We start from the raw sequence: 57671 nt of genomic DNA, 5'->3' as shown, positions 1-57671 counted from the left end.
CTCCGTGAGGGAGCCGTGCGCCAGGAAGGCGCCTCGCCACACCGCTTCGGCGTCCGCAGCTGATCCGTTGACGACGGCGGACGGCAGCCCCCGCACGGGGCGTCCCCTGCCGTCGAGCAGGCCGGTCTGCCGGGCCAGCGCCTCGCCGTCGCGCACCACGCGGACCACGTAGCGGCTGGCGCGGCGCAGGCCGCCGGCTGACACCACGATGATTTCGCTCTGATGCCCGTAGACCTCGGCGATGGCGGCGCGGAGCCGGCGGGCTGTGGATGCCAGGTCCACTTCCGCCTCGATGACGATCCGGCCGGAGATGATGTGGAGGCCGCCGGCGAACCGGAGCATGGCGGAGACCTCGGCCTTGCGGACGGAGGATTTCTTGATGTCCAGCCGGGACAGTTCTTCCTTGACTGATGCTGTCAGTGCCATGGCACCTTCCTAACTGTTCCCGAATATGTCCTGGTACGCCGTGGCCAGACGCAGGGGGTCATGGACGGGCCGGCGACCCGACGCCCCTACTTTACCCAAGACAACCTCTGCGCCGATCATCTCCGCCGCCCGTTCGAACTCCACCCGGTCCGGCACCGAGGCGGGGTCGGCCAGCACCACGTCCACGCTGAAGCCGGGAGCGTACCGGCGGAGCGCGTGCAGGTGGTCCGCCGCGGACATCCCCATGGTTTCCCTGGTGTCCGTGGCCAGGTTCATCGTCAGGCAGCGTTTGGCCGCCGTGCTGCAGAGCGCCTCGCGCATCTCGGGCAGCAGCAGGTGCGGGAGGACCGAGGTGTACCAGGACCCCGGGCCCAGGATGACCCAGTCCGCAAGTTCAATGGCGCTCAGGGCCTCGACGCAGGCGGGCGCATTCTCGGGAAGCAGCCTGACGTGCTCCAGCGATCCGGCCACCGCGCACTTGGCCTGGCCACGGACCGTCTCCAGGGCAGTGGTGCCGTCCGGGGCGGTGACGCGCGCCTCTCCCTCGATGGTCAGGGGAACAGTGGACATCGGCAGGACCTGGCCCCGGGCTCCGAGCAGCGCACCGGCCCACTTGAGCCCGCCCACCGCATCGCCCAGCAGTTCCCACAAGGTCACGATCAGCAGGTTTCCCATGGCGTGCTCGTCCAGCGATCCGCCCGGGCCCTTGCCCGGCTGGAACCGGTGCTGCATGACGTCGCGCCAGGTGCGGCCCCAGTCGGTGTCGTCGCACAGGGCGGACAGCGCCATCCGGAGATCCCCCGGCGGGAGGACACCGTACTCCTCGCGCAGGCGCCCGGAAGAACCGCCGTCGTCCGCTACCGTGACGATGGCCGTCAGCTCTGAGGTGAGCAGGCGCAGCGCCGAAAGGGAGGCCGACAGGCCATGGCCGCCGCCAAGCGCCACAACGTTGGGCCCCTTGTCCTGCTGGCTGGCGACGCCGGCGGCCGGAGCCGGCACCAGGGGCAGGGCTCCGGTAAACAGCCCCATTATTCCCGGCCCAGGTCCCGGTGCGTGGTGGTCACGGTGACCCGGGGAAACTGTGCCAGCTTCTTCGAAATCTCCATGGCTACCGCCACGGAGCGGTGTTTGCCGCCGGTGCAGCCGACCGCGATGGTGGCGTAATGCTTATTCTCCCTGCGGTAGCCGTCCAGCACCGGCTCCAGCGCCATCACATAGCGGTCAACGAAGCTCTTGACGCCCTCAGCATCAAGGACGTAATCGCTGACATCCTTGTCCAGGCCGGTGTGGGGACGCAGCTGCGGCACCCAGTGCGGGTTGGGAATGAAGCGGACGTCCGCCACGTAGTTGGCGTCCACGGGCAATCCGTACTTGAAACCGAAGCTCATGACGTTGATGCGCAGCGCAACGGGGCCGGACTCGCTGAACAGTTCGGTGATGGCGGTCGCCAGGCCATGGACGTTGTAGCTGGAGGTGTCAATGACGACGTCGGAGCTGTCGCGGAGTTCCTGGAGCAGCTCGCGTTCGGCGGCAATTCCGTCCAGGATCCTGCCGCCGCCCTGCAGCGGGTGCGGCCGGCGGCCCTGCTCGAAGCGGCGGACCAGCACATTGTCGCTGGCATCCAGGAAGAGCACGCGGAACGTGATGCCGCTGGCCTCCAGCGCGCCCAGGGCAGCCCGGATGTCGGCGAACAGGCCCTTGCTGCGCACGTCCACCACCACCGCAAGCCGCGGGATTGACTGGGGCGCGTGGGAAACGAGTTCGGCGAGGGTGCCGAGCATCTGCGGGGGCAGGTTTTCCACGACGTACCAGCCGTGGTCCTCCAGGGCATCCGCTGCGGTGCTCCGGCCTGCCCCGGACATCCCGGTGACCACCAGCAGCTCCGCCTCCAGCGGCTTGACGGGTTCCATCCCGTCCCGCCCTGCGCCGGATTCCGCCGTTGTGCCTGCCATCAAGTCCCCGATTCCGTTCGTTGTACTGGCGGTGGGCCGCACCGGCGGTCCCCGTCCTTTACCCTAGCTAAGTTTCGATGATTTCGCCGGTGGTCATGTTGATGGCGGGCGCGGCCGGAGCCTCCATGTCTGAGGCCGCGAAGTGGCTGACGATCGCTCCCGCCAGCGCCGGGCCGATCCCCTTGGCCATGGCGAGCTCCTCGGCCGAAGCAGCCTTGACGCCCTTGACGGATCCAAAGTGCGCCAGGAGGGCCTTGCGTTTGGCTGCGCCGAGCCCGGGCACGCTGTCCAGCGCGGACACGGTCATGGCCTTGCCCCGCTTCTGCCGGTGGAACGAGATGGCGAACCGGTGGGCTTCGTCGCGGATGCGCTGGAGGAGGTAGAGCCCCTGGGAGGACCGGGGCAGGATGACCGGGAAGTCGCTGTCCGGCAGCCATACTTCTTCCAGCCGTTTGGCCAGTCCCACCACGTAGACGTCGTCGATGCCCAGGTCAGCCAGGGCCCGGGCGGCAGCGTTCACCTGCGGCTTGCCGCCATCCACCACCACCAGGTTGGGCGGGTAGGCGAACTTTGCCTTGGGGGCGGGAGTGGTGGTGTCCAGCGCGGCACCGGTCGCCCCGGGTGACGCCTCCCCGGCTTCAGCAGCCGACCCGTCCACCTGGGCGGTCTTGTCCTGCAGGTAGTGCCGGAACCGGCGCGTCAGGACGTCCCGCATGGCGGCGGTGTCATCAGCGGCGGCAGCCCCTGAGATGGAGAATTTGCGGTAGTCCGCCTTTTTGGGGAGCCCGTCCTCCACCACCACCATGGACGCCACCACGTTGGTTCCCTGCACATGCGAGACGTCGAAGCACTCGATCCGGAGGAGGGCCACCGGCAGGTCCAGGGCCTCCTGGAGCTCCTGCAGCGCCTGCGACCTGACCGTGAGGTCGCCCGCACGGCGCGTCTTGTGCAGCTTCAGGGCATGTTCGGCGTTTTCCCGGACAGTCCCCATCAACGTTGCCTTGTCGCCACGGCGGGGCACCCGGATGTCCACTTTCGCACCGCGCAGCCCGCCGAGCCAGCGGGCCAGTTCTTCGGCGTTGCTTGGTTCTACGGGGACCAGGACCTCGCGGGGGAGCCGGCCCTCCGTGCCGCCGTCTTCGCCGTAGACCTGCTGGAGCAGGTGCTCCACCAGGTCCGGTGTGCTGGAGTCCTCAACCTTTTCCACCACCCAGCCGCGCTGGCCGCGGACCCGGCCGCCACGGACATGGAACACCTGCACGGCAGCCTCAAGCTCGTCCTCGTGCAGGGCAAAGATGTCCGCGTCCGTATCCTCGGCGAGCACCACGGCGTTGCGTTCGAACACCTTCCGCATGGCGGTGATGTCGTCACGGATCCGCGCGGCGCTTTCATAGTCAAGCCTCGCCACCGCCTCGCCCATCTGTTTTTCCAGCTTGGCAATGAACCTCTTTGCCTCGCCGCCCATGAAGGCGCAAAAGTCGTCGGCCAGGGCCCGGTGGTCCTCCGGCGAAATGCGTCCCACGCACGGCGCCGAGCACTTGTCGATGTAACCCAGCAGACAGGGGCGGCCACTGGCCTCGGCCCGCTTGAAGACACCGGCGCTGCAGCTCCGGACCGGGAAGACCCGTAGGAGCGTGTCCATGGTTTCCCGGATCGCCCCGGCAGTGTAGGGACCGAAGTACCGCGTCCCCTTGCGGCGGTCGCCGCGCATCACCTGGACGCGGGGGTACTTCTCGCCCATGGTCACGGCGAGATAGGGGTACGTTTTGTCGTCCCGGAACACCACATTGAAGCGTGGCTTGAATTCCTTGATCCAGGTGTATTCCAGCTGCAGCGATTCGAGCTCGCTGCCCACCACGGTCCACTCCACGCTGCTGGCGGCATGCACCATGGCGTGGGTCTTGGGCATCAGGCCTGCGGGGTTGGCGAAGTAGGAGTTCAGCCGCGACCGGAGGCTCTTGGCCTTACCCACGTAAATGACGCGGCCGTGCGGGTCCCGGAACCGATACACCCCCGGGTTGGTGGGAATTTCACCGGTCCGGGGACGGTAACTTGCTGGATTTGCCACTTATCCATTCTACTGAGCCGGCCAGCGGCGCCCGGCCGGCGTTCGCAGTTGGCCTACTCCGCGGTCTTGCTCTGGTTGTAGCTGGTGGACCGTTCCTGGCCGCTGAGGGCAGCGATGGCATCCATGATCCGGTCCGTTACTTCGCGGCGTGCCGGCAGCGAATGGTCCGGGCCGGTCTTGTCGAAGTAGAGCGGCTCTCCCACCTTCATGGTGAAGTGCTGCGGGCGGACGCCTTTCTCGCCCGCGCGCTGGAGTTTTTCGGTACCGATCAGTCCGACCGGAACCACTGGGGCGCCGGTGGTCAGCGCCAGCCAGCCAACGCCGGTCCGGCCGCGGTAGAGGATGCCGTCCCGGGAGCGGGTCCCTTCCGGATAGATTCCGATGCCCTTTCCCGCCTCCAGGATGTCCAGGAGTGTCTTCAGGGCCTGCACGCTGGCGGCCTGCTCCCCACGCTCCACCGGGATGGAACCGACGGACTCAAAGAACGCTTTCATGGCCCTGCCTTTGAGTCCCCCGGTGGTGAAGTACTCGGCCTTGGCAAAGAAGGCAACAGGCCGGGGCATCAGGGCCTGGACTATCACGCTGTCGAAGAAGGAAAGGTGGTTCGGCGCAACGATGAAGGGGCCTTGCGTTGGGACGTTTTCAAGTCCCACAACGGTGGGCCGGCAGGTGCCGGCAATCAGGTTTCGAGTGCTCCAGCGGACGGCATCAAACATTTCCATCGTTGGTCACCTCGCTCATGGCCGCGGTGTGGATGGCGTGAAGCCGGCCAACGGCTTCCAGGAGGGCTGCGGGGGTATCGACGACGGCGACAGCGCCGGCCGCCTCCAGCTCACCTTCGGGCGCAAATCCCCAGGCGACGCCAATGCAGTCGAGTCCATTCGCGACCGCGCCGTCCACGTCCTGGGCACGGTCCCCCACCATGACGGCGTGCTGGGTGTCCAGGCCCCGGAGCGCGGCAGCGATGATAGCCGTCTTACCGACGGGAACGCCTTCGACGGCGGTTTCGTCGTCGGGCGCCCCATGGATGCCACGGAAGAACCCGTCAATCCCGTGCAGGGCCAGCAGCTTGCGGGCCAGGCCCTGGGGTTTCTGGGTGGCGACCGCCAGCGGCCGTCCGGCTGCGGCAAAAGACTCCAGCACATCCCTGATGCCGGGGTAAAGGCGGCTTTGCGCCATTCCGGTGGCGGCGTAGTGGCTGCGGTAGCGGCGCACGACGTCCCCCAGCCTGTCCGCCGGGACTTTGGCGACATTCAACAGCGAGTCACTGAGCTTGGGGCCGATCATGGCCTCCAGCAGTTCCGGCGCAGGTACGGGAAGTCCGGCTTCTGCCAGGGCTGCGGAGATGCCCCCTGTTATCCCACCGGCCGGGTCGACAAGAGTGCCGTCCAGGTCAAAGATCACGGGCACTGTTGTTTGAGTCACCGGGTTAGTTTCTCATGAGAGCACACAAGCCCGAAACTCGCATTCCCGTTAAGGAATATTCGAGTACCGGGCCTGCAGGCTACCCCAGGATTTCGGCGAGGAACCGGGCCGTGTGGCTGGTGGTGGACTTGGCGACCTGCTCCGGAGTCCCGGAAGCCACGATCTGGCCGCCGCCGGACCCGCCGTCCGGGCCAAGGTCCACAATCCAGTCCGCGCTCTTGATGACGTCGAGGTTGTGCTCGATGGTGATGACCGTGTTGCCTTTGTCCACCAGGCCCTGGAGCACCAGGAGGAGCTTGCGGATGTCCTCGAAGTGCAGGCCGGTAGTGGGCTCGTCCAGCACGTAGATGCTGCGGCCGTTGGAACGTTTTTGGAGCTCCGAGGCCAGCTTGACGCGCTGCGCTTCACCGCCGGAGAGCGTGGTGGCGGGCTGGCCCAGGCGCACGTAGCCGAGTCCGACGTCTACCAGCGTCCGGAGATGCCGGGCGATCGGAGTGAACGCAGCGAAAAACTCCGCTGCTTCCTCGATGGGCATGTTGAGGACATCGGCAATGGTCTTGCCCTTGTAGTGCACCTCAAGCGTCTCGCGGTTGTAGCGCGCACCGTGGCACACCTCGCACGGGACGTAGACATCCGGCAGGAAGTTCATCTCGATCTTCAGTGTTCCGTCGCCGGAACAGGCCTCGCAACGGCCGCCCTTGACATTGAACGAAAAGCGGCCGGGAAGGTAGCCCCGCACTTTGGCCTCGGTGGTCTCCGCGAATAGCTTGCGGATGTTGTCGAAGACCCCGGTGTAGGTTGCCGGGTTGGAGCGCGGCGTACGGCCGATGGGGCTCTGGTCCACGTGGACCACCTTGTCGAGGTGTTCCAGCCCCTGGACCGTCTTGTGCCGGCCGGCAACCTGCTTGGCGCCGTTGAGCTTGTTCGCCAGGACCTTATACAGGATTTCGTTGACCAGCGTGGACTTGCCGGAGCCGCTGACGCCGGTCACGGCCGTGAACAGCCCCAGCGGGAACGCGGCATCCACGTTCAGCAAATTGTTTTCCCGGGCGCCGACCACCTTGATCTCGCGCTTCTTGTCGTACTTGCGGCGCTTGGCCGGGACGTCGATTTTCTTGCGTCCGGCAAGGTAATCGCCCGTCAGCGAAGCCTTGTTTTCCAGCAGGGCCGGGTAGGAACCCGAGTGGACCACTTGGCCGCCGTGCTCCCCTGCGCCCGGTCCGATGTCCACAATCCAGTCGGCAACCTGGATGGTGTCCTCGTCATGCTCCACGACGATGAGGGTGTTGCCCATGTCCCGCAGCCGGGTGAGGGTGTCGATGAGGCGGCGGTTGTCCCGCTGGTGGAGCCCGATGGAGGGTTCGTCCAGCACATAGAGCACGCCCACCAGGCCGGATCCGATCTGGGTGGCAAGCCGGATCCGCTGGGCTTCGCCGCCGGACAGGGTGGCCGAGGGCCGCTCCAGGTTAAGGTATTCGAGTCCTACGTCCAGGAGGAAGGTGAGACGGGCCTGGATCTCCTTGAGGACCTGGTGCGCGATCTGGGCCTCGCGGCCCGTCAGTACAAGATTGTTCAGGAAGGCTGCGCAGTCCCGCATGGGAAGCGCGGCCACCTCGGCGATGGACTTGCCGTTGATCAGGACCGAGAGTGACGCCGGGTTCAGCCTGGCGCCGTTGCATGCGGGGCACGGAACCTGCCGCATGAATTCCTCGTAGCGGTCACGGGCCCAGTCCGAGTCCGTTTCGCCGTGCTTGCGGTGCACGTACTGGATGGCGCCTTCAAACCCGGTGCTGTATTTGCGTTCGCGGCCGAAGCGGTTCCGGTACTGCACCACCACTTTATGGTCCTTGCCGTGCAGGACGGTCTGGCGGACGTCCCTGCCCAGCTGTTCCCACGGGGTGTCCATGGAGAAGCCCAATTCGGAGGCCAGCCCTTCGAGGAGCCGGTTCCAGTATTCCGTGGTGGCAGTGCCGAGCGACCAGGGCGCGATGGCACCTTCGGACAGCGACAGCTCGGGGTTGGGAACGATGAGTTCCTCGTCGACTTCCAGTCGCGTTCCGATGCCGCTGCAGGCTGCGCAGGCACCGAAGGGGTTGTTGAACGAAAATGACCGGGGTTCGATCTCGTCGATCGCGAGGGGATGCTCGTTAGGACATGCCAGGTTTTCGGAGAAGGCCCTGATCTTGCCCGCGGCGTCCGCTTCCAGGTCGACGAAGTCCGCCAGTACGCGCCCTTCGGCCAGTCCCAGAGCCGTCTCAATCGAGTCCGTCAGGCGCTGCCTGATGCCTTCCTTCACCACGAGCCGGTCAACCACTACTTCGATGGTGTGCTTGAACTGCTTGCCCAGCTTGGGCGGGTCGCTGAGCTGGATGAGGTCGCCGTCCACCCGGGCGCGCGAGTAGCCCTTGGCCGTCAGTTCCTTGAACAGGTCCACGAACTCGCCCTTGCGGCCCCGGACGACGGGCGCGAGGACCTGGAAGCGGGTTCCTTCGTCCAGCTCCAGGAGCTGGTCCACAATCTGCTGGGGAGTCTGCTTGGTGACCGGCTCACCGCACTCGGGGCAGTGCGGACGCCCCACGCGGGCCCAAAGCAGGCGCATGTAGTCGTAAATTTCGGTTATGGTTCCCACCGTGGACCGGGGGTTTTTGCTGGTGGACTTCTGGTCGATGGAGACTGCCGGGGACAGGCCCTCGATGAAGTCAACGTCGGGTTTGTCCACCTGTCCCAGGAACTGGCGTGCATAAGCGGAGAGTGATTCCACGTAGCGGCGCTGGCCCTCGGCGAAGATGGTGTCGAAAGCCAGGGAGGACTTGCCGGAACCGGACAGCCCGGTGAAGACGATCATGGCGTCGCGGGGCAGGTCAAGGTCCACGTTCCGGAGGTTGTGTTCGCGTGCTCCCTTGACCACCAGCCGGGACAGGTCCGGGCGGTGCGGTACAACATCCGATCCGGCGGAAAGAACGGAAGGGGCGGCGGTTTCTTCAGCTAGGGCTTTAGGCACCCCACTATGCTAATCGAAAATTTCTTCGAACCTCCACGCAGGACAACCTCACGTCCCTACTGGCCGGCGTCGTACGCCGCGGCCAGCAGCTGGACTGCCTCCGCGAAGGTGGCGCCCTGCGCCCTGGCAGCTGCTGCATAGTCGGCGGCGGCCGCGGACAGCCCACCCAGCCGCTCGTCCCGCGGGCAGACGACGGTGCCGTTCCGGCCGCGCGTGGCCACGACCCCCGCTGCTTCCAGTTCCTTGTAGGCCCGGGCCACGGTATGCGGGGCGACCTCCAGTTCCTCCGCCAGCGCCCGCACCGCCGGCAGCCGGGTCCCGGGCGGCAGAGTGCCCCTGTCCACCAGCTGGATGAGCTGCAGGCGCAGCTGCTCAAACAGCGCCACGGTACTGGTGGGATTGGGCCGCCATGATCCCGGAAAATCCTGGGCGGCGGTCCTGGCGGCGTTCACGATCCGGCCTCCAGCGCTACCGCGCGGTCCTTCCGAGATGTGAACTGCGCGTTGTAGAGCCTGGTGTAATAGCCGTTGGCCGCGAGGAGTCCCTGGTGGGTTCCCTGCTCAACGATGCGTCCGTGGTCCATGACCAGAATTAGATCAGCGTTGCGGACCGTGGACAAACGGTGCGCGATGACCAGGCTGGTCCTGCCGTGGAGCAGCCGTTCCATCGCCTGCCTGATCAGGAGCTCGGTGCGGGAGTCGACCGAGCTTGTTGCCTCGTCCAGGACCAGGATGTCGCGCCTGGCCAGCTGGGCCCGGGCAATGCTGATCAACTGCCGCTGGCCCTCGCTCAGGGGGTCGCCGCCGTTCTCGAGCACGGTGGCATAGCCGTCCGGCAGGGAGCGCACGAAGCGGTCCACATGGCTGGCTTCGGCGGCCGCCATGATGGCCTCTTCCGGCGCCTCCGGATTCCCGTACGCGATATTGTCGCGGATGGTCCCGCCGAACAGCCACGTGTCCTGGAGGACCACGGCGAACCTGGCCCGAAGCCTGTCCCTCGCAATCGCGCCCAACTCCACCCCGCCGAGGGTGATGCGGCCGGAGTCCGGCTCACAGAAGCGCAGCAGGAGGTTCACCACCGTGGACTTGCCCGCACCGGTATGGCCCACAATTGCTACGCTCTGTCCGGGCTCTGCCGTGAAGGAGAGGTTGGCTACAGCGGGACCTGCGCCCGCATAGGCAAATGTTACGTCCTCGAACACGATGCGCCCGTCTGCCGGAACGGCTTCGTCGCCTTGGCGCTCGCCCGGATCTTCGCCGGCGTCGAGGAGGGCAAACACCCGCGCCGCGGATGCCACGCAGGACTGGATCAGGCTCAGCATGCCGCCAATCTGGCCCACAGGCTGGGTAAAGAGCCGGCTGAACTGGATGAAAGCCTGGATGCCGCCGATGGTCATGGCGCCTGCCATAACCTGGAAAGCACCCACCACGGCCACGGCTATGTAGTTCAGGTTGGACACCAGCGCCATGAGGGGCTGGACCATTCCGGCGGAGAACTGCGCCCGCGCGGCCGCCCATTCCAGCCGGTCGTTGCTGCGGGCGAAAACCCCTGCTGCCCGCCCCTGCTGCCCAAACGCCTTGATGACCTCGTGGCCGGTGATGAATTCCTCAACGTGCGAGTTGAGCTCTCCGGTTTCCTTCCACTGCCTCGCGTAGTTGGCCTGGGACCTACGCGTCACCAGGACAGTGATGAGGGTGGACACAGGCACCGTAGCCAGGGCGATAACCGCGAGGAGCGGTGAAATCCACAGCATCATCGCCAGCGAACCGCTGAGCATGAGCACGGACATAATGAGTTGGGTCAGCAGCTGGTTCAGCGCCTGGGCGATGTTGTCCACGTCGTTGGTGGCCCTGCTGAGCACATCCCCCCGGGACGTTCCCTGGAAGTACGTGGACGGGAGGCGGTGCAGCTTCTCTTCCAGGGCGCCGCGGAGTCCGTGCATGAGGCCCTGGACGGACCTGGCCGTCAGGACACCCTGGACCCAGTTGAACAGCGACGCCAGGATATACATCGACGCCACGAGGACCAGCAGCAGCCCCAGCCGCCCCTCATCGAGGCCGACCCGCAGTACACCGGCCACCACGACGTCGGTGGCGTCGCCCAGGTATTTCGGTGCTGCGACGTTCAGGCCGGAGAACACACAGGTGGCAATCACTGCCCCAACCATGTAGCGGCGGTATGGCGCCAGCAGCCCCAGGAGCCTTCCGGCGGTGGCCCAAAAGGCAGCGTCCGTGTCCGGGGTGGCAGTTTCCCTGGGTGGCCGTCGCTTCACTGCTGGCCGCCCAGCGCGAGTTGCGAGTCCGCGATCTCGCGGTATGTGGACGACATCTGCAGCAACTCCGCGTGGGTACCCTGGGCGACGATGCGCCCGTCGTCGAGCACCAGGATCCTGTCGGCGTTCCGCACTGCCGAAATACGTTCGGCCACCACCACCACGGCCGCGGCAGCAAGTGCCGCGCCGAGCGCATCCCGGAGCCTCGTGTCCGTGTCATAGTCCAACGCGGAAAAGCTGTCATCGAACAGGAACAGGGGCGCAGGGCGCAGCAGCGCACGGGCAACGCAGAGGCGCTGCCGCTGACCGCCGGAGAGATTGGTTCCGCCCTGGCCCACCGGCGTCTCCAGCCCGAGCGGCAGGTGTGCCATGAAACGCATCGTCTGGGCTGTTTCGAGGGCATGCCACAGCTCGCTGTCGGTGGCTCTGGGTGCCGCCATCCTCAGGTTGTCCGCAATGGTGCCGGTAAAGAGGTGGGCGTGCTGGGGAACGAGCGACATGGACGCCCTCAGGGCATCCAGCGGTAGTTCCCTGATGTCCGTTCCGCCCAGTTTGATCCGCCCGTGGGTGGAGTCCAGGAAACGCGGGACCAGGTTCAACAGTGTGGACTTGCCGCTGCCGGTGGAACCAACGATTGCCGTGGTGGTCCCCGGTACCGCAGCGAAACTGATGTCTGCCAGCACGGGTACCTCCGCGCCGGGATACGAAAAGCCCACGTCATGAAATTCCAGGAGACCCTCGGCTGCTGTCGGCGACATCTCGCCGTGCGGCCGGTCCCTGGCCTGCAGCGGGACGTCGCGGACTGAAGATTTTGCAGCCAGCACCGCTTCTATACGCTCGGCGCTGACTGATGCCCGCGGCGCGGACATGAGCACGTACATAGACATCATGATGGCCAGCAGGATCTGCAGGATGTAGGAAATGAAGGCCGTCAGGGCCCCGATGTTCATGTCGCCCGCCTGGATCAGGTGGCCTCCGAACCACACCACGGCAACGGAGGACAGGTTGACCACCAGCATGATGAGCGGCAGCATCCCGGCAACAAGCAGCGCGGACTGCAGGTTGTTCGCCGTGAGGCTGCTGTTGGTCCGGCCGAAACGGCGGATTTCATGGTCCTGGCGGACAAAGGCCCGAATGGCCTGTGCCCCGATGATTTGTTCCCGGAGGATCCCACCCGCCCGGTCCAGCAGCTCCTGCCCCTCGCGGTAAAGCGGGACGAGGCGGCGCACGATCCCGTACATCACCAGCATGAGGACGGGAACAATGACGATGACCACTCCGGACAGGGCCACATCCTGTTGCAGGGCCAGAACGGTTCCGCCCACCCCCATGGCTGGACCGGCCACCAGCATGGTGAAGGCGAGCACAGCGAACGCCTGGAGCTGTTGCGCATCATTGGTAGCCCGCGTGGTGAGGCTGTGGGTGCCGAAGGCAGCGATGTCCTGGCTGGAAAGTGTCTGGATCCGTGCGAAAGTCTCCGCCCGCAGGCGGTGCCCGATCCGCATGGCCACCACGGCAGCGAAGTATCCTGCCCCTATGGCTGCTGCTGCCTGCAGCGCGGCAACGGCGGCCATGACCAGGCCAAGCCGGGAGATGACAGCGGCATTTCCTGCAACGATGCCGTCATCGATGATCGCCGCATTGACCGTAGGCAGCATCAGGTTCGCCGCCGCCTGCACGAGCTGCAGCAGCACGATGGAGGCCACTGGGAGCTTCTGGCCCTCGAGCATCCGCCCCATCAACCCGATCAGCAAGGTGCCTCCACTTGGGTGCGGGGGTCCCGGGGGTGGCCAGGTCGGGCGGTGACACCCTGGCACGGCCGGACCGCTATTGTTGGCCGGATCACGTCTTGCCAGCCGTCACACCACATTACTGCGGCTGTCAAGATCATCCAACGAATGGATCGAACCCATTTTCCGGCCGACGGCAAAGACGCGCCGGAACGGAAACACCGTGCCGTGCCGGGTCGCAGGATACGCGGACCTCAGGGCGGCTGAGTACTCGTCCTCGAACCGGGCCGATTCCTCGGCGGACAGTGCTGCGAGGACAGGGCGAAGCGCAGTTCCCCGCACCCACTGCAGCACTGGATCCGGTCCTGGCAGAACCTGCTGGTAGGTGGTCTCCCAGGCCTCGGCTTCGAACCCCGCGTCAAGGAGGATGCCAAGATAGTCCGCGGCGTTGCCCGCAGAATCCCCTCCCCTCAGCACGCCGTCAAGCCGTGGAGCCCATCCGGCCGACGCCGCCAGTTCACGCATCAGCACGTGGGACGGGGCGTCGAAATTGCCGGGCACCTGGAGTGCGAACCACGATCCGGGAGCCAATTGGGACAGCCAGCGCCGCATCAGGTCCTGGTGACCGGGCACCCACTGCAGCGCAGCGTTGCTGACCACCACGTCCGTTCCGGGCGCGGGCTCCCAAGCGGCAATGTCCCGCAGTTCGAAACGCATTGATGGAAACTGCCTGGACAGCGGCGCTGCACGGTCCAGCATGTCTGCCGACGAGTCCACGCCGACGACGTCCGCCTCCGGCCAGCGTTCCGCCAGCGAGGACGTCAGGTTGCCCGGCCCGCAGCCCAGGTCGACCACCAGCCCTGGCCGCGCGGCCCCGATCCTGGCCGTGAGGTCGAAGAACGGCCGGTCACGGTGCCCGCCGAACTGGACATACTTGGCTGGATCCCATTTCACGGCTGTCTCCACGGTGAGTCGATGCGTCGGCTACCGCGTAGCCTAGCGCGGTCCCGAAAGGATCCGGGGCTGCGGCAGGGCACTAAGCTGGAAACCAATGAAACTCGTTGACCAGCTGCCCCGACCGTCTGCCCCAAACCCGACGGCTGCCGTCGACCCCGACCTGCTGTATACAGGGTTCGTTGAATGGACTGAAAGCCGCGGTATTACGCTCTATCCGGCGCAGGACGAAGCCATTATGGAGCTGGCGACCGGGGCGAACGTCATCCTGGCAACCCCCACGGGATCGGGGAAGTCGCTGGTGGCCACCGCGGCCCACTTCCAGGCCATGGCGCGCGGTGAGCGGAGTTACTATACCGCGCCCATCAAGGCCCTGGTCTCGGAGAAGTTCTTCGCCCTCTGCGAGACCTTCGGGGCAGAAAATGTCGGCATGATCACGGGCGATTCCGGCGTCAACCAGGACGCGCCGATCATCTGCTGCACGGCCGAAATCCTGGCCAATACCGCCCTGAGGGAAGGCGCAGCCGCCAGCCTTGGCACGGTCATCATGGACGAGTTCCACTTCTACTCCGACCCCCAGCGGGGCTGGGCGTGGCAGGTACCGCTCCTGGAACTGCCGCAGGCCCAGTTTCTGCTGATGTCCGCCACCTTGGGCGATGTGAGCCGATTCGAGGAGGGCCTCACGTCGCTGACCGGCCGCGCCACCACCACGGTGAGCTCCGCCGAACGCCCTATTCCGCTGCATTACTACTACCACGAGACCCCCGTCCACGAGACGCTCGAGGAACTGCTCTCCACCCGGCAGGTTCCGGTATATGTGGTGCACTTCAGCCAGGTCGAAGCGATCGACCGCGCTCAAAACCTGATGAGCATCAACGTGTGCACGCGGGAGGAAAAGGACCGGATCGCTGAACTGATCGCGGGCTTCCGGTTCGCCGCAGGTTTCGGCAAAACGCTCAACCGGCTGGTCCGCCACGGTATCGGCGTCCACCATGCCGGGATGCTGCCCAAGTACCGCCGGCTGGTGGAACAGCTCGCGCAGGCAGGGCTGCTGAAGGTCATCTGCGGCACGGACACGCTGGGCGTGGGGATTAACGTGCCCATCCGCACCGTCCTCCTCACAGCACTGAGCAAGTACGACGGCGTACGCACCCGGCTGCTCAACTCCCGTGAGTTCCACCAGATTGCGGGCCGGGCCGGCCGGGCGGGCTACGACACCGCCGGGACCGTGGTGGTCCAGGCGCCGGAGCACGTCACCGAGAACGTCCGGGCCATGGCCAAGGCAGTGGCCAAGTTCGGCGACGACCAGAAGAAGCTGCGCCAAGTGGTGAAAAAGAAACCGCCGGAAGGATTCGTTTCCTGGGGCGAGCCCACGTTCAAGCGGCTGGTGGAGTCGGTTCCGGACCCGTTGGCGTCCAGCTTCACGGTAACCCACGCCATGCTGATGAACCTGATGGAACGCCCGGGCGACCCCTTCGCCGCCGCACGGCGGCTCCTCACCGAAAACCACGAAAACCGGCCATCCCAGCTCCGCCTGATGAAGAAGGCCCTCGGCATCTACCGCGAACTGCTGGCCGCCGAGGTGGTGGAGCGGATCCCGGCGAATGAGCAGGGCCCGGACGGGCGCACCGTCCGGTTGACCGTCCACCTGCAGCCGAACTTCGCCCTGAACCAGCCGCTCTCGCCGTTTGCCCTGGCCGCGCTTGAGCTCCTGGACCCGGAGTCGCCGTCGTACGCCCTGGACGTGGTGTCCGTGATCGAGGCGACCCTGGAGAAACCCCGCCAGATCCTCTCCGCCCAGCAGAAGAAGGCCCGCGGCGAGGCGGTGGCGGCCATGAAGGCGGACGGCATCGAGTACGACCAGCGGATGGCCATGCTGGACGAGGTGACCTACCCGCAGCCCCTGGCGGAGCTGCTGGGCGAGGCGTTCGAGGTGTACCGGAAGGCCGCCCCCTGGGTGGGCGACTTCGAACTGGCGCCCAAGTCAGTGGTCCGTGACATGTACGAACGCGCCATGAACTTCGGCGAGTTCGTCCAGTTCTACGGACTGGCGCGCTCCGAGGGCATCGTGCTGCGGTACCTGGCGGATGCGTTCCGGGCGCTCCGGCAGACGGTCCCCCAGGACATGCTGCGCGAAGATCTGGAGGATCTCACGGCCTGGTTGGGTGAATTGGTACGGCAGGTGGATTCGAGCCTCCTGGACGAGTGGGAGGAACTGGCGTCCGGAGCGGCACCCACGCCGCACGATGCGCCGCCGCCTCCGCCGCCGTCGCTCACCTCAAACATCCGGGCGTTCCGGGTGATGGTGCGCAACGAGATGTTCCGCCGCGTGGAACTGTTCGCGGATGAGGACGCCTCAGCCCTGGGCGAGCTGGACGGCGCCGCCGGATGGGACGCCGAGCGCTGGGAGGACGCGCTGGACGCCTACTTCGACGACCACGACGACATCGGCACCGGACCGGCCGCGCGCGGGCCCGGCCTGCTGATCATCACCGAAGAACCGGGCATCTGGAAGGTGCGGCAGATCTTCGACGACCCCGCCGGTGACCACGACTGGGGAATTTCCGCGGAGGTGGACCTCGCGGCCTCCGACGAGACGGGCACCGCAGTGGTGAGGGTGACGGACGTCAACCGCCTCTGAGCGCCTCCGCGTTGGTAAGCTCGGGGAATGAGTGCCATCCGCCCCGCAACGCCCCACGATGTCCCCGCCATCCTCCGCATGATCCACGAGCTGGCGCGTTATGAGAAGGAGCCGGACGCCGTCCGCAACACACCTGAAATGCTGCACAGGGTGCTCTTCGGCGAGAACCCGCGCGTCTTCGCCACCATGGCGGAAAACGCTGCGGGCGAAGTGCAGGGCTTCGCGCTCTGGTTCCTGAATTACTCCACCTGGGAGGGCACGCACGGGATCTACTTGGAGGACCTCTACGTTAGCCCGGAAGCACGCGGCGAAGGCCACGGCAAGGCGCTGCTGCAGCACCTTGCCGTCACCGCCGTCGAGAACGGCTACGCCCGGGTGGAATGGAGCGTGCTGGACTGGAACGAGCCGTCCATCAACTTCTACCGCAGCCTCGGCGCGCGGCCCATGGACGGGTGGTCCACCTTCCGGCTGACCGGGGACGCGCTGTCACAGTTCGGCAGCCCCGTCGGCGCCGGCTCGCATGGCTGAGAACGGACACCGGGTCCGGGCCTGCCACGCCTTCCGCGGCATGCGGACCGTGGAGCACGAGTTCCAGGCGCCCCTGGACCATTTCGCAACTGACCCGGCCGGCGGCGAAACCATTACGGTCTTCGCCCGCGAATACGTGTCTGCTGAGCACAGCCCCGCGGAAGCCGAGCGGCTGCCGTGGCTGCTTTACCTGCAGGGCGGCCCCGGCGGGCGCGGAAACCGCTGGGGTTCGCTGGGCGGCTGGGCGAAGGCCGCTGCCCGGGAGTTTCGCATCCTGATGCTGGACCAGCGCGGAACCGGCCTGTCCACTCCTGCCGACCGGCACACGCTGCCGCTGCGCGGTGCGGACCAAGAGCAGGCGGCCTACCTGGAACATTTCCGCGCCGATTCGATCGTGGCGGACGCCGAACTTATCCGGCGGGCGCTCGGGTCCGGCCCGTGGACCGTTTACGGCCAAAGCTATGGCGGCTTCTGTGCTTTGACGTACCTTTCCTTTGCTCCGGAGGGGCTGAAAGAGGCACTGGTCACCGGTGGCCTGCCGCCGCTTACCGGACCGGCCGACGACGTCTACCGGGCAACGTTCCAGCGCGTCGCCGCCCGCAACGCCGAGTATTTCAGTTGGTACCCGGAAGACCGGACGACCGTCGAGCGCATTGCCCGGCACCTGCGCGGCACCCTCGAAGTGCTGCCCGACGGCAGCCCCCTCACCGTAGAGCGGTTCCAGATGGTCGGCGCGCTGCTGGGCGGCAACACGAGGGTGGACAGCCTGCACAGCCTCCTGGAGGACGCCTTCACTGATTCGGTGACCGGGCCACGGCTTTCGGACGCGTTCCTTGACCAGGTCCAGGGCCTGGTGTCGCGCCGGTCCAACCCGCTGTATGCGCTCATGCACGAATCCATCTACGCCCAGGGCCAGGCCACCGACTGGGCGGCGTGGCGGGTCCTGGAAGAATTCCCGGAGTTCCGGCCGGAAGCCGAACCACTCCTCCTCACCGGTGAAATGGTCTACCCGTGGTACTTCCGCCAGGATCCGGCGCTGGCACCGCTAGCCGGCGTGGCCCAACTGCTGGCGGCGAAGCAGGACTGGATGAACCTGTACGACCTGGACCGGCTGGCGGCCAACACCGTGCCGGCAGCCGCTGCCGTCTACGCCGACGATATCTATGTGGACCGGAAGCTGTCGCTGGAGACAGCGGCGAGGATCAAGGGTCTTCAGGTCTGGGAAACCGGGGACTTCCACCACGACGGCATCGCCGACGACGGCGAAGCCATCTTTGCCAGGCTGCTCGGAATGGCCCGCTCAGCCGGCAGCTGACGCCGGGGCGGGGCCGCGGCGGCCCGTGAGCACGATGGCGCCCAGCACCACCGCGGCCAGCGCGGCTGCGCCGGCGTTCAGCCCGGGGTAGCCGACCCAGCTCAGGATCAGGCCGGACATCCCGGCACCGACAGCACCGGCGCCGCTCATCAGCGTATCCGAGACACCCTGGGCCAGTACCCGGTCGCCCGGAGCGACGCTTTCCGCGAGGAGGGTCGAACCGGCAATGGTCGCCGCGGACCAGCCGAGGCCCAGCAGCACCAGCCCCACGGTAACCAGCTCTGGATGGCCCGCTCCGAGCCCGGCCGTCAGGGCGGCCGCCAGGATCAGTCCGTGACCCAGCACGAGGGTCGGGAGCCGCCCGGCCCTGTCCGTGAGCCACCCCATCACCGGGGACAGGGCGTACATTCCGGCGATGTGCAGCGAGATGGTGAACCCGATCAGGACGAAGACGTCAGTGCTGGCCGCATGCGCGTGGCCGGCGCCTGGGTGGAGGGGGCCTTCGGTCAGCAGCTGGAGGTGCAGGGGCGTCATGGACATGACGGCGGCCATGGCGGCGTGCGCCGTCACCACGGCCAGCATCGCCAGCCTGGCAGACGGTGAGGACCGGACTGCGGCGAGGCCGCGTTTCAGCACGCCCCGCTGCCGGCCGGGCGGGCGCGCGGCTTCCCCGCGAAGCGCGAGGGCGTGCAGCAACGGATCCGGCCGCAGGCCCACGAGCAGGAGGAGTGCTGCGAGGCCCAGCCCTGCTGCGGAGAAAATGAACGGCCCGGCGATGCCCGGCAGGCCCAGCGCCTCCCCCACGACGGCGCCCGGGCGGATCAGGTTGGGACCCGCCACGGCGCCCGCCGTGACGGCCCAGACGACGACGGCGAGTGAGCGGCCGCGCTTTTCCGGTTCCGCGAGATCCACGGCGGCGAAGCGGGCCTGCAGGTTGGCGGCGGTGCCCAGCCCCAGCAGGGCCGCTCCGGCGAGCAGCAGGATGAAGAGTCCCGTCACGGTGGCTGCGACGACCAGGATAGCTCCGGCCATCCCGGACAGCACGCCGGTGGCGAGGCCGGCCCGCCTGCCGCGCCGTTCTGCCAGCCCGGCCAGCGGCATGGCGGCCACCGCCGTAGCGAGTGTCATCACGGTGGTGACAGCTCCGGCCCAGGCGTTGGACCCCGAGAGCTGGACGGCCAGGAGGGAGCCCACGGAGAGGCTTGCCCCGTTTCCGATTCCGCTGAGCAGTTGGGCGGCGCTGAGGATTAGAACGGTACGGCGCTGGACCCTGCGGGGGTCCAGCGCCGTAGCGGTATTCGTGTTCACGCTCCGAGCATAGCCAACCGGCTAGTCAACGTCGCTGTGGCTCTTCCGTACGTCTTCCTCGAGCCGCGGGTCCATGTGGGCGCTTGCGGCCTTGGAGCTGACCAGGCTGGCGATGACGGCAATGAGGATGGTGCCGACGATGACTGCCAGCGAGACGAAGGTGGGAATCTCCGGGGCCCATTCAATGTGCCGGCCGCCGTTGATGAACGGCAGTTCATTGACGTGCATGGCGTGCAGGACCAGCTTCACGCCGATGAACGCCAGGATGAAGGACAGGGCGTGCTTCAGGTAGACCAGGCGGTTCATCAGGCCGCCCAGCAGGAAGTACAGCTGGCGCAGACCCATGAGGGCGAACAGGTTCGCCGTGAAGACGATGAACGGGCTCTGGGTGAGGCCGAAGATGGCCGGGATGGAGTCCACGGCAAAGAGCAGGTCCGTGAGGCCGATGGTGATGAAGACGATGAGCATCGGCGTGAAGACCCGCTTGCCGTCCACGGTGGTGCGCAGCTTGTTGCCGTCGAACTTCTCGGACATCGGGATCACCTTGCGGATGGCGGCGATCATGGGGTTCTCACGGTCCTCTTCGTCCTCACCTTCATCCTGGGCCTGCTTCCAGGCGGTCCAAAGGAGGAAGGCACCGAAGATGTAGAACACCCAGCTGAACTGCTCGATCACGATGGCGCCGAGCATGATGAAGATGCCGCGCAGGATGAGGGCGATGATGATGCCCACCATCAACACTTCCTGCTGGTACTTCCGGGGCACCGAGAAGCGGGCCATGATGATGATGAAGACGAACAGGTTGTCGATGCTGAGACTGTATTCGGTGACCCAGCCGGCCACGAACTGGCCGCCGTATTCGGGGCCGGTGAAAAAGAACATCGCTCCGGCGAACACCAGGGCGAGGGTGACGTAAAACGCCACCCACAAGCCGGCTTCCTTCATGGAAGGTTCGTGCGGGCGGCGGACCACCAGGAGAAGGTCAATCAGGAGGATCAGTCCGAGGACGGCAAACGAGCCGACCTCGAACCACACGGGCAATTCGAGCACAAGGCAGCCTTTCGCAGGGTACAGAGAAGCGGTGTAAGTCTCTCCGGCCTGCCGGTGCACTTGGTGCTGAGTTGGCGGCCCGCTACGCCCGGCGGGGCAACCATGCCCTGCGTGTTGACGATCGTAGCGCTCGGGATACTCCCCTACGTGGCCTTAACTGTACCTTAGGCGTGTCCGGCCGCCTGCATCTGCCGCAGTTCCTTCTTCAGTTCACTGACCTCGTCCCGGATCCTGGCGGCCACTTCGAACTGCAGCTCCGCTGCCGCACCGTGCATCTGCTCGGTGAGCTGTTCGATCAGGCCCACCAGATCCTCGGCAGGTGCAGCCGCCAGCCCGTCGGAACGGACCTTGGCGGCGCCCTTGGCTGCGGACTTGGCCCGTTTGGCCCCCTTGGCCAACCGGTTGTTGTTCAGCAGCTCCTGGGTGTCGGCGTCTTCCTTGGCCAGCTGGTCCGTGATGTCGGCGATCTTCTTCCGCAGGGGCTGCGGATCGATGCCGTGCTCGGTGTTGTATGCCACCTGGATGGCACGGCGCCGGTTGGTCTCGTCGATGGCATGCGCCATGGAATCCGTGATCCGGTCCGCGTACATGTGCACCTGACCGGAGACATTTCGGGCGGCACGGCCAATGGTCTGGATCAGCGAAGTGGAGGACCTCAGGAAGCCTTCCTTGTCCGCGTCAAGGATGCTGACGAGGGAGACTTCCGGCAAGTCCAGGCCTTCGCGGAGCAGGTTGATGCCCACGAGGACGTCGAAGGTACCCATCCGCAGCTCGCGTAGCAGCTCCACGCGGCGCAGCGTGTCAACGTCCGAGTGCAGGTACTCCACCTTGACGCCGTGCCCCAGGAGGTAGTTGGTGAGGTCCTCGGCCATCCTCTTGGTCAGCGTGGTGACCAAGACGCGCTCGTCCCTCTCGGTCCGTTCCTTGATCTCGCCCAGGAGGTCGTCGATCTGCCCCTTGGTGGGCTTGACCACCACTTCCGGGTCGATGAGCCCGGTGGGCCGGATGATCTGCTGCACGAATCCGTCCGCCTTGCCGAGTTCGTACTTGCCGGGCGTGGCGGACAGGTAGACGGTCTGGCCCACGCGCTCCAGGAATTCATCCCATTTCAGCGGGCGGTTGTCCATGGCCGACGGCAGGCGGAAGCCGAAGTCCACGAGGTTGCGCTTGCGGGACATGTCGCCTTCGTACATGGCGCCGATTTGCGGGACGGTGACGTGGGATTCGTCAATGACCAGCAGGAAATCGTCCGGGAAGTAATCCAGGAGGCAGTGCGGCGCGGAGCCCGGCTCGCGGCCGTCAATGTGCACCGAGTAGTTCTCGATGCCGTTGCAGAAGCCCATCTGCTGCATCATTTCGAGGTCGTACGTGGTGCGCATCCGGAGCCGCTGGGCCTCGACGAGCTTGTTTTGGCTTTCGAGCACCTTGAGCCGGTCCGCCAGTTCGTCTTCGATCCGCTTGATGGCCCTGGCCATGCGTTCAGGACCGGCGACGTAGTGCGACGCTGGGAAAACGTACATTTCTTCTTCGTCCCGGATCACCTGACCGGTCACGGGGTGGAGCGTCTGGATGTTTTCGATCTCGTCGCCGAAGAACTCGATCCGGATGGCCAGTTCCTCATACATGGGGATGATCTCCACCGTGTCGCCCCGCACGCGGAAGGTGCCGCGGTGGAAGTCGATGTCATTGCGGGCATACTGCATCGCGACGAACTTCCGGAGGAGATGGTCGCGGTTCATCTCGTCGCCCTTACGGAGCGTCACCATCCCGGCGATGTACTCCTCGGGCGTCCCCAGTCCGTAGATGCAGGACACGGTGGCCACCACCACCACATCGCGGCGGGTGAGCAGCGCGTTGGTGGCAGAGTGCCGGAGCCGCTCCACTTCCTCGTTGATGGAGGAGTCTTTCTCGATGAAGGTATCGGTCTGCGCCACGTACGCTTCGGGCTGGTAGTAGTCGTAGTAGGAGACGAAATACTCCACCGCGTTGTTGGGCAGGAGTTCCCGGAACTCGTTGGCGAGCTGTGCGGCGAGGGTCTTGTTCTGCACCATGACCAGGGTGGGCCGCTGTACCTGTTCGATCAGCCAGGCCGTGGTGGCGCTCTTGCCGGTTCCGGTGGCGCCCAGCAGCACCACGTCCTTCTCGCCGTTCCTGATGCGTTCGGTGAGTTCGGCGATGGCGGCGGGCTGGTCACCGGCCGGCTTGAACTCGCTGATGACCTCGAAGGGCGCTACAACACGGTTGATATCCTGCGCAAGGCTCATGAATCTAATCTACAGCCGGGCGGGAGGGTACGACGGCGGCTCCCACCCGGTTGCCCCGGCCCAGGCGGACATCCGGGGCCAGGCGGCTTCGGCGAACCACGGTTCCTTGGCCGCTGCATAGGCGTCGGTATCAGCGTCCCCGGCGAAGTGTTCAGCCAGCGCTTTCTTGTGTTCTTCGTAGAGGCTGCGGGCTTCCGCGTCGCTCCGGAGCCAGTCGCGGAACATCAGGGCGAAGCGCCAGCCGGCAGAGCCGGCTGCCCGGACGTGCACGTTGACAGGACGGCCGGGGTCTGCGCTGGCGTGGAATTTTTTCTGCCACAGGGCGGGATCCGGGTGCAGGGGTTTTGGCGTGTCCTGCCCGATGCCCGGCACCAGAGGGAAGCCCGCATCCGCCAGTGAGGGTGCAAGGGCGCCGGCATCTGCCAGGTCCCCCACCGCTACCTGCAGGTCGATAACGTCCTTTGCAGCCAGGCCCGGCACCGACGTGGAGCCAATGTGGTCCACCGCCAGGATGAGCTCAGGCGCCGCTGCGCCCAACCGCGCCGCCAGACGGGCAGCCTGCTGCTTCCACTCCGTACGGTGCTCTACCAGGACGGGCCCGCCGTTCCGGGGTGCACGGCGGCCCGCAGCGAGGTTGCGGGCAAACGGCGCCAACCTGCCATCCCACAGCCTGTCGACCTGCTCGAGCAACTCCTCGACGCTGCCGGAATTGTCCAGGACCACATCCGCTGCGGCGAGCCGGTCCTCCCGTGTGGCCTGGGCAGCCATCCGGGACCGCGCCTCGTCCTCCGACATCCCGCGGTTCGCACGCATCCGCTGCAGGCGGACGTCATCCGGGGCATCAACCACCACCACCAGGTGGAAACCGTTCCCCTGGCCGGTTTCCACCAGGAGCGGAATGTCCTGAACCACCACCGCGTCACCGGCAGCGGCAGCAGTAATCTCTGCGGCTCGCGCCCGGACCAGGGGGTGCACGATGGCGTTCAGGGCCGCCAGTCGCCCGGCGTCGCCAAAGACCGCCGCGCCAAGCTTTGCCCGGTCCAGCCGGCCGTCGCCGCCAAGCATGCCGTCGCCGAATTCTGCCACGATACGGCCCAGGCCCTGGGTCCCAGGCGCGACCACCTCACGGGCCAGCGCGTCTGCATCCACCAGCACGGCGCCCCGGCTCCGGAGCCGGGCAGCCACCACCGATTTTCCTGAGGCAATTCCGCCCGTCAGTCCAATTTTCAACACGCCGCCAGCCTACTAGCCGGACCGTCCGCAGGTCCCGGCCGGATGCAGCGCCGGTGGGTGGAGGGCCTAGACTGGAGCGGATGCAGGCGAAGGAGAGCAGGGCAACGTCCTACACCACGCTGGCCCCCGGCCCGGCCTTCCGGCACGAGATCGAGGTGAAGCGTTCCCGGTTCATCACCGTCCTACGGCGGGCCGGCACCGAGGAACAGGCCCGGGAGCTGGTGGCGGAACTGCGGCGCGAATTCCATGACGCACGGCACCACTGTTCCGCTTTCCTCGTCGGCCCCGACCGTGACGTCCAGCGTTCCAGCGATGACGGCGAACCGTCCGGAACCGCAGGGATCCCGATGCTCGAGGCCCTTGCCAAAAGGGAGACCGCGCCCGGGGTGGCCGACCTCAGTGACGTGAGCGCCGTCGTCGTCCGTTACTTCGGCGGAATCCTGCTGGGTGCCGGTGGGCTGGTCCGCGCTTATTCCGAGTCGGTCTCCGCCGCGCTGGCCGAGGTCCGTCTGGTCCGCCGCAGCCGGCTGCGGATCTGCGCCGCGGAAGTGCCCCATCTGGCGGCGGGGCGGCTGGAAAACGACCTGCGCGCCGCCGGTTTCGCCATGGCGGAGACCAGCTACAGGAGCCAAGCAGCCGTCCTGCGGCTTGCGCTGCCGGATGATGCTGCGGCCATTGCGGCGGCCGCCGAACGGGTCCGCGCGCTGACCGCCGGCGCCACGGACCTGTCGCCTAAGGGAACGGAGTGGGTTGATGCCGCACTCCCCTGACGTTTCACTGGTGGACGTCGACGACGTCGTGATGGAGTCTCTGCTGGCCCTGGCACGGCGCGACGCGTCGCCGGACGAGGTGGCTCCCCCGCTGGGTGGTCCCGGCTGGAACGCCGAACGCACCGCATGGTTCCGCAGCCACCACCGCGCCGCCGCGGACGGGCTGGACGGTCCGGCCGGTGAAAAAACCTGGGCCGTACTGTGCGACGGCGAGGTAGCAGGTTCCGTGCGTCTCAAGAGGGTGGACGCACCAGGTCCGCGCCCGGCCGGTGAGACCGGAATCTGGCTGGGCCGGAGCTACCGTTCCAGCGGTATCGGAGGCACGGCCCTGAAGCTACTGCTGGCAGAGGCGCGCAGGGCGGGACTGGCGCAGGTCCTGGCCCGGACCCTTTCCGGAAACAGGGCCGCGCAGCACCTGCTGTCCGGGCTGGGGGCAACGCTGACTGAGGATGACGACGGAACCGTGCTTGCCGCCGTCGCGCTTTAACAACTCGCCAGAAAAGCAGGAGACCCCCTGCCGAAGCGGCAGGGGGTCTCCTGGACGGCCCGGAAGGGCCTGTGGCAATTAGTTGCCGGTCAGCTTCTCGCGCAGTGCGGCGAGGGCCTCGTCGGATGCAAGCGTGCCTGCACCGGCGTTGGACTCGACAGCCGGCTCCGAGGAGTAGCTGGTGGCGCCGGAGTCGCTCTCGCCGGACGTTGCAGCTGCAGCGTCGTCGGCAGCGTGCTGGGCGACCTGCTTCTTGTGGGCTTCCCAACGGGTCTGGGCGTCAGCGTACTGCTGCTCCCAGGCGGCGCGCTGGTTCTCGTAGCCCTCGAGCCATTCGTTGGACTCGGGGTCGAAGCCCTCGGGGTACTTGTAGTTGCCCTCTTCGTCGTACTCTGCGGCCATGCCGTACAGAGCCGGGTCGAATTCGGTGCTGTCGGCGTCGACGCCCTCGTTGGCCTGCTTGAGGGACAGCGAGATGCGGCGGCGTTCCAGGTCGATGTCGATGACCTTGACGAACAGTTCGTCGCCAACGGAGACAACCTGCTCGGCGAGCTCCACGTGGCGGACGGCCAGCTCGGAGATGTGGACCAGACCTTCGATGCCGTCTTCGACGCGGACGAATGCACCGAACGGAACCAGCTTGGTGACCTTACCTGGAACAACCTGGCCGAGGGCGTGGGTGCGGGCGAAGGTCTGCCACGGGTCTTCCTGCGTAGCCTTGAGCGACAGGGAAACGCGCTCGCGGTCCAGGTCGACCTCGAGAACCTCGACGGTGACTTCCTGGCCAACCTCGACAACCTCGGACGGGTGGTCGATGTGCTTCCAGGACAGCTCGGAAACGTGAACCAGGCCGTCTACGCCGCCCAGGTCCACGAAGGCACCGAAGTTGACGATGGAGGAAACGACGCCCGGACGGACCTGGCCCTTTTCCAGCTTGTTGAGGAAGGTGGAGCGGACCTCGGACTGGGTCTGCTCGAGCCATGCACGGCGGGACAGCACAACGTTGTTGCGGTTCTTGTCCAGCTCGATGATCTTGGCTTCGATCTGCTGGCCGATGTACGGAGCCAGGTCGCGCACACGGCGCATCTCGACGAGGGATGCGGGCAGGAAGCCGCGCAGGCCGATGTCGAGGATAAGACCACCCTTGACAACCTCGATGACGGTACCGGTGACAACACCGTCTTCTTCCTTGACCTTCTCGATGTCGCCCCAGGCGCGCTCGTACTGAGCACGCTTCTTGGAGAGGATCAGGCGGCCTTCTTTGTCTTCCTTGGTGAGCACCAGGGCTTCGACCTGATCGCCAACGGAGACAACTTCTCCGGGGTCAACGTCGTGCTTGATGGAAAGCTCGCGGGACGGGATGACACCTTCGGTCTTGTAACCGATGTCGAGCAGGACTTCATCGCGGTCGACCTTGACGACGGTGCCCTCAACGAGGTCTCCGTCGTTGAAGTACTTGATGGTGGCGTCGACAGCTGCGAGGAAGTCCTCAGCGGTACCGATGTCGTTGATCGCGACTACGGGGGTACCGGGCTTCTCGGTGGAGGTGATGGTCATGTAGTAGGGGCTCCGTTGTGGATAGTTAGTCGGTCAGGCAAACCGGCGCGCCCGCGTCATGGAACGCAGGCGCGATTCGCGGTGAATCCGACGGATCCTCCGGGTCATCCTGATTTTGTGGATTTTACAAAGAGCGCGCGTAGTGCACGCCCGTTCATTCTAGTCGCTGCGGACAACAGGGGTCAAAAGCAGAGAGAGTCAGAAGTGCGTCAGACAGTGGGCAGGACGTTCGACGGCGAACATGGCGGCCGCGCGGGCGGCGGCCCCGGGCCCACCTTCCCGGATCCGCCCGGCAGCGGCGAGGGTCACGGGGTGCACGGCGCCAAGGTAGATCGAGGAGAGCGCGGAGATATCCAACTCAAGGTCGGGTTCGTGACCGGGTGCAACGCGTTCGACGGCGGCCTCCCCGCCCTGGACGTCCAGCAGGAATGTTCCATCGTCGAGGCCGAGTGGGTCAGCAACTTTAAGCAGAAGGCGGCCGTCCACGGAGAACTTCCGGGCTTCCAGGACTTTGCGCACGTCCAGGATGCGTAACCAGAGCATGTCCCGCGGCGTCGAGGCGTCCACGCAGCGGGCGTCGGCCAGCGCCCAGGGCAACGGGTCGTCCACCGGCGCTTCCTCCCAGGCGATCCGTTCCACGAGGTCGATCGCGCCAAGGTACTGCCACAGCTCCAGGTACGCGTCCTGCGTTGCAGCCACCAGGTCCACGATCTCCATGGTGTACGGCTCGGCGTCCCAGCCGCGGAACCGGTAGGAGACGTAGCCGTCCACGTCAGCGCCCGGCCCGTAATGCAGTGCCACCTTGACCTTTGGGTCCGGGCCTTCCTCGTCCCGGCGGACCAAACCGGACGCCAGCTGGCGGTAGAACTCGTGCCGCCCGATGGACCCCGGGGTGAGGCGGTGCACGCGGTCGAAGACCTGCGGCGCAAGCTCCAGCAGAACCTTGGGATCGGCCACTTCCACACTGCCCGCCGGGGTGTGGTCCAGGATGAACCGGGCGCTGGTGTCCACCTTGACCGACTGCTCCGACGTAGCGGCGCCGAAGCCGAAACGGCCATAGATTGAAGCCTCGGATGCGGTGAGGGCCGCCATGGCCAGCCCCTGCTCCTGGGCCAGCGAGAGCTCTTCGATCATCATGCGGCGCAGGAGGCCACGGCGGCGGTGCGGCGTCCGTACGGTCACGGCCGTCACCAGCCTGGTGTCCAGGAGCCTTCCGAAGCCCACGTTCAGCGTCTTGTCCATGGTGCCGAAAGTGGCCACGGGCACGTCCGGCCCCAGGGCATGGGCAGGAACAGGCCCGGTCTGGTAGGCGCCGGTCATCATCCGGCCGTCAGCGAGCTGCATCTCCAGGCCTTGGTCCACACGCGCATCGGGACGGCGCGCATCGTGGAAACCGAAGGCCACCGCGCGCATCCAGGCAACCGCTGCGGGATAGCCGGGGCTGCCCTTGGCCGCCGGCCCGAAGCGCCTGATTTCGTAGTCCACTCCTGGATTCCCCACGGACCCGAGCCTAGCCACGGATCCGCGGAAGGGCCAGCATCCGGACCCGCGCTTCCCGTGAAATTCCGTCATTGGTGACAGTGCTTAAGTCCGCACAAACGATTCTGGACTGATGCACAATGCGCAACGCGTCGCAAACGTCTACCTTGGAGCACGGCGTGGCGCAGTTCACACGCTTCCGTCCAACGTGCATCTACCACCAAGCCTGCAGCACGGGGCACCCGAAACGAGGACACATGAAACTAACCCAAACGGCTCCCACGCCGGACACTTCCCTGCTCAAAGTACTCGGAAACTGGGACGCGCTTGCCCTCGGGTTCGGAGCCATGATCGGCTTCGGCTGGGTTGTCCTGACCGGAGGCTGGATAGCCTCTGCAGGCACCATGGGCGCAGTCCTGGCAATGGTCACGGGCGGAGCCATCATGGCTGTCGTGGGACTGACCTACGCCGAGCTCACCGCCGCCATGCCCAAGGCGGGCGGTGAACACAACTTCCTGCTGCGCGGGATGGGACCCCGGTGGTCCTTCATTGGATCCTGGGCCATCACCGGCGGTTACATCACCATCGTCGCGTTCGAAGCCGTCGCGCTGCCGAGGACTGCCCAGTACCTCTTCCCCGACCTGAGCCAGGTTCCGCTGTGGGAAGTGGCCGGCTACCAGGTGCACCTTACCTGGGCGCTGGTGGGAGCCATCGCCGCTGTGGTCATCACCGGAATCAACATCCTTGGAGTGAAGCTGGCCGGGGCCGCACAGACGTTCGTGGTGGTGTTCCTCCTGGTCATCGGTCTCCTACTGGTCTTCGGCTCTTTCACCGGCGGCTCGCCGGTGAACATGCAGCCGTTCTTCACCGGCGGAATGGGCGGCTACTTCGCGGTCCTGGTGGTTGTTCCATTCCTGTTCGTGGGCTTTGACGTCATCCCGCAGTCCGCCGAGGAAGTGAATATTCCGGCCCGCCAGATCGGCAAGCTGGTGGTCATCGCCGTGCTGCTGGCTACCGTCTGGTACATCATGACCGTACTGACCACCGCCTCTGCCATGCCGGCCGCGGATATTGCGCAGGCAGACATCGCGACAGCGGACGCCATGGGCGCGCTCTTCGGCAGCGACATCATGGCCAAAGTCCTGATCGCCGGTGGCATCGCGGGCATCCTGACGTCCTGGAACTCCCTGCTCCTCGGCGCTTCCCGGCTCATGTATTCAATGGCCCGCTCCGGGATGCTTCCTGCCTGGTTCGGCAAGCTGCACCCGCGGTTCCGCACGCCGGTCAATGCCCTGCTGTTCATCGGAACGCTGTCCTTCCTTGCACCCTTCTTCGGTGTTTCCATGCTGGGCTGGCTTGTGGATTCCGGCGCACCAAGCATCGTCATCGCCTACATCCTGGTATCCGTAGTCTTCGTGATCCTCCGCCGCCGGGAGCCGCTGATGGACCGGCCGCTGCGCGTGGGCGGAAAGGGCAACGGCGGTACCCTCATCGGGATCACCGCGATCGTCCTGTGCACAGCGCTGCTCAGCCTCTACCTGCCCGGCATGCCCGCGGCGCTAACGCCGCCACCGTGGATCCTGTTCGGCCTCTGGTGGGTCCTTGGCCTGGTGTTTTTCTTCCGCGTCCCTGCCGGAATTGCTCCAGGAGAGGACGCCGAGCACCGCCTGCTGGAACGCCTGGGCCGGCACGGCAGCGCGGCAAGCGACCGCGGCTGAGCCCGACCTTCCGGATAGGAACGGCCCGCCACTCAACAGTGTGGCGGGCCGCTCCTATGAGACGCGGTACTGGATCAGTGGCCGGCGTCGTACCAGCTGGGGCCGACACCGATCTGAACTTCGAGCGGTACGCTCAGGTCCGCTGCGGCGGCCATTTGTTCGGTGACCAGCCGCTCCACCGCCTCCCGTTCGCCGGGCGCGACTTCCAGCACGAGTTCGTCGTGTACCTGCAGCAGCATCCGGGACTTGAGCCCCTGTGCCCGCAGTTCGGCGTGGACCCCCAGCATCGCGCGCTTGATGATGTCCGCCGCGGATCCTTGGATGGGGCTGTTGAGGGCGATGCGCTCGGCGTTTTCGCGCAACTGCCGGTCGGTGCTGGTCAGGTCCGGGAGGTAGCGGCGGCGGCCCTCGATAGTGGCCGTGTATCCGTCGATCCGGGCCTGGTCCACCACGCCGCGCAGGTAGTCGCGGACGGCGCCGAACCGGTCGAAGTAGTCCTTCATGAGGGTTCGGGCCTCGTCCACGGAGATTTCCAGCTGCTTGGACAGGCCGAAGGACGTCAGCCCGTAGGCCAGGCCATAGGACATCGCCTTGACCTTGGAGCGCATGGCGCTGGTGACCTGGTCCGTGGGCACGTGGAAGATGTTGGAGCCGACGAACCGGTGCAGGTCCTCGCCGTCCTTGTACGCCTGGATCAGTCCTTCGTCACCGGACAGGTGGGCCATGATCCGCATTTCAATCTGCGAGTAATCCGCCGACAACAGGCACTCGTAACCGTCGCTGACCACGAAGATGCCGCGCACGCGCCGGCCTTCCTCGCTGCGGATGGGGATGTTCTGCAGGTTGGGATTGTTGGACGAGATCCGGCCGGTGGCCGCCACGTTCTGGGCATAGGTGGTGTGGATCCGGCCGTCCCCGCCCACGGACTTCTTCAGCGATTCCACCATCTGGCGCAGCTTGGCGGCTTCCCGGTGGGCCATGAGCTGGACCAGGAACTCGTGGCCGGTTTTTTCCAGCAGATTTTTCAGGGATGCGGCATCGGTGGTGTAACCGGACTTGATCTTCTTGGTTTTGGGCAGCTGGAGTTCGTCGAACAGGACGGCCTGCAGCTGCTTGGGCGAACCAAGGTTCACCTCGTGGCCGATTGCGGCGAATGCCTGCTCCTGGGCATGGTCGATCACCCGGGACAGGTCAGCGAGCTGCTCATCCATCCGGGCCATGTCGATGCCGATACCCGCCAACTCCATGTCCGCCAGCACCCGGCTGACCGGCAGTTCCAGCGTGGAGAGCAGTTCCTCGGCGCGGCGTTCCTTCAGTTCCGCTTCGAAGTAGCGGCTCAGGGAGAGTACGACGGCGGCGGCCTGGACCAGCGCGTCAGCGGCGGCGGCGTCGTCCCCGTCAAAGGACAGTTCAAGCTGCCCCGCTTTGGCGGTTGCCGACGGAATCCCGACGTTCAAGTGGTGCTGCGCGAGTTCCGCGAGTTCGTAGGTCCGGCGGTCCGGCTGGATCAGGTAGCCGGAAATGGAGGTGTCATCCACCACGCCCTCCAGTTCCAGGCCCCGCGCGGTCAGTGCCTTCAACGCTGCCTTGAAGCCGTGCATGACCTTGGGGGCTTCCGGGTCACGGAGCCAGGCAGCCAGCACATTCTCGGTCTCCGCGTCCTGGGCCGCCAGGTCCAGGTACACCGCGGCGTCCGGGCGGACGATGGCCACTGCTGCAGCGTCCTCCCCGATCCGGCCCGGGACCAGGTCCACGGCGAGGGCTGACCGCTGCCCGGCGCCTGCCGACAGGAATGCCTGAAGGTCGGCAGGGGTGGACGGCGTGGCGTAGGCCGGCGTCTCAATGCTTTCGCGCTCGGCCGCGGGGGCGGTCTCGTCGCCGTAGAGGGCGAAAAGCCTGCTGCGGATTGTCTTGAATTCCAGCTGGTCGAAAAGGTCTTCCAGGGCCGCCTGGTCCGGGCGGGGCTGGTAGAGATCTTCGAGTGTGACGGGCAGTTCGAGGTCGGTGTGCAGCTGGTTCAGCCGGCGGTTGCGCTTGACGTTCTCCACGTTCTCGCGGAGGGCATCGCCCACCTTCCCGCCGATGGCGTCGAGGTTCTCCAGCACTCCTTCCAGCCCGCCGTAGAGGTTGATCCACTTGGCGGCTGTCTTGGGGCCTACGCCCGGCACCCCTGGTAGGTTGTCCGCCGTCTCCCCGACGAGGGCGGCAAGGTCCGAGTAGTGGTCCGGGCCCACGAAGTACTTGGCCTGGATGGCGGCGGCGTCCATCCGCGGAATGTCGCTGACGCCCTTCTTGGGGTAGAGCACGAAGACGTTGTCCGTGATGAGCTGGAAGGCGTCCCGGTCGCCGGAGACCAGGAGTACCTCGAAGCCGGCTTTTTCACCCATGGCTGCGAGCGTCGCCAGGATGTCGTCCGCCTCGTAGCCGGGCATTGTGAGGGTCTTGATGCCCCAGGCCTCCATCACCTGGGCAATGAGGTCGATCTGCCCGCTCATCTCGCGCGGGGTCTCGTTCCGGCCGCCTTTGTATTCGCTGTAGTCGGCCTTGCGGTGGGTGGTTTCATCCGAGACGTCAAAGGCAACGGCGATGTGCGTGGGCTGCTGTTCCTTGATCAGGTTGATCAGCATAGAGGTGAAACCGTGGATGGCGTTCGTGTGCTGGCCGTTCGAGGTGGAGAACTTGTCCGCCGGCAAGGCGAAGAAGGCCCGGAACGCCATGGAGTGGCCATCAAGGACCAGGAGGCGGGGCTGGCCCGTCATCGGGACCACGGGGGCGTTAGTCGCTGAAACCGGAGTTCCCTGCGGAGCAGGCTCTTCCTGCAGGGTCTGGGACGGGAAGGGGGCCGGTTTGGTTGTTTCACTCACAGGTGCCAGCCTAGTTGCCATGATGGACAATTTCACGCCCGGCCACTTCGCCGAAGAACTCGCCGCCGCCGGTGTTCCCGGGCACCTGCATGGCTGGCTGGGGCGGTACGGCATCGGGCCGCTGGTGGTCAAGATGGGTATCCGTTTCCTGGAGATGGACCCCGAACTGACGGTGGCCACCATGCCGGTGGAGGGCAACACCCAGGTGGCCGGAATCCTGCACGGCGGCGCCCACGTGGTGCTGGCCGAAACGCTCGGCTCTTTCGCCTCCGGCCTGCACGCAGGACCGGGCCGCCACGCCGTCGGCATCGAGGTGAACGCAACCCACCACCGGTCCATCTCCAGCGGTACCGTAACGGGCACCTGCAGGGCCATCCACCTGGGCCGCACGCTGGCCACGCACGAGATAGTGGTCACGGACAGCGAAGGCAGGCGGCTTTCCACGGCGCGGATCACCAACCTCCTGAGGGACAATCCCACGGATTAGCAATTGCCACCGGGCAGGAACCCCGAAAGGTCAACCCGCCCGCATGCTGTACCGCAACTCCACCACGCCCCTGCCCATGGTGCGTGAGGCAACCAGCCCAAGCGGCGGCGTCGGGCCCGCCATGGGCAGGAGTCGCTTGCCCTCCCCCAGCACCACCGGCACCAGGGACACGATCAGTTCATCGAGCAGTCCGGCGTCGGCAAACTGGGCGGCGAGGTTGCCGCCGCCCATCACCCACACGTTCTGCCCGCCTGCATCCCGCTTCAGGTCGTCCACGAATTCGCGGACATCTCCGCGCACGAAGGTGATGTCCGAGTCCGGCGGGGCAGCATGCTCGTGCCGGGTGAAGACATAACAGGGCGTGCCGGGGTACGGCCAGGCGTCCGGTCCGTGCCTGCGCAGCCAGGCGTAGGTGCTCCGCCCCATGGCAATGCACCCCACACCGGTGATGAAAGCGTCGTAACTTTCCTGGCCGCCGTCGAAGCCGTCGAACTGCAGCAGCCACTCCAGCCCGTCGTCGGGCGTGGCGATGAACCCGTCGAGGGATGCCCCCACAAAGTACTGGATACTTGGCATGGCAGGTCAGGACGCGCCCGCGGCGGCCTGTCCGTTGTTGACATTGACCAGCCATGCGATGCCGAACCGGTCCGTGCACATGCCGAAAACGTCTCCCCACGGCGCGCGTTCCATGGGCACGGTGACGGATCCGCCGTCCGCGCAGAGCTTTTCGTAGTAGCCGCGAAGTTCAACTTCGTCGTCGCCGCTGAGCGAGATGGAAATGGCCGACCCCGGCGTGTGTTCCATGCTGTTGGGCGTGTCCGCGCCCATCAGGACCATGCCCTGGGTGGTGGTGAGCATGCTGTGCATGACCTTGTCCGCCTCGGCCGGGTCCTCGCTGGCGTGGAACTCCGCGAAGGTGCTCACCGTCAGCTCCCCGCCGAACACGGACTGGTAGAACGTCATGGCCTCCCTGGCGTTGTCGCAGAAGCCGAGGTAGGGGTTCAGTGTGGTGGGCATGCGGGATCTCCTTCGCGTGGAAACGGGTGCTGCAGTGGACCAGACAACATCCTGCCCCATGGGGCACCCGGTGGGTAGGGCCGGCTGCACTTCCGGAGCGGGCGACGTAGGCTCTGTCCATGGCCAGATACTTTGACGTTCACCCGCAGGACCCGCAACCCCGCGCCATTGCGCAGGCCGTCCAGATAGTGCGCGACGGCGGACTGATCGCCTACCCCACGGATTCCTGCTACGCGCTGGGTGCACAGATGGGCAACAAGGATGCGCTGGACCGCATCCGGGCCATCCGGGAGCTTGACGACAAGCACCATTTCACGCTGGTGTGCCGGGATTTTGCCCAGCTTGGCCAGTTCGTGAATATCGGCAATGACGTGTTCCGCAGCATCAAGTCCGTCACGCCGGGCAGCTACACCTTCATCCTGCCGGCCACCCGCGAGGTGCCCAAACGGCTGCTGCACCCGAAGAAGAAGACGGTGGGCGTGCGGATTCCGGACAACCGGGTGGTGCAGGCGCTGCTGGCTGAACTCGGCGAGCCGCTGCTCTCGAGCACCCTGCTCCTGCCGGACGAGGAGGATCCGCTGACGCAGGGCTGGGAAATCAAGGAACGGCTGGATCATGTGGTGGACGCGGTGATCGACGCCGGCGACTGCGGTGCCGAGCCCACTACGGTGATTGATTTCTCCAGCGGTGTTGCTGAGGTGGTGCGCCGCGGAATGGGAGATCCGTCCCGGTTCGAGTGAGGCCTGGCGGGTCCGGCTACTCCAGTCCTGCTAATCCTGCTTCTTTGCGCGGCTGGGCTGGACGCGGGGCGGCTCGCCGGGCATCTTGGGGTAGTCCGGCGGGAAGGGCAACTCCCCCAAGCCGTGGCTGAGGTCCCGATCCCACCACTCGAGCAGCGCGTCGATGTTACCGGGGTTCTTACCGAAGCCTGCCCAGGGGTCTCCTACGGTCCTGAGCCGTTCGGGAACGGTCTGCACGGTGAAGTCCCGGGGATCGACATCCGGCAGTTCTTCCCATGTCACCGGGCAGGAAACGGGGGCGTGCGGCAGCGCGCGCGGGCTGTAGGCGCCGGCAATGGTGCGGTCACGGTTGGCCTGGTTGTAGTCCAGGAACACCTTGGTGCCGCGTTCTTCTTTCCACCAGGCCGTGGTGACCTTCTCCGGCATCCTCCGCTCCACCTCGCGCCCGGCGGCAATGACGGCGTGCCGCACGTCCAGGAACTCGCGGTCGGGCCGGATAGGTGCATACACGTGCAGGCCGCGGTTGCCTGAGGTCTTGATGAAGGCGGTGAGACCGGCCTCCGCCAGGACGCCCCTTAGTACCAGGGCCGCGGGAACCGCCTCCTCGAAGCCCGTACCGGGCTGGGGATCGAGGTCGATCCGGAGCTGGTCCGGATTGTCGGTGTTGTCTGCGCGTGACGGCCAGGGGTGGAACACGATGGTGTTCATCTGGACAGCCCAGACAGCGGCGGCCGGTTCGTCCAGGACCAGCTGCGGATGTGACCGCCCGCTGGGGTACACCACCTTGACCGAGCGGATGAACTCCGGGGCGCCCTTGGGCGGGTTCTTGGAGAAGAACTGCTCGCCGTCCACGTTGCCTGAGAACCGCTGCAGCGAGACCGGCCGGCCGCCGTTGGCCGCGATAAAAGCTTCGCCCACGTCACTGACGTAACGGGCCAGGTCCAGTTTGGTGATCCCAAGCTCCGGCCAGAGGATCCTGCTTGGGCTTGAGATGCGGACCTCCCGCTCCCCGTTGGGACCGGGCACGGTGATGGTGGTCTGTTCGCTCGCCATGGGGACAACGTACACCCCGCCCCGTCCGGCATGATGGAGGCATGCCCCTGACTGAACTGCACATACCGCTGCCCACGGGTCAGGCAACAGTGTCCGTTGCCTACGAGCGCCCCGCCGGCCCGACCGCCACGCTCGTGGTGGCCCACGGCGCCGGAGCCGGCATGGACCACCCTTTCCTGACCGGCTTCACGGCAGCTCTCAACGGGCTCGGCGTGGCAACGCTGCGGTTCAACTTTCCCTACCGGGAAGCCGGGCGCCGCTTCCCGGACCGCCCGCCGGCAGCCATTGCGACGTGGCGTGCAGTGATGGCCGCCGCGGCCGGGGAGGCCGCACGGCACGGCGACACCGGACCGGTGTGGGCCGCAGGCAAGTCCTTCGGCGGACGAATGGCCTCCATGGCCTTCGCCGAGGGAATGCCGGCCGCCGGCCTGGTCTTCCTCGGCTATCCGCTGCACGCCCCCGGCAAACCGGAGAAGCTGAGGGACGAACACCTGTATGGGCTCACAGTGCCCATGCTGTTCCTGCAGGGCAGCCGGGATACGTTCGCCACCCCGCCCATCCTCGAGGACGTTGTGGGACGGATCGGGCCGAACGCCGTCCTGCGGTGGGTCGACGGTGGCGACCACTCCTTCGCGGTGGCCGGCAGGAAGCGGTCCGCTGAGGAAATCGGCGCCGGCCTGGCCGCGCCGGTGGCGGAATTCATCGCCCGTTCAGCGTAAGGCGGGTATGGCGCGCTGACTCAGGCTGCGCCGTCGTACCACCAGCCCTCCCAGGCGGTGGAGGTGATCCGGCCTTCACCCGACCCCGTCTGTGCGCTGCCCGTGGACTGGTCGTCCTGCCCGGCTCCGGCATCGGTCAGGAAGTTGCTGTTCATGAGAAACATTCCGTTGTCCTTCCATGGTGGGCCCGGGCGGCTACCCCCGGATGCCAACGAGCGTAACGGCGGCATGTTTCAATGCGTCGATGACAGGTTTCGGCTGTGTATCGAAGTTTTCACCCCGGCCTGGCAAACGGGACAGAAGGTTCCCGGACGACGCGCGCGCCCGGCTTATTTCCGCCGGTTGGTCCGGGCCGTGGCGGGTGCGGTCCAGGGGTCCTCGGGCCAGGGGTGGCGCGGATAGCGTCCCCGCATCTCGGCGCGGACCTGCGCGTAGGGCCCGGACCAGAAGGACGGCAGGTCGTCGGTCACCGCCAGCGGACGGCGGGCGGGCGAGAGCAGGTGGAACAGGACCGCCACCCTGCCGTCGGCGACCCGCGGCGTCTCCGCCATCCCGAAGCATTCCTGCAGCTTCACGGCCACCACGGGACGGCCGTCCGGGTCCCCCGCTGCCGGGTAGTCCACGCGGATCCGCGAGCCGCTGGGCACGGCCAGCCATTCCGGGGCAAGCTGCTCCAGCGAGGCGGCCTCGGGCCATGGCAGCAGGCGCCGCAGCGCGTCAGTCAGGTCAACAGAAGCGAAGGCCGCCCCGCCGCCAAGGACTTCGAGTTCCGGCCCCAGCCAGGCATCAGGATCGGCCAGCAACGCCTCATCCGAAACATCCGGCCACGGCTCCCCCAGTTCGCGCCGCAGCAAGGCGAGCCGACGGCGTAGGGCCGCTGCCGCCGTCGACCATTCCAGGGCCCCCAGGCCGTCCCGCCGCAGCAGCCGCGCCACGGCGGCACGCCCCTGCTCCGGGGAAGGGCGCACGGGCGTTGACGCCAGCACGATCGCACCGAGCCGCCTCACCCGGCGGGCAGCCACCTTACCCTGCACCACCTCCGCTTCCACCTCCTCCGACACCAGGTGCGCAGCGCATTCCTCAGCGGCGTCCGCGCTCAACGGCGCCGCTGAGCGGATCACGGCCCCGGTGCCGGCAGCGTCCCGCCCTTCGGCCCGCGCCACCTCCGCCACCGCAAGCCATTCGTGCCCGGCCAGGCTGCTGCCGGCGGGCAGGCCCGCCCGCGTCCCGGAGGACAGCAGGTAGCGTTCCCCCTCGCCCGGCACCCGGCGCGCCACGCGGTCCGGGTAGGCAAGCGCAACGACGGAACCCACCAGGACGGCACCACCCCCGGAGCCGTTGGTCCCCGCAACTGCCCCGGCCCGCCGCGCGACCTCCCGGAGCCGAAGCGACTCGTGTTTCCACCGGCGGCCCTCCGGCCCGGCGTCGGACCGCAGCCGCGTGAGCAGTCCGGCCAGATCCGCCCCCGGCGCCCGGTGGTCCCCCGCGACGACAGCAACAACGTCCGCTGCCACCGCACCTGCGACAGGGGTGCCGTCCAACAACGCACGGGCGAGCCTGGGGTCGGCCGGGATCCCGACAAGAAGCTTTCCGTGGGCGGTCGCGTGCCCGTCCGGGTCCACGGCGCCCAACTCGCGGAGCAGCTCCATGGCATCATCCATCGCGGGCCCGGGCGGCGCGTCCGGCAGCGCAAGTCCTTCGCCCCTCGGCGAGCCCCAGCAGGCCAGCACCAGTGCCGCCCCGGTGAGGTCCGCCGTCGCGATTTCCGGGGTGACGTGCGCGGGGGCGGCGCCAAACGCCTGGTCGCTGTAGCAGCGCACCACGGTGCCCGGCCCCTGCCGCGCGGCACGGCCGGCACGCTGCACGGCGGACGCCTGCGAGCAGGAGACGGTCACCAGCCCGCTCATCCCGCGGGCGGCATCCCGGCGCGGCTCGCGGGTGAGGCCGGAGTCCACCACCAGCCGGACGCCGGGGACGGTCAGCGACGATTCCGCCAGGTCGGTGGAGACGATGATCCGGGGCCGGCCGCCCGGCGTCCGGCCGGAAACAGCCCGGTCCTGCTCGGCGGCACTGGCCTGGCCGTGCAGTTCCAGGATGTCCGTGGTTCCGCCCGTTGCTCCGCGGAGCACGGCGGCCACGTGCGCCACCTCCCGCGCGCCGGGCAGGAAAACCAGGGCATCCGTGCTGCCGTCCCGGGCCAGCGCCTGCGCGTGCGCGCCGGCGGCGGTCGCAGCCACGTGGTCCAGGAACGCACTGGTCACGCCCCGCGCATCCAGCCGGGGGCCGGGCGCCGGAACCCAGCGGGTCTCCAACGGGTGGCGGACGGCAGGGCAGTCGACGACGGCGGCCAGGGTGCCGCCGTCGGGCCCTGCCAGGAGCGCGGCGAACCGGTCAGCGTCCAGGGTGGCGGACATGGCGACGACGGCAAGGTCACCGCGGAGCGCACGGACCTCGGCCACCATGCCGATGAGGAGGTCGGTGTCCAGGCCGCGTTCGTGGACTTCATCCAGGATCACGGCGCCGACGCCGCCCAGGCCCGGATCCGCCAGGAGCCGGCGAAGCAGGATGCCGGGGGTAACGAACTCGACCCGGGTCCGGGGACCCGCGTTGCGCTCGCCGCGCACCGTGTAGCCGACTCGGTTGCCCAGGATGCTGCCGTCCAGGGCCGCGAGCCGCCGCGCGGCTGCGCGTGCCGCCACCCGCCGCGGCTGGGTGACCACCACCTTCGTACCCGGCACCATGTTGGCCAGCAGAGGCGGGACCAGCGTGGTCTTACCGGTGCCGGGCGGGGCCTGGACCACAGCCGCGGCGCCGGTTCCGTCAGCCTCCCCCGCCGCCAGCGCGGAAGCCAGCGCAGACAGGGTACCGGCGAAGGCGAGTCCCGAACCGATGGCGTCGAGGTCAAAGGGGGCCGCGCCCTTGGCGGGGTTGTCCAGGCGCAGAGAAGTCATCCGTCCATTCTGCCCGGACACACTCAGGGCTTTCCGGCCCCCTTCGCCTTGCCCTTGGGCTCCTGGACATCGGCAGGCGGTCCTGGCTTGGCTGCGGGAACCGGTGCCGGTTCCTGCACCGCTCCGGGCTGTTGCGGAATCGGAGCAGGCACCAGGGACGCCACGGTGGGCGCCGGCGCAGGAGTGGGACTGGGGGACGCAGCCGCAACGGCAGCCTTGGCGGCGGCAGCCCCGGCGTCGGCCTCCCGCATCAGGTCCGCGCGGACGGCCTCAAGCGCCGCGTCGATCCCCCTGAAGCGGGCTGCGGAAACGAGGCCTGATCCCGCGGCCTCGTCAAGGTCGCGTTCGAGCGCGGCCAGTGCGTCCAGGGCGCCGTCGATCCGGTTCTCGGCGGCAGCCTGGCTAATGGCGAGGACTCGTATCTGGAGACCGCGCAGTGCCGCGTCATCCGGTTCAGCGTTGCGCAGCGCCGGGATGGCGGCCAGGGCGATGGCGCCCGCTGCCAGAAGCGTCAGCAGAGCGACGGCGGCACGCCTGCCGCCAGGCACGATCGTCCGGCCGGCTGGCCGGCGCACAACGACAGGAGCCCTGTCCTGGTCCATGGCGTCCCCCTACATCCATCCGGTTCCCACGTGCCGGCCATTCAGCCATCACGGTATTGATCAGCAAGCTTACTACCTATTGTTCCGGGCGTAACAGTGCGCCCACCAGGCGGCCCACCGAACCGCCCAGGTTCCACTCCCCGGCAAGCCGCTCAAGGTCCCTCCGGCGGGCCGCGGGAAGCGGCGCCAGGGCAGCACCGGCTTCTTCGAGGCCAGGAAGGGATAGGTCCCGCACCAGGCGGACGACGGCGGGTGCCGACCTGAGATACTCTGCTGCCGCGGCCAACCGGGCCTGCACGGGAGCCGCGACCGTACTTGCCGGCGCAGCGGCCTCTTCCAGCAGCGCTTCAAGCGTGCCGTAGCGAAGCAGCAGTGACGCCGCGGTTTTCTCACCTATTCCTGCCACACCGGGCAGCCCGTCCGAGGCGTCGCCGCGCAGGGTGGCGAAGTCGGCGTACTGGCGCGGCAGCACCCGGTACCTTTCCACCACGGAAACTTCTGTAAAAACGTCAAGATTCTTCATGCCACGGGCTGTGTAGAGGACGCGGACCTGCCGCTCGTCGTCGCACAGCTGGAACAGGTCCCGATCCCCCGTCACTACGTCCACCGGCATGTCCGCGTGGCTGGCATAGGTGCCCGCGACGTCGTCGGCCTCGAACCCCGGCGCGCCCACCACGGCGATCCCCGCCGAAGCGAGCACCTGGCGGATCATCGGCAGCTGCTGTTCCAGTTGCGCGGGGACGATTTCAATGTCCGGCATTCCCGCCCGGGCTTCCGCTACCCGGTGGGCTTTGTAGGACGGGATCAGGGCCACGCGCCATTCAGGCCGCCAGTCGTCATCCCAGCACGCGACCAGGTGGCTCGGCCGGAACTCGGCCACCAGCCGGGCGATCATGTCCAGGAGGCCCCGGACGGCATTCACCGGAGTCCCGTCCGCCCTCCGGAGCGTATCCGGCAGTCCATGGAAGGCGCGGAAGTAGAGCGACGCAGTGTCCAGCAGCATCAGGCGGTCAGGCATACCTGATCCTGCCACGGATCAGGGTCAGAACGAACGGACCGGGAAGCCCAGCCCGAGGAGCCCGCGGCCCGCCTGCTCCAGGATCGCGTTCAGGCACAGGGTGGGGTGGGACAAGAGGACGCCCATGTCGCTGGATCCGCTGCAGCGGGTGGGGCCGGCGGTGCGATCCGCCGCCAACCACGGCATCGGCCGGACGGCTGCGGGACCTGCCGGTGTTCGTGGCGCAGGGCGAAGCCGACCACGTCATCCCCGCAGAACTCCTGGGTGCAACCTGGGACTACCTGGGCGGGACCTCCAGCGCGGCCGCAACAGCTCTGAAGTCGCGGGGCGGCCAGCACAAACGCCGCTCAGCCATAGCGCCCGCGCCGAACCCGCGCGCCGGACACGCGGAAGCGGTCTTTAGTCCCTACCCGGACACCCTGCCGCAGGGAACAATGGATTGCATGCCCATCAGGGCCGTGCACACGGTGTGCGCGGCCGGGCTGGAAGAACGGGAGCACCACGTGCACACGCAGGACGCGGGACAAGCCGGATCGACGGGACGCCGCAGGGAAATCCGGGTGTTCATCCTCGATGACCACGAACTCGTCCGGCAGGGACTGAAGGACCTCCTCGAAGGGGAGGACTTCACGGTGGTGGGCGAAAGCGGGTCCGCAGCGGAAGCCACGCGCCGCATCCCGGCCCTCCACCCTGACATCGCCATTCTGGATGGCCGCCTTCCGGACGGCACCGGCATCGAGGTCTGCCGCGATGTGCGCTCCCTGGACCCCGACCTGCGCTGCCTGATCCTGACCAGCTACGACGACGAACAGGCCCTCCGCGGCGCGGTCCTGGCAGGCGCGTCAGGATACATCCTCAAGCAAATCAGGAGCGACGCCCTGCTGGACGGCATCCGCCGGGCAGCGGCCGGTGAGTCACTCTTCGCCCCGGGCGTGGAACAGCGGATCATTGACGGTCTCACCGAGGCCCCCTCGGATCCGCGGCTTGAAGCGCTCAGCGCCCAGGAAAAAAAGGTGTTGGCACTTATAGGCCGCGGACTGACCAACCGGCAGATCGGCGAAGAGCTTTTCCTGGCCGAGAAGACCGTCAAGAACTACGTGTCCTCCATCCTGGCCAAGCTGGGCTTCGAACGCCGCACCCAGGCCGCCGTGTACGTCACCAGGGCCGGTGGATAGCGCGCCGCAAACCGGCCCGGATGGTCAGCCGACGGGCGCCGACCAGCGGATCCGGGTCCCGGATCCGGGTGTGCTGTCAATGTTGCACGAGCCGCCCAGCAGCGCCGCGCGGCTGCGCATGTTGGCCAGGCCGCTCTCCCGGTCCGGCGGATCGAAGCCCTTGCCGTCGTCTTCGACCATCAGGTCCACGCTGCCGCCGCCGGCCGTGACCGAGATGGCCACCGCGCCCGCCTCGGAGTGCCGGAGCGCGTTGCTCAGCCCTTCGGAAAGGACGGACAGCAGGTGCCCAGCCACCTCTTCCGGCACCAGGCTGTCCACGGAGCCGGCAAAGGCCACCGTCGGCCGGACGGCCTGCCCGCGCGACCCCTCCTGGACAACGCGGAGGACACGGCGGGTCAGCGGCTCCCGATCCAACTCGCCGGTGCGCAGCGAATAGATGGTGTCCCGGAGTTCCCGGATAGTGTCATCCAGTTCGCCGGTCACGGCAGCGATCCGCTCGTGGGCTACTGGGTCGGCCGTGTACCGGCGCAGGCTCTGCATGCTCAAACCGGCAGCGAACAGGCGCTGGATCACCAGGTCGTGAAGGTCCCGCGCGATGCGTTCCCTGTCCGTGAACAACAGGTTCTGCTCGCGCAGGGCGTTCACGTGGGCCAGGTCCAGGGCTACACCGATCCGGCTGCCGAACAGGGAGCTGGAATCGATGTCCGCCTGGTTGAAACTGGCGGCGCCCTTCGGCCGGGCCAGCAGCAGCACCCCGTTGCCCGTCCCACGTCGCCCCAGAGCACAGACCAGTACGGGCCCCAGTTTTTCAGCGGCCCCCTCGCCCAGAACCACCCGCGGATCCCGGACCAACCGCGACTCCCCCGTCTCCATGACGCTTTCCACTACATCAGGGGAGGGTATTTCCTGCCCCGACTGCAGTCCCTGCTCCCCGATCGCCGAGCGGCAGCGCAGCACGCCGTCGACCCCGGCGACAGCAACGACGGCGAGCGCCGCGTCAGACACCCTCAGCGCCGCTTCCGCCACCTGGTCCAGCGTGCGCGTATCTGCCGGCGCGCCGGCAGTGATCAGCCGGTTGCTCAATTCCATGCCGGCTTCCAGCCACCGCTGCCGGCGGCCGCTGTCCTCGAAAAGGCGCGCATTCTGGATTGCCACGCCGGCGGCAGCGGCGAGCGCCACGGCAAGGTCCTCGTCGTCCGGTGTAAAGTCCTGCCCGCCGCTCTTCTCCGTCAGGTAAAGGTTGCCGAACACCGCATCCCGCACCCTGACCGGAACGCCCAGGAAGGTCTTCATCGGCGGGTGGTTGGCCGGGAAGCCCGAGGCCATGGGGTGCTTGCCCAGGTCATGGAGGCGCAGGGGCTTGGGCTCGCGGATCAGGTGGCCCAGGACGCCGTGGCCCGTCGGGAAATCCCCGATGGAGCGGATGCCGTCATCGTCGATGCCCACGGTAATGAAGTGGCTGAGCGTCCGGTCTTCCCCGATCACGCCCAGCGCACCGTACTTGGCGCCAACCAGCACGCAGGCGGACTGGACCACGCGATCCAGCACCGCTTCCAGGCTGAGGTCCTCGGCGAGCGAGACGACGGCGGCCAGCAGTCCATTGATCCGCTCCTGGGAGTCCAGGAGCTCATCCGCCCTTGCCACGAATTCGCGCAGCAGGTCCTCGGCCCTCCTGGTCATCGGAGAACTCCACGGCAGTTCGTTGCCCACGCCTGACCTCCTGTTGCCGCCCCCACCGGAGCCGGGGCTATCCTCTTTGACGAGTCTAGGAGAGTCGCCGCCGCCAGGCATACTGCCATGCGGGTCTTTGGGCCCTGTTTCGAGGCGGGGCGTCCCCGTAGGCTCACGGCATGAGCAATAAGAACATGGTCCCCGAGGCGGAAATCCTGGACCCGGACGAGTGCTGGAAACTGTTGGCCGAAGCCAAGGTAGGGCGCCTGGCGGTGATCGCGGACGGGCATCCTGACGTATTTCCCGTCAATTTCATGGTGGACGGACACACTTTGGTGTTCCGCACCGGGGCAGGCACCAAGCAGCAGGCCATCGCCTCGGACAGCGTGGTGGCACTGGAGGCGGACGCCCTCAGCGGTGAATTTGGGCTCGCATGGAGCGTGGTGGTCAAAGGCCGGGCGGAGGATACCCGCTCCACCGGCGAGGAACTCAACAAGATCCGCCGCGGTCTGTTCCCCTGGCAGGGCGTGGGCCAGGAGCACCTGATCCGCATCACCCCCGATTCAATCACCGGACGGCGTTTCAACCTGACCGCCCCGATGGCCTGGCACACATCACTTGATGACGTGACCCGCGCCGGCTTCGAATAGGCCGCCATGAACAGCGGAGAGCCGTACCAGCGGATCCTGGTGGGCGTGGACGGCTCGGATGCCTCCCTTGAAGCCCTGCGGCAGGCCCAGAGGCTGGCTGCCGCCCTGCACGCCCAGGTGGATGCCACCGCGTACTGGGACTATCCGCAGGCGTATGCGGGCTACGTCGCCGTCGGTTTCGAGGAATTCGAGGAGGAGGCCGGCGCGGTGCTCCGGAAGGCGATGGCGGACACCTTTGGCGGGGACACGCCGTCGAACGTTCATCCGCGTCTGGTGCGCGGACATCCACGCGACTCGCTGATCGAGGCGAGCCGCCACGCAGATCTGGTGGTGGTGGGCAAGCGCGGCCACGGCGGTTTTGGCGGCATGCTGCTGGGTTCGGTCACGTCCGCCCTCGTGGCACACGCCCACTGTCCGGTGCTGGTGGTCCACACCCCCGAAACAACCACGCACGGGTAGGCCCGGCACCTGCCGCCGCCCGGAGAGCTACGAAGGAGGACGCAGGATGCAGGAAGAATCGGTCATGTGGTTCGAGGCCCTGGGTATGGCCGATGTCCCGCGGGTCGGCGGGAAGAACGCTTCCCTCGGTGAACTGACGCAGGCGCTGCGCGCGGAGGGCGTCCGCGTCCCCGTAGGCTTCGCGACAACCTCCGCAGCCTACCGCGAGTTTGTCCGCGCCAACGGAATGGAACCGGCCATGAGGGACCGGATCGAGGCTTATCGCAGCGGCCGCAGTTCCCTGCGCGAAACCGGCGAAGCGGTCCGGGAATTGTTCCTCGCCGGGGAATTCCCCGAGGATACGGCCCGTGCATTCGCGTCCCACTACCGGGAACTCTGCAGGCGCACCGGTCAAGCCGACGTCGCCGTGGCCGTCCGGAGCAGCGCCACCGCCGAGGACCTTCCCGATGCCAGCTTCGCCGGGCAGCAGGAGACATTCCTAAATGTCTCCGGCGAGCGCGCGCTGCTGGATGCCTGCCGCCGCTGCTACGCGTCGCTGTTCACCGACCGGGCCATCAGCTACCGCGAACTTAAGGGCTTCGACCACATGGACGTCGCCCTGTCCGTCGGGGTGCAGCGGATGGTAAGGTCCGACGCCGGTGCTTCCGGCGTGATGTTTTCGATCGACACTGATTCGGGGTTTCCCCGGGCGGTGGTCATCAGTGCGGCGTGGGGCTTGGGCGAAACAGTGGTGCAGGGAACCGTGAACCCCGACCAATACCAGGTGTTCAAACCGCTGCTGGCCACGGAAGGCGCGGTGCCGATTATCGAAAAGTCCCTGGGCGCCAAGGAGCACAAGCTCGTCTACGGGCGGGGCGGGCATGCACGTACCAGGCTGGTGCCCACCTCCGCGCGGGAGCGGGCCGCCTTCGTCCTGCCGGACGCGGACATCATTGCGCTGGCCCGCTGGGCCGTGGCAGTGGAAAACCACTACGGCCGGCCCATGGACATGGAATGGGCAAAAGACGGCCTCACCGGTGAACTGTTCATGGTGCAGGCCCGGCCGGAGACAGTGCAGGCCCTCCGGAGCGCGACCCGCTTCACGGTCCACCACCTGCGCGGCAGCGGCGAGATCCTGGCCACCGGCGCGGCTGTGGGTGACACCATTGCCCGCGGCGACGCCTGCGTGATCCGGGACGTCTCCCGGATCGGGGACTTCCGGGACGGCGCCATCCTGGTCACGGAGATGACGGACCCGGACTGGGTGCCGATGATGAAGCGGGCCGCCGGGATCATCACCGACCACGGCGGCCCCACCAGCCATGCCGCGATCGTCAGCCGGGAACTGGGGGTTCCAGCCGTCGTCGGCACCAGGCACGGCACCGAAAGCATTCCCGACGGCGGCCCGGTCACCCTGTCCTGTGCCGGGGGCGAAGCCGGGACTGTCTTTGCGGGGCTGCTGGATTTCGACATCGAGGAAGTGGACCTGGGGAGCCTGCCGTCCACCCGCACCGCCATGATGGTCAACATCGCCAGTCCCGCCGCGGCATTCCAGTGGTGGCGGCTGCCCGCGGCCGGTGTGGGACTGGCGCGGATGGAGTTCATCATCAACAACCTCATCCAGGTCCACCCCATGGCCCTGGTCTACCCCGAACGGGTGGCCGACCCTGACGAGGCCCGCCGTATCCGCGAACTCACCGCCGGCTACCCGGACCCGGAAGAGTATTTCGTGCAGACCCTCGCCACCGGCATTGCCAAGATCGCCGCGCCCTACCACCCCCACCCGGTCATCGTCCGGCTCAGCGACTTCAAGAGCAACGAGTACGCCCACCTGTTGGGAGGGTCTACCTTCGAGCTGCCCGAGGAGAATCCCATGCTGGGCTTCCGCGGCGCATCCCGCTACTACCATGAACGGTACCGTGAGGGCTTTGCCCTCGAATGCCGTGCACTCAAGCGGGTGCGGGAGCTGGCCGGGTTCGTAAACGTGGTGGTCATGGTGCCGTTCTGCCGGACCCCGGACGAAGCGGACAGGGTCCTGGCCGTCATGGCTGAACACGGCCTGGTCCGCGGCCGCGACGGGCTGCAGGTCTACATGATGTGCGAAATCCCGGCGAACGTGGTCCTGGCGGGGAAGTTTGCCTCCCGCTTCGACGGGTTTTCCATCGGCTCCAACGACCTCACCCAGCTGGTCCTGGGCGTGGACAGGGACTCGGAGCAGCTGGCGGACCTGTTCGATGAACGGGACGAAGCCGTCACCGCCATGATCAGCCAGGCCATCAGGGAAGCTCACAGGGCCGGCATCAAGATCGGGATCTGCGGGCAGGCGCCCAGCAACTACCCTGACTTCGCCGCGTTCCTGGTGGAGCAGGGCATCGATTCGATCTCGCTGAACCCGGACAGCTTCCTCCGCACAGTGCACACTGTGGCCGCGAGTGAGACCGGCGGCGCACAAGGGCGCCCATGATGGCAGGACCACCAGGCATTGGCGCACGACCGGCGGGCAACGGCTCCCGCGAGGCCGCCCACCATGGCCTGCCGGCGCACGAAGTGCTGCTGCTGCTGGAGACCGACGCTGAACGGGGGCTGGACCACGGGACAGTCACGGCCCGGCGCGAACGCTTCGGCGCCAATGTACTGCCCCCGGCCAACGACGGCGGGCTCCTGCGCAAAATCCTCCGCCAGTTCAACAATCCCCTTATTTACGTCTTGCTGGCGGCAGCCGCGGTCACGATGGTCCTGGGCGAATATCTGGACTCCGGCGTCATCCTGGCCGTGGTGCTCATCAACACCCTGGTGGGACTGGTCCAGGAAGTCCGGGCCGAAGCGGCCCTTGACGCCTTGCGCTCCATGGTCCACACCCCGGCCACCGTCATCCGCAACGGCGAGCGCCGGGAAGTCCCCTCCGAGGATCTCGTGCCCGGCGACCTGGTGCTCGTGGAGGCCGGCAACAAGATCCCGGCGGACCTGAGGCTGGTCCGGCTGGCGGGGCTGAAGGTGGACGAATCCGCCCTCACCGGGGAATCCGACCCCGTGGCGAAGGACCCGGTTGCCCTCCCGCCCGGCACTCCGGTGGCTGACCGCCGGAACATGGCCTACAGCGGCACCCTGGTGACCGCCGGTACCGGCGCGGGCGTTGCCGTGGCCACCGGAGGGGAAACCGAACTCGGCGAAATCCACCGTCTTATGGGCTCCGTACAATCCCTGGCCACTCCCCTGACCCAAAAACTGGCCCGGTTCAGCATGACCCTGACGGTTGCGATCCTGGCGCTCGCCGCCGTCGCCTTCGCTGCCGGTGTGGCACGGGGGCAACCCGCCGCGCTCACCTTCACCGCCGCCGTCGCGCTCGCCGTGGGTGCCATCCCGGAAGGCCTGCCGGCCGCGGTGACCGTCACGTTGGCGATCGGTGTCCGCCGCATGGCCCGGCGCCGCGCCGTGGTGCGGCGCCTTCCTGTAGTGGAAACGCTGGGCAGCACTACGGTGATCTGCTCGGACAAAACCGGAACCTTTACCGAGAACCAGATGACTGTCCGGGCATTGTGGACACCTGCCGGCCGCTATGAGGTGACCGGGTCGGGCTACGGACCCGAAGGTGCCATCCGTCCTGCAGGGGGGCCCGCCGCGGACATGCTGCGGGAGCACCGGCACGACGAAGCGCTGCGCTGGTCCCTGCTGGCCGGCGCTGCCTGCAACGATTCGACCGTGGTCCTCGAGGACGGCGCATGGGTGGCCAAGGGCGACCCCACGGAGGCGGCGATGCTGGTTTCCGCCGGCAAGGGCGGTGTGGACGGCCAGGTGTTCCTGGCGGAGGCCCCGCGGACGGGGACGCTGGCCTTCACCTCCGAACGGCAGTACATGGCCACCATCCATGGCCGGGCGGACGCAGGCGCCATTGTGCTGGCCAAGGGGTCCGTGGAGCGCATCCTGGACCTGTGCGGCAGCCAGCTGGACGCCGCCGGCCGGGAGATCCCGCTGCAGCGTACGGAAGTCCTGGCCGAAGCCCACCGGCTCGCCCGGACCGGGCTGAGGGTCCTGGCCACCGCGATGGTTCAGCTGCCGGACGGTTTGCCCGGCACGCTCTCGGATGCCCGGCTCCGGGGGCGGCTGTCGCTGACCGGGTTGCAGGCCATGCAGGACCCGCCGCGGCAGGCGGCCGCCGCCGCGGTGGCCGCCTGCCACCAGGCCGGCGTCGCGGTGAAAATGATCACCGGCGACCATCTGGGCACTGCAGTGTCCATCGCCTCAGCCGTTGGCCTTGCCGCTTCCCGGGAAACCGGAACAGCCCTCACCGGGGCCGACATCGATGCCCTCTCTCCGGCAGAGCTCCCGGCAGCGGTGGAGAAGGCGAATGTGTTCGCCCGCGTCTCGCCGGAGCAGAAGCTGCGGCTGATCGGGGCCCTGCAGGAGCGCGGGCATGTGGCGGCCATGACGGGCGACGGCGTCAACGACGCACCGGCGCTCCGGCAGGCCAACGTCGGGATCGCCATGGGAAGGTCGGGGACGGAGGTGGCGAAGGAGGCCGCAGACATCGTCCTGACCGATGACGACTTCGCCACGATCGAAGCAGCGGTCGAAGAGGGACGCAACGTCTTCGACAACCTCACCAAGTTCATCGTGTGGACGCTGCCCACCAACATGGGCGAGGGCCTGGTAATCCTCGCCGCGATCCTGCTGGGCACTACCCTGCCGATCCTGCCGACGCAGATCCTGTGGATCAACATGACCACAGCCGTGGCCCTGGGCCTGATGCTCGCCTTCGAGCCGAGGGAACCCGGGCTGATGTCCCGGCCGCCGCGGGACCCTGCCCGGCCGCTCCTGACCTGGGCGCTGACCCTCCGCATCCTGCTGGTCTCGGCCCTCCTGGTGGGGGGCACCTGGTGGATCTTCGGACTTGAACTGGCCGCCGGGGCCTCCGTGGCCGAGGCCCGGACCGCGGCCGTCAACCTCTTCGTCGCCGTCGAACTCTTCTACCTGTTCAGCTGCCGTTCCTTCACCAGGTCGGCCTGGCGCATCGGGTTCTTCAGCAACCGCTGGATCATCCTGGGCGTCCTGGTCCAGGCCGCGGGGCAGCTGGCCATCACGTATGCGCCCGCCATGAACGGGCTCTTCCACACGGCGCCCATCACTGCCGGCGCCTGGCTGAGGATCCTGGGGATCGCAGCGCTCGCCTCGGTGGTGGTGGGCGCTGAAAAGCTCCTCCGGCGGAACCGCTACTAGCCTTCCGGTCGGTCCCGGGGCAGTGGCGGATCCGGTTCCAGCAGGGGACCTTCGCCCCTGCCCCGGCGCCCGCCCACCGGCAATAGTGGAAGTACACACGACGGGCAGCAAGCCCGTCCCCGAATGGGCGGAGGTCCCGAAATGATGTATGGCTGGAGCGGTGACATGGGGATCTGGGGTTACATCATGATGAGCATCAGCATGCTCATCTTTTGGGGAGCCATCATCGCCGGCGTTGTCCTGCTGGCCCGCTCGCTGCGCGCTCCCGGGCATCAGCACTACCAGGCCCCGCCGTCACGCAGCGCCGAAGACCTGCTGGCGGAGCGGTTCGCACGCGGCGAGATCGACGAGGCCGAGTACCAAAACCGGTTGGCGGTGCTGCGCAGCCGCTAAGGACCGCCAGCGTCGGACGGCGTCTGTCACACCGCGTTCCAGCCGTTGTCCGATGCCAGGACCACGCCGTTGATGTTGGTCCCGTCCCGGCTCAGCATGAACGTGATGCCGGCAGCGAGTTCCTCGGGTTCGGCAATGGGCGGCACGTTCGCCTGCATGTAGGGGCCCAGCACTTCCGCCCCCAGTTGGGTCTTGAACTCTGCGTGGATATTGGTCCGGGTGCCGCCCGGAGCCACGGCGTTGACCCGGATCCGCGCAGGCCCGCTTCCGAGGTCACGTTGACCACCGAGCCGTAGCCGGCCTCCAGCATCAGGGGCACGGTTGCGCGCATCAGCCGCATGAGGGACGTGACGTTGATGTTGAACACGAGGTCCCAGGTTTCGTCGTCGAGTTCGTGCACCGGCTGGAAGCTGTCCATGATGCCGGCTCTTCTGCCGCTGAAGGCTCCGGCCATGGCCAGGGTTTAAAAAGTTCTTGTTGCCCGGTGGGGGCCGGGACTAGGATGTGCGCGGGGGTTGAGACTTCCTCGCCACGGATTTCACTCAGAGCAGTCCGCGGGACCCGGCAACGGCCGGGTCGGCGCCTTGCCGGCGCCATCACGTGCAGGCGCATCTGACGCGTTTGCGACGGGACCGCGCCCCCGGCGATTCCTCTTCTCACCGGATTCACTACACGGGCCCTTTTCCGGACGCACCGTACAGCTGCACCCCTTGCGCTGGCTGGGCAGCATCCGCCGGACACTGGGTCCGGTGAACACTTTCTTCCGTACTCTCTGGAAGTGAATCATGCATACAAAAATTCGGGCCCAAATTGGCGTGACCGTGGCTGTCCTCGCCCTTGCCCTCAGCGGCGCCCCGGCTTCCCAGGCAAACCTGGCCGGGAGCGGCTTCGACACCGGCGACGGCAACCTGGTAGTCAACGATGAGGCCATGGACTGGGCCAACGCGGGAATAAACTGTTCCGTCACCACCGGCGGCTGCGGCATCGACCTTCCCACCGGGCAGGGCGATAATTCGTTCGGCAACGGCACCAAAGAGGACGATGCTGTTCCCACGGTAGTCAACGGCTCCATCCCCAACAACAAGAGCGACCTCCTGCGGTTCTATACAAAAATGACCCAGGAGGGCGGCAAGGACTTCCTCTACCTGGCATGGGAGCGCGTCCAGGAACCCAATGGCACCACCAACATGGACTTCGAGTTCAACCAGTCGAAGGTGACATCCGCCAACGGCGTCACCCCGGTCCGCACCGCCGGTGACATCCTGGTCAAGTACGACCTCTCCCAGGGCGGCGTCAACCCCAGCCTCGGCTACCACGAATGGATCACCACGGGAAACCCCCGCACGGACTGCGAAGCCTCGAACACCCTCCCCTGCTGGGGCACGGTAAACGCGCTGACAGGGTTCTTTGAAGGCTCCATCAACACCGTGGAGGTCGTGGACCCGATCGCTCCGGACGCACCGCGGACCCTGAGCGTGCGCACCTTCGGTGAGGCCGCCATCAACCTGACGGATTCGGGCATCATCCCGGCCAACACCTGCCAGCCGTTCGCGTCCGCATACCTGAAGAGCCGGTCCTCCGATTCATTCACGTCCGCGGTCAAGGACTTCATCGCGCCCATCAGTGCCGGGGCGCCCCGGTGCGGAACCATCAACATCACCAAGGTGAACGATGACAGTCCGGCCTCCGCACTGCAGGGTGCTGTCTTCACGCTCTACAACGACTTTGCCCCCGTGGGCACTGCGATGGGAGCCGAGGACACTGCGGTAACCCCGGCCACCACCTGCACCACCAGTGCTGCGGGAACCTGCTCCTTCACCAATGTGCCCATCGGCAACTACTGGGTGGTGGAGACCACCACGCCGGCGGGCCACGACACAGCGGCACCCCAGCAGGCTGTCGTCGGCGCGGGCGGAACTGTTGCCCTGACGTTCGTGAACCCCAGGGACTTCAAGGTGATCGTGCTTGTCTGCAGCGAAGCCACGAACTCGCTCTACCCGAGCCAGGTCACACTGGACGGCAGCTCACCGGCGAAGACGTCGCTGGGTGCACCGCCGTCCGGCATGACCGCAGCGCAGCTGTGCGGCCTGGGCGGGGCAGCATTTGATGACCAGAGTTACGGCAGCCACACCGCCGGGGTGACCATCCCGCAGTAAGCGGGCGGATTCCAGCACCCCTGACACAGTGGAGCGTACGACGGCGACGGCGGGGCCTCCCGCCGTCGTACGCTTGCCTCTGCACTGTGCCCGATTGAGCGCGGCCCGCTTCCGCGGCATTGAACCGCACCGCGAACATCTCCAGGAGGAGCCTGCCATGACCATCCCGGCGGACATCGAGACGCCCGAAATCCTCATCGACCGGGACGTCCTGGCCCGCAACATTACCCGGATGGCGGAAACGGTGGGCGGGAAGGGCCTGCAGCTGAGGCCGCATGCCAAGACGCACAAGATGACGGAGATCGCCCGGTTGCAGCTGGCCGCGGGGGCCGCGGGACTCACGGTGGCCACGCTGGGTGAAGCGGAGGTGTTTGCGGCGGACGGCGTGCAGGACATCTTCATCGCCTATCCCCTGTGGGTCCGGCCGGCCCAGGCGGAGCGGCTGCGCCGGCTGGCGGGGTCGGTGGCGGTATCGGTGGGCGTCGACTCGGCTGAGGGCGCAGCGGCGATGGGCGAAGCGCTCGGTGATGCGGCCGGATTGGTGGAGGTGCTGCTGGAAATCGACAGCGGCCACCACCGCAGCGGAGTGCTGCCGGAGGATGCCGTCTCCGTGGCGCGCACGGCGACGAACGCCGGGCTGCGCGTGACCGGTGTCTTCACGTTCCCCGGCCACAGCTATGCGCCCGGAATGGCGGCGGCGGCGGCCCGGCAGGAAGGCGCCGCCCTCACCACCGCCGCCGGGCTGCTTGAAGCCGCCGGGTTCCGGATTTCCCGGCTCAGCGGCGGATCCACCCCCACGGCCATGCTGACCGCACCGGCCCAAGCAACAGAGGTGCGTCCCGGTGTCTACGTCTTTGGTGACGCCCAGCAGCTGGAACTGGAACGCTGCGCCCCGGAAGACATTGCCCTGACGGTGGCCGCCACGGTGGTGAGCCGGCACGACGGCGGCGCCGCACCGCGCCGGATCGTCCTGGACTCGGGCAGCAAGATCCTGGGCGGGGACCGTCCCGCCTGGGCCACCGGCTTCGGCCGGCTCCTGGACTACCCCGACGCCCGGGTCTCGGCATTGTCCGAACACCACGCAACGGTGCAGTGGCCGGCGGATGTGGAGCTGCCCGCCCTGGGTGAGCGGCTTCGGGTGGTACCGAACCATGTCTGCGTGGCCGTGAACCTCGTGGACGAAGTGGCCGTGGTCAGCGGCGGCTCCGTGGTGGACCGCTGGCGCGTGGCGGCCCGGGGCCTGAACCGTTAGGACATCCGGGGTGGACTAAACCAGAGCGCGGGTGGAGGTATTTTCCGCGGGCGGCACCTTCAGGCTGCCATACCGTTCCATCCGGTGCCAGCGCAGGTGCACCCCGGCGAGGGCGGTGACCACGGACTGGATGACCACCAGGTACATGACCTGCCGGTAGACGAACTGCTGGAGCGGCAGGGTCCAGAGCGGCCGGAGCGGTTCATTGTCCAGCCTAAACGCGTAGGCGGCCATGAGCAGCTGGACGCCCAGGAAGACAAACCAGAGCAGGGCTATCCTGGCCGGGTCGAGGAAGATCAGGCCGTAGAGCGCGAAGACGTCCACCACCGGCGCGAACAGCGGCAGCAGGACCTGGAGGACCATCAGGTAGCCCAGGCCGCGCCGGCCGAGCTTCCCGGCAGCGCCCCGCTGGAAGACGGCTCCGCGGTGCTTCCACATCGCCTGCAGCGTGCCGTAGCACCAGCGGTACCGCTGCTTCCAGAGCGCCCCGAGGCTGGCCGGGGCTTCCGTCCAGGCGCGGGCGTCGTCCTGGTAGACCACGCGCCACCCGTCGCGGCACAGCGCCATGGTCAGGTCGGTGTCCTCGGCCAGGGTGTCGTTGCTGACGCCGCCGACGGCGAGCAGGGCCTCGCGCCGGAACGCACCGATCGCACCGGGAACAGTCGGCATGCACTCGGCGACGTCGAACAGCCGGCGGTCCAGGTTGAACCCGACCACGTACTCGATGTGCTGCCAGGCGCCGAGGATTCCGCCCCGGTTGGCCACCTTGGTGTTGCCGGAGATGGCACCCACCCGGGGTTCCGCGAACGGCTGGATGAGTGCGCGGACGGTGTCCGGTTCGAACACGGTGTCGCCGTCCACCATCACCACGATGTTATGGCTTGCCGCGGCGATTCCGGCGTTCAGGGCGGAGGGCTTGCCGCCGTTGTCCTTGCGGATCACGCTGACGCCGGGCAGCGCCATGGCGTCCACCAGGCCGGCCGTCCCGTCGGTGGAGCCGTCGTCCACCACGATGATTTCCACCGGGTGGTTTGATGCCGCAATGGAGCGCACGGCGGCCTCGATGCCGGCAGACTCGTTGTAGGCGGGCACGATGACGGTGACCGGCTCGGTGACTTCCCGCCTGACCACGACGTCCGTCCGGCGCCTGCCGCGCGCGGCGGCACGCAGGCGGCGGGCCGCCCGGTTGTGCCGCGCGGCCACGCCCACCACCAGGGCCGCCCGGATGAACGTGACCACGCCGGCCGCCACCAGGCCCCACGACACCAGGGTGATGAGAATGTCGCTGAGCCGGATGCCCCAGGACAATGCAGTGCCGCTGGTCCGGTCCGCGGTGGAGGCCTCACGCATGCTGGTGATGCCGATGGCGTCGCCCACCGAGGTGACCCGGAAGCCCTGGTCCGCGAACTGCGCCAGGGACGAATCAAGTGCAGCGACCGTCTGGCTGCGGTCGCCGCCGCCGTCGTGCATGAGCAGTACGTCGCCGCCGCGGCTGGAGGGGGCGAGGTTGCGTCCGATGACGTCTGCGCCAGGTCGCTGCCAGTCCTTGCTGTCCCTGCTGGACAGGACGGTCAGGTAGCCCTGGTCCGCGGCAGCCTGGATGGCTTCCCAGGTTGCGTCGGACACCTCCGCGTTCCCGGAGCTGAAAGGCGGCCGCAGCAGGGTTGGGGTCCGCCCGGTAAGGGCCGCGATGGCCTGATGGTCCGCCTGGATTTCGAGCTGCTGCCGCCACTCCGGTGCACTGCCCAGATCGGCGTGGGTCAGGGTGTGGACACCGATCTCGTGCCCTTCGGCGACGATCCGGCGCACGAGGTCCGGGTGTTCGATCGCAGCGGATCCCACCACGAAGAAGGTGGCGCGGACGTTGTGTTTCCGGAGGATGTCCAGGATCCGGGGCGTCCAGGCGGGGTCCGGACCGTCATCGAAGGTCAGTGCGAGGGTCCCCTCCGGCGGGCTGACCGTGCGCACTGTTCCCCCGCGGGCGTCGATGACGGGTCCGCCCTGGGTCACGTCCTTTGGCACGGAGGATGACGGACCCGCAACGGGCGCGTCCGGCCGGCCGATGCCGCCGAGGTGGTGCATGTAGCCCTGGACGGTAAGAGCAAGTGCCAGCCCGCCCAGGAGAGCAAGCAGGATAAACCAGTGGGCCCTCAGCGGGCGCGGCGCATCGCGATTGTCCTGGCGTCGAAGCATCACGGGCGGGCGGGCTGGGTGGGTTTGGTGGCCTGCCCGGGCGCCGTTCCGCTCATTCCCGGATCCACCGCATCGGTGCCCCGGGGGGTGCCAGCCGATCCCGGCAGCTCAGGGGCCGGGCCTGTTGCCACAGGTGCGGACGGAGCCGGAGCAGGAGCGGACGACGGCGGCGCCTCAGCCGCCGGGCCAGGCGCCTGGACCGCGGGGACCGGAGCGCCGGCACTGCCCGGGGCGGCCTCACCCGCGGGCCTAACGGGTACGGGCTTGGGCTTGGGCGCGGAGGCCGGAACCTCGATGGCAGCCGGTCCGCCCAGCCGCGGCAGGTAGGGCGCGCCCACGTTGGGCCCACCGGCCAGCGCGACCACCAGCAGGACAACGTAACCTGCTACAAGGGTCAGCGCAGCCAGGCCGAGGAGCTTGATCCTGCGCAGCCGCCGCCCCGAGGCGTCGACGAAGATCGGTCCGCTCGAGGCGGGACCTGGCATGAGGGGCGGCTCTTTAGAGGCTGGCATCGAGCATCAATCTTAGTCGATTGGCCCGTTCCGCCGTTAAAGCGCTGCCCGGCTCAGCTTTCGAAGGCGGCCCTGAACGCAGCCAGGGCGGCGTCTCCGGCCGGCACTCCCGGGCCTCCGGCGGCTCCGGCTTCGAGGCCCACCACTCCGCCGTATCCGGCCCCGCACAGGGCCTCCGCCACCGCGCGGTAGTTGATTTCGCCGGTGCCCGGCTCGAACCGGCCCGGGACGTCCGCCACCTGGATTTCACCGATGAACGGCAGGGCAGTGCGCACCAGCTCGATCAGGTTCCCCTCGCCGATCTGGGCGTGGTAGAGGTCCAGCATCATCCTGACGTTGGGGTGGTCCACAGCAGCCACGAGGGCATGGGTGTCTTTGGCCCGCGCCA

The 57671-nt window shown here is 67.4% G+C and carries 46 protein-coding genes and 1 pseudogene (2 of these 47 cut by a window edge); 17 read left to right on the top strand and 30 right to left on the bottom strand.

The window, feature by feature from the left end; all coding sequences use genetic code 11:
• The 11 genes from whiA to ACIQC0_RS07305 all read right to left on the bottom strand — a co-directional run.
• Nucleotides 1-426 carry the start of a DNA-binding protein WhiA gene (gene whiA, locus ACIQC0_RS07355; protein ID WP_377215803.1) on the bottom strand. The gene continues 555 nt to the left of window position 1, outside the view, so 426 of the gene's 981 nt are visible here — the first part of the coding sequence; it begins with the start codon at nt 424-426; the stop codon falls past the left edge of the window.
• A gap of 9 nt (nt 427-435) precedes the next feature.
• Nucleotides 436-1455: a uridine diphosphate-N-acetylglucosamine-binding protein YvcK gene (yvcK, locus tag ACIQC0_RS07350; RefSeq protein ID WP_377215802.1), complete on the bottom strand. Its 1020-nt coding sequence runs from the start codon at nt 1453-1455 to the stop codon at nt 436-438.
• Nucleotides 1455-2378, bottom strand: a complete 924-nt coding sequence (gene rapZ, locus ACIQC0_RS07345; RefSeq protein WP_400533777.1) for an RNase adapter RapZ — start codon at nt 2376-2378, stop codon at nt 1455-1457. Before rapZ ends, yvcK begins: the two co-directional genes overlap by 1 nt.
• A gap of 67 nt (nt 2379-2445) precedes the next feature.
• Nucleotides 2446-4446, bottom strand: a complete 2001-nt coding sequence (uvrC, locus tag ACIQC0_RS07340; protein WP_400533774.1) for an excinuclease ABC subunit UvrC — start codon at nt 4444-4446, stop codon at nt 2446-2448.
• A 53-nt stretch (nt 4447-4499) separates the two neighbouring features.
• The gene (locus tag ACIQC0_RS07335; protein ID WP_377215799.1) at nt 4500-5168 is read right to left on the bottom strand and encodes a lysophospholipid acyltransferase family protein; all 669 of its coding nucleotides are present in this window, start codon (nt 5166-5168) and stop codon (nt 4500-4502) included.
• A complete protein-coding gene (locus tag ACIQC0_RS07330; RefSeq protein ID WP_377215798.1) occupies nt 5155-5871 on the bottom strand; it encodes an HAD hydrolase-like protein in 717 nt (238 codons plus the stop codon). Before ACIQC0_RS07330 ends, ACIQC0_RS07335 begins: the two co-directional genes overlap by 14 nt.
• Nucleotides 5872-5950: 79 nt before the next feature.
• On the bottom strand, nt 5951-8872 hold the full coding sequence (uvrA, locus tag ACIQC0_RS07325; protein ID WP_400533769.1) for an excinuclease ABC subunit UvrA: 2922 nt from the start codon (nt 8870-8872) through the stop codon (nt 5951-5953).
• Nucleotides 8873-8928: 56 nt separating this feature from the next.
• Nucleotides 8929-9324: a GntR family transcriptional regulator gene (locus ACIQC0_RS07320; RefSeq protein WP_400533766.1), complete on the bottom strand. Its 396-nt coding sequence runs from the start codon at nt 9322-9324 to the stop codon at nt 8929-8931.
• Entirely contained in the window at nt 9321-11039 is a 1719-nt protein-coding gene (locus ACIQC0_RS07315; protein ID WP_400533925.1) for an ABC transporter ATP-binding protein, read from the bottom strand. Before ACIQC0_RS07315 ends, ACIQC0_RS07320 begins: the two co-directional genes overlap by 4 nt.
• Nucleotides 11040-11140: 101 nt before the next feature.
• Complete coding sequence (locus tag ACIQC0_RS07310) at nt 11141-12898, bottom strand: ABC transporter ATP-binding protein (RefSeq protein WP_400533764.1); 1758 nt, start codon at nt 12896-12898, stop codon at nt 11141-11143.
• Between the two features lie 105 nt (nt 12899-13003).
• Nucleotides 13004-13828 (bottom strand): trans-aconitate 2-methyltransferase, encoded by an 825-nt coding sequence (locus tag ACIQC0_RS07305; protein WP_400533761.1) that lies wholly within the window; start codon nt 13826-13828, stop codon nt 13004-13006.
• A 97-nt stretch (nt 13829-13925) separates the two neighbouring features.
• Between ACIQC0_RS07305 and ACIQC0_RS07300 the strand changes: the two genes are divergently transcribed.
• The 3 genes from ACIQC0_RS07300 to ACIQC0_RS07290 are packed head-to-tail and all read left to right on the top strand — an operon-like array spanning nt 13926 to nt 18312.
• Nucleotides 13926-16469, top strand: coding sequence for a DEAD/DEAH box helicase (locus ACIQC0_RS07300; RefSeq protein WP_400533758.1), 2544 nt, complete (start codon nt 13926-13928; stop codon nt 16467-16469).
• Nucleotides 16470-16496: 27 nt separating this feature from the next.
• A complete protein-coding gene (locus ACIQC0_RS07295; RefSeq protein WP_377215792.1) occupies nt 16497-16997 on the top strand; it encodes a GNAT family N-acetyltransferase in 501 nt (166 codons plus the stop codon).
• Nucleotides 16990-18312 (top strand): alpha/beta fold hydrolase, encoded by a 1323-nt coding sequence (locus ACIQC0_RS07290; protein WP_400533754.1) that lies wholly within the window; start codon nt 16990-16992, stop codon nt 18310-18312. The genes ACIQC0_RS07295 and ACIQC0_RS07290 overlap by 8 nt, the downstream gene beginning before the upstream one ends.
• Here the strand turns inward: ACIQC0_RS07290 and ACIQC0_RS07285 are convergent.
• From ACIQC0_RS07285 to coaE, 4 genes are all read right to left on the bottom strand, one after another.
• Nucleotides 18298-19620 (bottom strand): MFS transporter, encoded by a 1323-nt coding sequence (locus ACIQC0_RS07285; protein ID WP_400533751.1) that lies wholly within the window; start codon nt 19618-19620, stop codon nt 18298-18300. The two genes, ACIQC0_RS07290 and ACIQC0_RS07285, sit on opposite strands and share 15 nt — an antisense overlap.
• 21 nt (nt 19621-19641) lie before the next feature.
• Entirely contained in the window at nt 19642-20670 is a 1029-nt protein-coding gene (locus ACIQC0_RS07280) for a TerC family protein (RefSeq protein ID WP_400533748.1), read from the bottom strand.
• A 164-nt stretch (nt 20671-20834) separates the two neighbouring features.
• A complete protein-coding gene (gene uvrB / locus ACIQC0_RS07275) occupies nt 20835-22934 on the bottom strand; it encodes an excinuclease ABC subunit UvrB (RefSeq protein ID WP_377215788.1) in 2100 nt (699 codons plus the stop codon).
• A gap of 9 nt (nt 22935-22943) precedes the next feature.
• Nucleotides 22944-24167 carry a dephospho-CoA kinase gene (gene coaE, locus ACIQC0_RS07270; protein WP_400533744.1) on the bottom strand — a complete coding sequence of 408 codons (1224 nt, stop codon included), beginning with the start codon at nt 24165-24167 and terminating at the stop codon, nt 22944-22946.
• A gap of 80 nt (nt 24168-24247) precedes the next feature.
• On the opposite strand from coaE, the gene ACIQC0_RS07265 reads away from it, so the two are divergent.
• Together ACIQC0_RS07265 and ACIQC0_RS07260 are read left to right on the top strand one after the other, a co-directional pair.
• Complete coding sequence (locus ACIQC0_RS07265; protein ID WP_400533742.1) at nt 24248-24937, top strand: IMPACT family protein; 690 nt, start codon at nt 24248-24250, stop codon at nt 24935-24937.
• Entirely contained in the window at nt 24921-25424 is a 504-nt protein-coding gene (locus tag ACIQC0_RS07260) for a GNAT family N-acetyltransferase (RefSeq protein ID WP_400533739.1), read from the top strand. The genes ACIQC0_RS07265 and ACIQC0_RS07260 overlap by 17 nt, the downstream gene beginning before the upstream one ends.
• Nucleotides 25425-25502: 78 nt before the next feature.
• On the opposite strand, the gene rpsA is transcribed toward ACIQC0_RS07260, so the two are convergent.
• On the bottom strand, nt 25503-26981 hold the full coding sequence (rpsA, locus tag ACIQC0_RS07255; RefSeq protein ID WP_377215784.1) for a 30S ribosomal protein S1: 1479 nt from the start codon (nt 26979-26981) through the stop codon (nt 25503-25505).
• 198 nt (nt 26982-27179) lie between these two features.
• A complete protein-coding gene (locus tag ACIQC0_RS07250) occupies nt 27180-28481 on the bottom strand; it encodes a GNAT family N-acetyltransferase (RefSeq protein ID WP_400533735.1) in 1302 nt (433 codons plus the stop codon).
• A 236-nt stretch (nt 28482-28717) separates the two neighbouring features.
• Between ACIQC0_RS07250 and ACIQC0_RS07245 the strand changes: the two genes are divergently transcribed.
• Complete coding sequence (locus ACIQC0_RS07245) at nt 28718-30178, top strand: APC family permease (protein WP_377215782.1); 1461 nt, start codon at nt 28718-28720, stop codon at nt 30176-30178.
• 74 nt (nt 30179-30252) lie between these two features.
• Here the strand turns inward: ACIQC0_RS07245 and polA are convergent, their stop codons facing one another.
• Nucleotides 30253-32895 carry a DNA polymerase I gene (gene polA / locus ACIQC0_RS07240; protein WP_400533923.1) on the bottom strand — a complete coding sequence of 881 codons (2643 nt, stop codon included), beginning with the start codon at nt 32893-32895 and terminating at the stop codon, nt 30253-30255.
• 166 nt (nt 32896-33061) lie between these two features.
• Between polA and ACIQC0_RS07235 the strand changes: the two genes are divergently transcribed.
• On the top strand, nt 33062-33529 hold the full coding sequence (locus ACIQC0_RS07235) for a hotdog fold thioesterase (RefSeq protein ID WP_377215781.1): 468 nt from the start codon (nt 33062-33064) through the stop codon (nt 33527-33529).
• Between the two features lie 30 nt (nt 33530-33559).
• Here ACIQC0_RS07235 and ACIQC0_RS07230 read toward each other — a convergent pair whose 3' ends face one another.
• Both ACIQC0_RS07230 and ACIQC0_RS07225 read right to left on the bottom strand, forming a co-directional pair.
• A complete protein-coding gene (locus tag ACIQC0_RS07230) occupies nt 33560-34105 on the bottom strand; it encodes a dihydrofolate reductase family protein (protein WP_400533731.1) in 546 nt (181 codons plus the stop codon).
• A 6-nt stretch (nt 34106-34111) separates the two neighbouring features.
• Nucleotides 34112-34546: a VOC family protein gene (locus ACIQC0_RS07225; RefSeq protein WP_400533728.1), complete on the bottom strand. Its 435-nt coding sequence runs from the start codon at nt 34544-34546 to the stop codon at nt 34112-34114.
• Nucleotides 34547-34665: 119 nt separating this feature from the next.
• On the opposite strand from ACIQC0_RS07225, the gene ACIQC0_RS07220 reads away from it, so the two are divergent.
• Nucleotides 34666-35286, top strand: coding sequence for an L-threonylcarbamoyladenylate synthase (locus ACIQC0_RS07220; RefSeq protein ID WP_377215778.1), 621 nt, complete (start codon nt 34666-34668; stop codon nt 35284-35286).
• 30 nt (nt 35287-35316) lie between these two features.
• Here the strand turns inward: ACIQC0_RS07220 and ligD are convergent, their stop codons facing one another.
• Nucleotides 35317-36339 carry a non-homologous end-joining DNA ligase gene (ligD, locus tag ACIQC0_RS07215; RefSeq protein WP_400533725.1) on the bottom strand — a complete coding sequence of 341 codons (1023 nt, stop codon included), beginning with the start codon at nt 36337-36339 and terminating at the stop codon, nt 35317-35319.
• A 41-nt stretch (nt 36340-36380) separates the two neighbouring features.
• Between ligD and ACIQC0_RS07210 the strand changes: the two genes are divergently transcribed.
• Complete coding sequence (locus ACIQC0_RS07210) at nt 36381-37058, top strand: alpha/beta family hydrolase (protein WP_400533722.1); 678 nt, start codon at nt 36381-36383, stop codon at nt 37056-37058.
• Nucleotides 37059-37078: 20 nt separating this feature from the next.
• Here ACIQC0_RS07210 and ACIQC0_RS07205 read toward each other — a convergent pair whose 3' ends face one another.
• The 4 genes from ACIQC0_RS07205 to ACIQC0_RS07190 form a co-directional block, all read right to left on the bottom strand.
• Nucleotides 37079-37222 (bottom strand): hypothetical protein, encoded by a 144-nt coding sequence (locus tag ACIQC0_RS07205; protein ID WP_400533720.1) that lies wholly within the window; start codon nt 37220-37222, stop codon nt 37079-37081.
• Between the two features lie 165 nt (nt 37223-37387).
• Complete coding sequence (hrpB, locus tag ACIQC0_RS07200; protein WP_400533717.1) at nt 37388-40009, bottom strand: ATP-dependent helicase HrpB; 2622 nt, start codon at nt 40007-40009, stop codon at nt 37388-37390.
• A gap of 23 nt (nt 40010-40032) precedes the next feature.
• A complete protein-coding gene (locus ACIQC0_RS07195; protein ID WP_377215773.1) occupies nt 40033-40611 on the bottom strand; it encodes a hypothetical protein in 579 nt (192 codons plus the stop codon).
• A gap of 76 nt (nt 40612-40687) precedes the next feature.
• Entirely contained in the window at nt 40688-41629 is a 942-nt protein-coding gene (locus ACIQC0_RS07190) for a 5'-3' exonuclease H3TH domain-containing protein (protein ID WP_400533714.1), read from the bottom strand.
• A 560-nt stretch (nt 41630-42189) separates the two neighbouring features.
• On the opposite strand from ACIQC0_RS07190, the gene ACIQC0_RS07185 reads away from it, so the two are divergent.
• The gene (locus tag ACIQC0_RS07185; protein WP_377215909.1) at nt 42190-42804 is read left to right on the top strand and encodes a response regulator; all 615 of its coding nucleotides are present in this window, start codon (nt 42190-42192) and stop codon (nt 42802-42804) included.
• Between the two features lie 24 nt (nt 42805-42828).
• On the opposite strand, the gene ACIQC0_RS07180 is transcribed toward ACIQC0_RS07185, so the two are convergent.
• Nucleotides 42829-44484 (bottom strand): GAF domain-containing sensor histidine kinase, encoded by a 1656-nt coding sequence (locus tag ACIQC0_RS07180; protein ID WP_400533920.1) that lies wholly within the window; start codon nt 44482-44484, stop codon nt 42829-42831.
• Between the two features lie 170 nt (nt 44485-44654).
• On the opposite strand from ACIQC0_RS07180, the gene ACIQC0_RS07175 reads away from it, so the two are divergent.
• From ACIQC0_RS07175 to ACIQC0_RS07155, 5 genes are all read left to right on the top strand, one after another.
• The gene (locus tag ACIQC0_RS07175) at nt 44655-45125 is read left to right on the top strand and encodes a pyridoxamine 5'-phosphate oxidase family protein (RefSeq protein WP_377215770.1); all 471 of its coding nucleotides are present in this window, start codon (nt 44655-44657) and stop codon (nt 45123-45125) included.
• A gap of 6 nt (nt 45126-45131) precedes the next feature.
• Complete coding sequence (locus ACIQC0_RS07170; RefSeq protein ID WP_377215769.1) at nt 45132-45584, top strand: universal stress protein; 453 nt, start codon at nt 45132-45134, stop codon at nt 45582-45584.
• 46 nt (nt 45585-45630) lie between these two features.
• Nucleotides 45631-48027, top strand: coding sequence for a phosphoenolpyruvate synthase (gene ppsA, locus ACIQC0_RS07165; protein WP_400533711.1), 2397 nt, complete (start codon nt 45631-45633; stop codon nt 48025-48027).
• Nucleotides 48027-50777: an HAD-IC family P-type ATPase gene (locus ACIQC0_RS07160; RefSeq protein ID WP_400533708.1), complete on the top strand. Its 2751-nt coding sequence runs from the start codon at nt 48027-48029 to the stop codon at nt 50775-50777. Before ppsA ends, ACIQC0_RS07160 begins: the two co-directional genes overlap by 1 nt.
• Nucleotides 50778-50942: 165 nt before the next feature.
• On the top strand, nt 50943-51170 hold the full coding sequence (locus ACIQC0_RS07155; protein ID WP_377215766.1) for an SHOCT domain-containing protein: 228 nt from the start codon (nt 50943-50945) through the stop codon (nt 51168-51170).
• Between the two features lie 26 nt (nt 51171-51196).
• Here the strand turns inward: ACIQC0_RS07155 and ACIQC0_RS07150 are convergent.
• Nucleotides 51197-51588, bottom strand: a pseudogene (locus ACIQC0_RS07150) (SDR family NAD(P)-dependent oxidoreductase).
• Nucleotides 51589-51955: 367 nt separating this feature from the next.
• On the opposite strand from ACIQC0_RS07150, the gene ACIQC0_RS07145 reads away from it, so the two are divergent.
• Together ACIQC0_RS07145 and ACIQC0_RS07140 are read left to right on the top strand one after the other, a co-directional pair.
• Nucleotides 51956-53326 carry a prealbumin-like fold domain-containing protein gene (locus tag ACIQC0_RS07145; protein WP_400533704.1) on the top strand — a complete coding sequence of 457 codons (1371 nt, stop codon included), beginning with the start codon at nt 51956-51958 and terminating at the stop codon, nt 53324-53326.
• A gap of 157 nt (nt 53327-53483) precedes the next feature.
• A complete protein-coding gene (locus ACIQC0_RS07140) occupies nt 53484-54578 on the top strand; it encodes an alanine racemase (protein ID WP_400533701.1) in 1095 nt (364 codons plus the stop codon).
• A gap of 15 nt (nt 54579-54593) precedes the next feature.
• Here the strand turns inward: ACIQC0_RS07140 and ACIQC0_RS07135 are convergent, their stop codons facing one another.
• The 3 genes from ACIQC0_RS07135 to ACIQC0_RS07125 all read right to left on the bottom strand — a co-directional run.
• Nucleotides 54594-56660, bottom strand: a complete 2067-nt coding sequence (locus ACIQC0_RS07135; protein WP_400533698.1) for a bifunctional polysaccharide deacetylase/glycosyltransferase family 2 protein — start codon at nt 56658-56660, stop codon at nt 54594-54596.
• 110 nt (nt 56661-56770) lie between these two features.
• Entirely contained in the window at nt 56771-57256 is a 486-nt protein-coding gene (locus tag ACIQC0_RS07130) for a hypothetical protein (RefSeq protein ID WP_400533696.1), read from the bottom strand.
• 80 nt (nt 57257-57336) lie between these two features.
• A protein-coding gene (locus ACIQC0_RS07125; protein WP_400533917.1) for a TIM barrel protein crosses the window boundary here: on the bottom strand, nt 57337-57671 show its final stretch. It continues 451 nt past the right edge of the window; the window shows 335 of its 786 coding nt (coding positions 452-786); the start codon falls outside the window, past its right edge; its stop codon occupies nt 57337-57339.

The sequence above is a fragment of the Pseudarthrobacter sp. NPDC092419 genome, assembly GCF_044755045.1.
Taxonomy (GTDB): domain Bacteria; phylum Actinomycetota; class Actinomycetes; order Actinomycetales; family Micrococcaceae; genus Arthrobacter.
This window is presented reverse-complemented; position numbering and strand designations above follow the sequence as displayed.

Coding starts and splice junctions, on each gene's coding strand:
- ACIQC0_RS07295 (WP_377215792.1), top strand. CDS start 16,497: ATGAGTGCCATCCGCCCCGCAACGCCCCACGATGTCCCCGCCATCCTC.
- ACIQC0_RS07205 (WP_400533720.1), bottom strand. CDS start 37,222: ATGTTTCTCATGAACAGCAACTTCCTGACCGATGCCGGAGCCGGGCAG.
- ACIQC0_RS07195 (WP_377215773.1), bottom strand. CDS start 40,611: ATGGACCAGGACAGGGCTCCTGTCGTTGTGCGCCGGCCAGCCGGCCGG.
- yvcK (WP_377215802.1), bottom strand. CDS start 1,455: ATGGGGCTGTTTACCGGAGCCCTGCCCCTGGTGCCGGCTCCGGCCGCC.
- hrpB (WP_400533717.1), bottom strand. CDS start 40,009: ATGACTTCTCTGCGCCTGGACAACCCCGCCAAGGGCGCGGCCCCCTTT.
- ACIQC0_RS07180 (WP_400533920.1), bottom strand. CDS start 44,484: ATGACCAGGAGGGCCGAGGACCTGCTGCGCGAATTCGTGGCAAGGGCG.
- ACIQC0_RS07210 (WP_400533722.1), top strand. CDS start 36,381: ATGCCCCTGACTGAACTGCACATACCGCTGCCCACGGGTCAGGCAACA.
- ACIQC0_RS07290 (WP_400533754.1), top strand. CDS start 16,990: ATGGCTGAGAACGGACACCGGGTCCGGGCCTGCCACGCCTTCCGCGGC.
- ACIQC0_RS07225 (WP_400533728.1), bottom strand. CDS start 34,546: ATGCCCACCACACTGAACCCCTACCTCGGCTTCTGCGACAACGCCAGG.
- ACIQC0_RS07230 (WP_400533731.1), bottom strand. CDS start 34,105: ATGCCAAGTATCCAGTACTTTGTGGGGGCATCCCTCGACGGGTTCATC.
- ACIQC0_RS07260 (WP_400533739.1), top strand. CDS start 24,921: ATGCCGCACTCCCCTGACGTTTCACTGGTGGACGTCGACGACGTCGTG.
- ACIQC0_RS07135 (WP_400533698.1), bottom strand. CDS start 56,660: ATGCACCACCTCGGCGGCATCGGCCGGCCGGACGCGCCCGTTGCGGGT.
- ACIQC0_RS07315 (WP_400533925.1), bottom strand. CDS start 11,039: ATGGTTGGGGCAGTGATTGCCACCTGTGTGTTCTCCGGCCTGAACGTC.
- ACIQC0_RS07140 (WP_400533701.1), top strand. CDS start 53,484: ATGACCATCCCGGCGGACATCGAGACGCCCGAAATCCTCATCGACCGG.
- ACIQC0_RS07220 (WP_377215778.1), top strand. CDS start 34,666: ATGGCCAGATACTTTGACGTTCACCCGCAGGACCCGCAACCCCGCGCC.
- ACIQC0_RS07245 (WP_377215782.1), top strand. CDS start 28,718: ATGAAACTAACCCAAACGGCTCCCACGCCGGACACTTCCCTGCTCAAA.
- ligD (WP_400533725.1), bottom strand. CDS start 36,339: ATGGCGAGCGAACAGACCACCATCACCGTGCCCGGTCCCAACGGGGAG.
- ACIQC0_RS07335 (WP_377215799.1), bottom strand. CDS start 5,168: ATGGAAATGTTTGATGCCGTCCGCTGGAGCACTCGAAACCTGATTGCC.
- rapZ (WP_400533777.1), bottom strand. CDS start 2,378: ATGGCAGGCACAACGGCGGAATCCGGCGCAGGGCGGGACGGGATGGAA.
- ACIQC0_RS07130 (WP_400533696.1), bottom strand. CDS start 57,256: ATGCCAGGTCCCGCCTCGAGCGGACCGATCTTCGTCGACGCCTCGGGG.
- ACIQC0_RS07265 (WP_400533742.1), top strand. CDS start 24,248: ATGCAGGCGAAGGAGAGCAGGGCAACGTCCTACACCACGCTGGCCCCC.
- ACIQC0_RS07235 (WP_377215781.1), top strand. CDS start 33,062: ATGATGGACAATTTCACGCCCGGCCACTTCGCCGAAGAACTCGCCGCC.
- ACIQC0_RS07190 (WP_400533714.1), bottom strand. CDS start 41,629: ATGCCTGACCGCCTGATGCTGCTGGACACTGCGTCGCTCTACTTCCGC.
- ppsA (WP_400533711.1), top strand. CDS start 45,631: ATGCAGGAAGAATCGGTCATGTGGTTCGAGGCCCTGGGTATGGCCGAT.
- uvrB (WP_377215788.1), bottom strand. CDS start 22,934: ATGAGCCTTGCGCAGGATATCAACCGTGTTGTAGCGCCCTTCGAGGTC.
- ACIQC0_RS07160 (WP_400533708.1), top strand. CDS start 48,027: ATGGCAGGACCACCAGGCATTGGCGCACGACCGGCGGGCAACGGCTCC.
- ACIQC0_RS07170 (WP_377215769.1), top strand. CDS start 45,132: ATGAACAGCGGAGAGCCGTACCAGCGGATCCTGGTGGGCGTGGACGGC.
- ACIQC0_RS07155 (WP_377215766.1), top strand. CDS start 50,943: ATGGGGATCTGGGGTTACATCATGATGAGCATCAGCATGCTCATCTTT.
- rpsA (WP_377215784.1), bottom strand. CDS start 26,981: ATGACCATCACCTCCACCGAGAAGCCCGGTACCCCCGTAGTCGCGATC.
- ACIQC0_RS07175 (WP_377215770.1), top strand. CDS start 44,655: ATGAGCAATAAGAACATGGTCCCCGAGGCGGAAATCCTGGACCCGGAC.
- polA (WP_400533923.1), bottom strand. CDS start 32,895: ATGGCGTTCCGGGCCTTCTTCGCCTTGCCGGCGGACAAGTTCTCCACC.
- ACIQC0_RS07300 (WP_400533758.1), top strand. CDS start 13,926: ATGAAACTCGTTGACCAGCTGCCCCGACCGTCTGCCCCAAACCCGACG.
- ACIQC0_RS07145 (WP_400533704.1), top strand. CDS start 51,956: ATGCATACAAAAATTCGGGCCCAAATTGGCGTGACCGTGGCTGTCCTC.